Annotated in this window: 52 protein-coding genes and 1 rRNA gene (1 of these 53 running past the window's edge); 31 read left to right on the forward strand and 22 right to left on the reverse strand. The window is 62.8% G+C overall.

The genetic code is table 11. From position 1 onward, the window contains the following. Positions 1–82, reverse strand: a 16S ribosomal RNA gene (locus BM193_RS22885); the annotation flags it as partial. A gap of 493 nt (positions 83–575) precedes the next feature. Between BM193_RS22885 and BM193_RS22890 the strand changes: the two genes are divergently transcribed. From BM193_RS22890 to BM193_RS22930, 9 genes are all read left to right on the forward strand, one after another. Beyond that, complete coding sequence (locus BM193_RS22890; protein ID WP_092801215.1) at positions 576–2096, forward strand: B12-binding domain-containing radical SAM protein; 1521 nt, start codon at positions 576–578, stop codon at positions 2094–2096. Positions 2097–2153: 57 nt separating this feature from the next. Continuing rightward, the gene (locus tag BM193_RS22895) at positions 2154–3287 is read left to right on the forward strand and encodes an MlaE family ABC transporter permease (protein ID WP_092801218.1); all 1134 of its coding nucleotides are present in this window, start codon (positions 2154–2156) and stop codon (positions 3285–3287) included. Next, the gene (locus BM193_RS22900) at positions 3287–4189 is read left to right on the forward strand and encodes an ABC transporter ATP-binding protein (protein WP_092801221.1); all 903 of its coding nucleotides are present in this window, start codon (positions 3287–3289) and stop codon (positions 4187–4189) included. The genes BM193_RS22895 and BM193_RS22900 overlap by 1 nt, the downstream gene beginning before the upstream one ends. Continuing rightward, the gene (locus tag BM193_RS22905) at positions 4189–5148 is read left to right on the forward strand and encodes an MlaD family protein (protein ID WP_092801224.1); all 960 of its coding nucleotides are present in this window, start codon (positions 4189–4191) and stop codon (positions 5146–5148) included. The genes BM193_RS22900 and BM193_RS22905 overlap by 1 nt, the downstream gene beginning before the upstream one ends. A gap of 12 nt (positions 5149–5160) precedes the next feature. After that, the gene (locus BM193_RS22910) at positions 5161–5778 is read left to right on the forward strand and encodes an ABC-type transport auxiliary lipoprotein family protein (protein WP_092801228.1); all 618 of its coding nucleotides are present in this window, start codon (positions 5161–5163) and stop codon (positions 5776–5778) included. A gap of 10 nt (positions 5779–5788) precedes the next feature. Continuing rightward, positions 5789–6970 (forward strand): VanZ family protein, encoded by a 1182-nt coding sequence (locus tag BM193_RS22915; protein WP_092801231.1) that lies wholly within the window; start codon positions 5789–5791, stop codon positions 6968–6970. A 44-nt stretch (positions 6971–7014) separates the two neighbouring features. Further along, positions 7015–7332 carry a (2Fe-2S) ferredoxin domain-containing protein gene (locus BM193_RS22920; protein ID WP_034781335.1) on the forward strand — a complete coding sequence of 106 codons (318 nt, stop codon included), beginning with the start codon at positions 7015–7017 and terminating at the stop codon, positions 7330–7332. Between the two features lie 35 nt (positions 7333–7367). After that, positions 7368–8021, forward strand: coding sequence for an alpha/beta hydrolase (locus tag BM193_RS22925; protein ID WP_070280179.1), 654 nt, complete (start codon positions 7368–7370; stop codon positions 8019–8021). Positions 8022–8134: 113 nt separating this feature from the next. Beyond that, complete coding sequence (locus BM193_RS22930; RefSeq protein WP_092801234.1) at positions 8135–9280, forward strand: D-alanyl-D-alanine carboxypeptidase family protein; 1146 nt, start codon at positions 8135–8137, stop codon at positions 9278–9280. A gap of 151 nt (positions 9281–9431) precedes the next feature. On the opposite strand, the gene BM193_RS22935 is transcribed toward BM193_RS22930, so the two are convergent. Genes BM193_RS22935 through BM193_RS22945 form a run of 3 tightly spaced genes read right to left on the reverse strand, consistent with a single transcriptional unit; the run spans position 9432 to position 13390 of the window. Then, the gene (locus BM193_RS22935) at positions 9432–10844 is read right to left on the reverse strand and encodes a cytochrome c (protein WP_092801637.1); all 1413 of its coding nucleotides are present in this window, start codon (positions 10842–10844) and stop codon (positions 9432–9434) included. Positions 10845–10858: 14 nt separating this feature from the next. Next, positions 10859–12646 (reverse strand): GMC family oxidoreductase, encoded by a 1788-nt coding sequence (locus tag BM193_RS22940; protein WP_254786382.1) that lies wholly within the window; start codon positions 12644–12646, stop codon positions 10859–10861. A 51-nt stretch (positions 12647–12697) separates the two neighbouring features. Next, positions 12698–13390: a gluconate 2-dehydrogenase subunit 3 family protein gene (locus BM193_RS22945; protein ID WP_092801240.1), complete on the reverse strand. Its 693-nt coding sequence runs from the start codon at positions 13388–13390 to the stop codon at positions 12698–12700. A gap of 232 nt (positions 13391–13622) precedes the next feature. Between BM193_RS22945 and BM193_RS22950 the strand changes: the two genes are divergently transcribed. Then, a complete protein-coding gene (locus BM193_RS22950; protein ID WP_217638514.1) occupies positions 13623–14186 on the forward strand; it encodes a TetR/AcrR family transcriptional regulator in 564 nt (187 codons plus the stop codon). A 63-nt stretch (positions 14187–14249) separates the two neighbouring features. Continuing rightward, a complete protein-coding gene (locus BM193_RS22955; RefSeq protein WP_092801243.1) occupies positions 14250–15176 on the forward strand; it encodes an aldo/keto reductase in 927 nt (308 codons plus the stop codon). 123 nt (positions 15177–15299) lie between these two features. On the opposite strand, the gene pssA is transcribed toward BM193_RS22955, so the two are convergent. Further along, positions 15300–16085: a CDP-diacylglycerol--serine O-phosphatidyltransferase gene (gene pssA, locus BM193_RS22960; protein ID WP_092801246.1), complete on the reverse strand. Its 786-nt coding sequence runs from the start codon at positions 16083–16085 to the stop codon at positions 15300–15302. A 213-nt stretch (positions 16086–16298) separates the two neighbouring features. On the opposite strand from pssA, the gene BM193_RS22965 reads away from it, so the two are divergent. Then, the gene (locus BM193_RS22965; protein WP_368087099.1) at positions 16299–17255 is read left to right on the forward strand and encodes a CAP domain-containing protein; all 957 of its coding nucleotides are present in this window, start codon (positions 16299–16301) and stop codon (positions 17253–17255) included. A 104-nt stretch (positions 17256–17359) separates the two neighbouring features. After that, positions 17360–17995 carry an Hpt domain-containing protein gene (locus BM193_RS22970; RefSeq protein ID WP_092801249.1) on the forward strand — a complete coding sequence of 212 codons (636 nt, stop codon included), beginning with the start codon at positions 17360–17362 and terminating at the stop codon, positions 17993–17995. A gap of 9 nt (positions 17996–18004) precedes the next feature. Here BM193_RS22970 and BM193_RS22975 read toward each other — a convergent pair whose 3' ends face one another. From BM193_RS22975 to rpmH, 7 genes are all read right to left on the reverse strand, one after another. After that, positions 18005–18205, reverse strand: a complete 201-nt coding sequence (locus BM193_RS22975) for a hypothetical protein (protein WP_092801252.1) — start codon at positions 18203–18205, stop codon at positions 18005–18007. A 92-nt stretch (positions 18206–18297) separates the two neighbouring features. Continuing rightward, positions 18298–18603 carry a hypothetical protein gene (locus tag BM193_RS22980; RefSeq protein ID WP_139176294.1) on the reverse strand — a complete coding sequence of 102 codons (306 nt, stop codon included), beginning with the start codon at positions 18601–18603 and terminating at the stop codon, positions 18298–18300. 11 nt (positions 18604–18614) lie between these two features. Next, positions 18615–19994: a tRNA uridine-5-carboxymethylaminomethyl(34) synthesis GTPase MnmE gene (gene mnmE / locus BM193_RS22985; RefSeq protein ID WP_092801258.1), complete on the reverse strand. Its 1380-nt coding sequence runs from the start codon at positions 19992–19994 to the stop codon at positions 18615–18617. Positions 19995–20181: 187 nt separating this feature from the next. Next, complete coding sequence (gene yidC / locus BM193_RS22990; protein ID WP_092801261.1) at positions 20182–21909, reverse strand: membrane protein insertase YidC; 1728 nt, start codon at positions 21907–21909, stop codon at positions 20182–20184. Positions 21910–21920: 11 nt separating this feature from the next. Continuing rightward, positions 21921–22181 carry a membrane protein insertion efficiency factor YidD gene (gene yidD, locus BM193_RS22995; RefSeq protein WP_092801264.1) on the reverse strand — a complete coding sequence of 87 codons (261 nt, stop codon included), beginning with the start codon at positions 22179–22181 and terminating at the stop codon, positions 21921–21923. Next, positions 22178–22630, reverse strand: a complete 453-nt coding sequence (rnpA, locus tag BM193_RS23000) for a ribonuclease P protein component (RefSeq protein WP_254786383.1) — start codon at positions 22628–22630, stop codon at positions 22178–22180. The genes yidD and rnpA overlap by 4 nt, the downstream gene beginning before the upstream one ends. An 8-nt stretch (positions 22631–22638) precedes the next feature. Then, positions 22639–22773, reverse strand: coding sequence for a 50S ribosomal protein L34 (gene rpmH / locus BM193_RS23005; protein WP_010401996.1), 135 nt, complete (start codon positions 22771–22773; stop codon positions 22639–22641). Between the two features lie 624 nt (positions 22774–23397). Here rpmH and dnaA point away from each other — a divergent pair. From dnaA to BM193_RS23045, 8 genes are all read left to right on the forward strand, one after another. Further along, positions 23398–24792, forward strand: coding sequence for a chromosomal replication initiator protein DnaA (gene dnaA / locus BM193_RS23010; RefSeq protein ID WP_092801270.1), 1395 nt, complete (start codon positions 23398–23400; stop codon positions 24790–24792). 150 nt (positions 24793–24942) lie between these two features. Continuing rightward, a complete protein-coding gene (dnaN, locus tag BM193_RS23015) occupies positions 24943–26049 on the forward strand; it encodes a DNA polymerase III subunit beta (protein ID WP_092801273.1) in 1107 nt (368 codons plus the stop codon). A 151-nt stretch (positions 26050–26200) separates the two neighbouring features. Further along, a complete protein-coding gene (gyrB, locus tag BM193_RS23020; RefSeq protein WP_092801276.1) occupies positions 26201–28699 on the forward strand; it encodes a DNA topoisomerase (ATP-hydrolyzing) subunit B in 2499 nt (832 codons plus the stop codon). A 146-nt stretch (positions 28700–28845) separates the two neighbouring features. Then, on the forward strand, positions 28846–29988 hold the full coding sequence (locus BM193_RS23025) for a serine hydrolase domain-containing protein (protein ID WP_217638515.1): 1143 nt from the start codon (positions 28846–28848) through the stop codon (positions 29986–29988). 129 nt (positions 29989–30117) lie between these two features. Continuing rightward, on the forward strand, positions 30118–31038 hold the full coding sequence (locus BM193_RS23030; protein WP_092801279.1) for a bifunctional helix-turn-helix transcriptional regulator/GNAT family N-acetyltransferase: 921 nt from the start codon (positions 30118–30120) through the stop codon (positions 31036–31038). Positions 31039–31165: 127 nt separating this feature from the next. Beyond that, positions 31166–32305, forward strand: coding sequence for a GGDEF domain-containing protein (locus BM193_RS23035; RefSeq protein ID WP_092801282.1), 1140 nt, complete (start codon positions 31166–31168; stop codon positions 32303–32305). A gap of 88 nt (positions 32306–32393) precedes the next feature. Then, positions 32394–33392 (forward strand): hypothetical protein, encoded by a 999-nt coding sequence (locus BM193_RS23040; protein ID WP_092801285.1) that lies wholly within the window; start codon positions 32394–32396, stop codon positions 33390–33392. A gap of 171 nt (positions 33393–33563) precedes the next feature. Next, positions 33564–34712 (forward strand): AI-2E family transporter, encoded by a 1149-nt coding sequence (locus BM193_RS23045; RefSeq protein ID WP_092801288.1) that lies wholly within the window; start codon positions 33564–33566, stop codon positions 34710–34712. Between the two features lie 16 nt (positions 34713–34728). On the opposite strand, the gene BM193_RS23050 is transcribed toward BM193_RS23045, so the two are convergent. From BM193_RS23050 to BM193_RS23060, 3 genes are all read right to left on the reverse strand, one after another. Continuing rightward, the gene (locus tag BM193_RS23050; protein WP_092801291.1) at positions 34729–36465 is read right to left on the reverse strand and encodes a methyl-accepting chemotaxis protein; all 1737 of its coding nucleotides are present in this window, start codon (positions 36463–36465) and stop codon (positions 34729–34731) included. 351 nt (positions 36466–36816) lie between these two features. Continuing rightward, positions 36817–38436 (reverse strand): hypothetical protein, encoded by a 1620-nt coding sequence (locus BM193_RS23055; RefSeq protein ID WP_139176296.1) that lies wholly within the window; start codon positions 38434–38436, stop codon positions 36817–36819. A gap of 40 nt (positions 38437–38476) precedes the next feature. After that, entirely contained in the window at positions 38477–39394 is a 918-nt protein-coding gene (locus BM193_RS23060; protein ID WP_092801297.1) for a DMT family transporter, read from the reverse strand. A 101-nt stretch (positions 39395–39495) separates the two neighbouring features. Between BM193_RS23060 and BM193_RS23065 the strand changes: the two genes are divergently transcribed. From BM193_RS23065 to BM193_RS23075, 3 genes are all read left to right on the forward strand, one after another. Continuing rightward, the gene (locus BM193_RS23065) at positions 39496–40284 is read left to right on the forward strand and encodes an AraC family transcriptional regulator (protein ID WP_092801300.1); all 789 of its coding nucleotides are present in this window, start codon (positions 39496–39498) and stop codon (positions 40282–40284) included. Between the two features lie 117 nt (positions 40285–40401). Next, positions 40402–41001 carry a MarC family protein gene (locus BM193_RS23070; protein WP_092801649.1) on the forward strand — a complete coding sequence of 200 codons (600 nt, stop codon included), beginning with the start codon at positions 40402–40404 and terminating at the stop codon, positions 40999–41001. A gap of 31 nt (positions 41002–41032) precedes the next feature. Then, positions 41033–41578: a DinB family protein gene (locus BM193_RS23075; RefSeq protein ID WP_092801303.1), complete on the forward strand. Its 546-nt coding sequence runs from the start codon at positions 41033–41035 to the stop codon at positions 41576–41578. On the opposite strand, the gene BM193_RS23080 is transcribed toward BM193_RS23075, so the two are convergent. Together BM193_RS23080 and BM193_RS23085 are read right to left on the reverse strand one after the other, a co-directional pair. Continuing rightward, the gene (locus BM193_RS23080; RefSeq protein WP_092801306.1) at positions 41546–42733 is read right to left on the reverse strand and encodes an MFS transporter; all 1188 of its coding nucleotides are present in this window, start codon (positions 42731–42733) and stop codon (positions 41546–41548) included. The genes BM193_RS23075 and BM193_RS23080 overlap by 33 nt on opposite strands. Then, positions 42730–43911, reverse strand: a complete 1182-nt coding sequence (locus tag BM193_RS23085; protein WP_217638516.1) for a serine hydrolase domain-containing protein — start codon at positions 43909–43911, stop codon at positions 42730–42732. The genes BM193_RS23080 and BM193_RS23085 overlap by 4 nt, the downstream gene beginning before the upstream one ends. Before the next feature lie 112 nt (positions 43912–44023). On the opposite strand from BM193_RS23085, the gene BM193_RS23090 reads away from it, so the two are divergent. The 3 genes from BM193_RS23090 to BM193_RS23100 all read left to right on the forward strand — a co-directional run bounded on the left by BM193_RS23090 (position 44024) and on the right by BM193_RS23100 (position 50367). Further along, positions 44024–44914 carry a LysR family transcriptional regulator gene (locus BM193_RS23090; RefSeq protein WP_092801309.1) on the forward strand — a complete coding sequence of 297 codons (891 nt, stop codon included), beginning with the start codon at positions 44024–44026 and terminating at the stop codon, positions 44912–44914. Positions 44915–45146: 232 nt separating this feature from the next. Then, positions 45147–46853, forward strand: a complete 1707-nt coding sequence (locus BM193_RS23095; protein ID WP_092801312.1) for a methyl-accepting chemotaxis protein — start codon at positions 45147–45149, stop codon at positions 46851–46853. 175 nt (positions 46854–47028) lie between these two features. Then, a complete protein-coding gene (locus BM193_RS23100; RefSeq protein WP_254786384.1) occupies positions 47029–50367 on the forward strand; it encodes a DEAD/DEAH box helicase in 3339 nt (1112 codons plus the stop codon). A gap of 102 nt (positions 50368–50469) precedes the next feature. Here BM193_RS23100 and BM193_RS23105 read toward each other — a convergent pair whose 3' ends face one another. Next, the gene (locus tag BM193_RS23105; RefSeq protein WP_092801318.1) at positions 50470–51885 is read right to left on the reverse strand and encodes a heavy metal sensor histidine kinase; all 1416 of its coding nucleotides are present in this window, start codon (positions 51883–51885) and stop codon (positions 50470–50472) included. Further along, the gene (locus tag BM193_RS23110) at positions 51882–52601 is read right to left on the reverse strand and encodes a heavy metal response regulator transcription factor (RefSeq protein ID WP_092801321.1); all 720 of its coding nucleotides are present in this window, start codon (positions 52599–52601) and stop codon (positions 51882–51884) included. Before BM193_RS23110 ends, BM193_RS23105 begins: the two co-directional genes overlap by 4 nt. Positions 52602–52743: 142 nt before the next feature. On the opposite strand from BM193_RS23110, the gene BM193_RS23115 reads away from it, so the two are divergent. Beyond that, positions 52744–53238, forward strand: coding sequence for a GlcG/HbpS family heme-binding protein (locus BM193_RS23115; protein ID WP_092801324.1), 495 nt, complete (start codon positions 52744–52746; stop codon positions 53236–53238). Between the two features lie 11 nt (positions 53239–53249). After that, positions 53250–53660, forward strand: coding sequence for a hydroxyisourate hydrolase (uraH, locus tag BM193_RS23120; RefSeq protein ID WP_092801327.1), 411 nt, complete (start codon positions 53250–53252; stop codon positions 53658–53660). Positions 53661–53674: 14 nt separating this feature from the next. On the opposite strand, the gene BM193_RS23125 is transcribed toward uraH, so the two are convergent. Continuing rightward, positions 53675–54373 (reverse strand): glutathione binding-like protein, encoded by a 699-nt coding sequence (locus tag BM193_RS23125; protein ID WP_092801331.1) that lies wholly within the window; start codon positions 54371–54373, stop codon positions 53675–53677. Between the two features lie 206 nt (positions 54374–54579). Between BM193_RS23125 and BM193_RS23130 the strand changes: the two genes are divergently transcribed. After that, positions 54580–55005 carry a YdgH/BhsA/McbA family protein gene (locus BM193_RS23130; protein ID WP_092801334.1) on the forward strand — a complete coding sequence of 142 codons (426 nt, stop codon included), beginning with the start codon at positions 54580–54582 and terminating at the stop codon, positions 55003–55005. Between the two features lie 4 nt (positions 55006–55009). On the opposite strand, the gene BM193_RS23135 is transcribed toward BM193_RS23130, so the two are convergent. Further along, complete coding sequence (locus BM193_RS23135) at positions 55010–56659, reverse strand: methyl-accepting chemotaxis protein (RefSeq protein ID WP_092801337.1); 1650 nt, start codon at positions 56657–56659, stop codon at positions 55010–55012. Between the two features lie 311 nt (positions 56660–56970). Here BM193_RS23135 and BM193_RS23140 point away from each other — a divergent pair, with 311 nt between their 5' ends. Further along, positions 56971–57336: a hypothetical protein gene (locus BM193_RS23140; RefSeq protein ID WP_034781254.1), complete on the forward strand. Its 366-nt coding sequence runs from the start codon at positions 56971–56973 to the stop codon at positions 57334–57336. 35 nt (positions 57337–57371) lie between these two features. Here the strand turns inward: BM193_RS23140 and BM193_RS23145 are convergent, their stop codons facing one another. Then, positions 57372–57671, reverse strand: partial view of a hypothetical protein gene (locus BM193_RS23145; RefSeq protein ID WP_092801340.1) — the 3' portion only. Its footprint extends 129 nt past the window's final position; 300 of the gene's 429 nt are visible here — the last part of the coding sequence; its start codon lies off the right edge, out of view; the stop codon is at positions 57372–57374.

The raw sequence follows: 57671 nt of genomic DNA on the forward strand, positions 1-57671 counted from the left end.
AAGCTCCGTGCTGCCGTTCGACTTGCATGTGTAAGGCATGCCGCCAGCGTTCAATCTGAGCCAGGATCAAACTCTTCAGTTTAATCTCTGTTTAATGTCATTTCTGACAGGTCGGACAGTATCACTACCATCCAAATCTTTTGCATTGCAAAAGATTTGCTCACTCAAAAAACTGACAGGCTACTTCCGAAGAAGTATCCTATTTCATTATTTCTTGTGAACATTTGATATTTTAAGTTAGACGCCAATCCGAAGATCGGCGCTGCACTTGCATCAAATGCCCACACTTATCGACTGTTAATTGTTAAAGAACTGTATTCGGTGCTACTTTCGCGCTATCGACAAAGCGTTGTGTTTGTCAGCTGCGAAGAAGGAAGAGTATGAAGCATTTCGCTACATCCGTCAACACCTTCTTTTTACTGCATCACCGTTTCCGGTGATCCTCAAGTGCCGCATTTGACTGCGTCTCATTGGGGAGGCGAACTATAGCCAAGTCCTGGCCAGGAAGCAAGCTTTATCCAGAGAAATCTTCGCGTGCAGCGTAAAATGGCTGTTTTTCCTCGATCCCTGCCGTCATGACCATCCTGCTCTCCACCTTGAACGCCCGCTATACCCACGCTTCGCTGGGCTTGCGCTACCTGCTGGCCAATATGGGCCCGCTGCAGGCGCAAACGCGGCTGCAGGAATTTGTCATCGGCACCAAGACCACGGAACTGGTCGAGCGCATCCTCGTCAACAAGCCGCGCATCATCGGTTTTGGCGTCTATATATGGAACGTCGAGGAAACGACGAAACTGGTGGCCATGCTCAAGCGCGTGGCGCCCGAGGTCATCATCGTGCTCGGTGGTCCCGAGGTGTCGCATGAGGCGGGGGAACAGGAAATCGTCAAGCTGGCCGACTACCTGATTACAGGCTGGGGCGACGTCACCTTCCCCAAGCTGTGCGGCGAGATCCTCAACGGGCCGAAACCCCTGATGAAAATCCATGCGGGCGTGCAAGCGCCGCTGGCGGAACTGCAGCTGCCCTACTCTTTATATACGGACGACGATATCCGCCACCGCACGATCTACGTGGAAGCGTCGCGCGGCTGCCCGTTCAAGTGCGAATTCTGCCTGTCGGCGCTGGACAAGACGGCCTGGCCCTTCGCCCTGGAAAACTTCCTGGCCGAGATGGAATCGCTGCATGCGCGCGGCGCGCGCCTGTTCAAGTTCGTCGACCGCACCTTCAACCTGAACATCAAGACCAGCCTGAAGATCATGCAGTTCTTCCTCGACAAGATCGAAGCGAATCCGGACGATCCCATCTATGCCCACTTCGAACTGGTGCCCGACCACTTGCCTGACGCCTTGAAGGAAGGCATCAGCAAGTTCCCGCCCGGCGCGCTGCAATTCGAGATCGGCATCCAGAGTTTCAATCCGGACGTGCAATCGCTGGTCAGCCGCAAGCAGGACAATCAAAAGGCGGCCGATAACATCCGCTGGCTGTGCGAGGAATCGAATGCCCACTTGCACGTGGACTTGATCGCCGGCTTGCCGGGCGAGGATGAAGCGAGCTTTGCGGCCGGCTTCAACAAGCTGGTGGCCCTGAAACCGCATGAAATCCAGTTCGGCATCTTGAAGCGCCTGCGTGGCACGCCCATCATCCGCCACACGGAGAATTTCGGCATGGTGTTCGACCCGCACCCGCCGTACACCATCCTGGCCAATAAACAGCTCGATTTCATGAGCATGCAGCGCCTGGTGCGCTTCGCCCGCTACTGGGACCTGGTGGCCAACTCCGGCCGCTTTGCGAATACGGTGCAATGGATGCTCGGCGATGCGCCGTTTGAAAACTTCATGGATTTTTCGAACTGGCTGTACGCGCACACGGACGCCACCCACCGCATCGCCATGGAGCGCCTGGCCAAGCTGGTGGCGCAGTGGCTGCAGACGCGCGGCATGAGCGCGGTCGAGGCCAATGCCCTCGTGGCCAGCGACTATGCGGGCGGCGCGCAGGCGGCCGCGCATGCCAAGCCAGTCGAAGTGAGTACCAACAACGCCAAGGTGCGCCCGGACGTCGCCCTGCCGCAGCGGCAGGCGCGCCACCTGGCGTCCTGAGGGGCGGGCGATCGAACATCGGTGGCGGTCTGCGCCATTCTCCCTTAAACTGACACGATGCCGACTGTACAATCGCCGAAACTGACCCTCTCCCAGCCCAGCTCCCAACAGGGAGCCATCGTGACCGCCAGCGGCACCTGGCAGGTGCACGCCCTCGCGCATGACAACGCGATCAAGGCCATCGATGCCCAGCTCAAGCCCTTGCAGGGCGATGCCGCTACCCAGTGGGACCTGTCGCAGATCGACAGCATGGACCATATCGGCGCCCAGCTGTTCTGGAATGCGTGGGGCAAGCAGCGCCCCGCGCAGCTGACCCTGGCGCCGTCTTTGGAAGAGTTTTTCCGGCGCATCGAAGAAACGGGTCCCCTGGAAACGCCGCCCTCGCGCGCCAACCGCCTCACGCCCGTGATGAAACTCGGCATGGCGATCCTGCTCTTTTTCGAGCATTTGAAGGGGTTCATTGCCCTCGTGGGCCAGGTGACGCAGGATATCGGCCGCTTCGCGCGCCATCCGATGCGCGGGCCCTGGCGTGAAATTTCTGCGAATATCTTCCATGCGGGCTTCCAGGCGCTGGGCATCACGGCCCTCGTCGGCTTTTTGATCGGCGTGGTGCTGTCCTATTTATCCGCCCAGCAACTGCGCGCCTTTGGCGGCGATATTTATCTGGTCAACCTGCTGGGCATGAGCGTGATCCGCGAACTGGGGCCGTTATTGGCCGCCATCCTGGTGGCGGGCCGCTCGGGTTCGTCCATCACGGCGCAGCTGGGCGTCATGCGTGTCACGGAAGAGCTTGACGCCATGCTGGTGATGGGCATTTCGCACGGCTTCCGCCTGATCATGCCGAAAGTGCTGGCCCTGGCCATTTCCATGCCCCTGCTCGTCATCTGGACGGATACGGCCGCGCTGATCGGCGGCATGGTGGCGGCCAAGGTGGAATTGAACTTGTCGGCGCGCTACTTCATCCAGAAGCTGCCCGACGCCGTGCCGCTGGCCAACTACATGATCGGCCTGGGCAAGGGCGTGATCTTCGGCATGCTGATCGCCCTCGTCTCCTGCCACTTCGGCCTGCGCATCAAGGCCAACACGGAAAGCCTGGGGCGCGGCACCACCACCGCCGTCGTCACGGCCATCACCGTGGTGATCCTGGCCGACGCCGTGTTCGCCATCGTCTTCAATGGAGTGGGCTACTGATGGTGGACGAGACCAATATCGCCTGCAAGGCGGGCGAGGGCAAGGACGGCCAGTTCAACCTGCATGGCAGCGCGCCCGTGGTGGAAATCACCAATCTGTGGACCAAGTTCGGCCGCACGGTGGTGCACCAGGACTTGAATCTGGAAATCGAACGGGGCGAGATCCTCTCCATCGTGGGCGGTTCCGGCACGGGCAAGACGGTGCTGCTGCGCCAGATGCTGGGCCTGGAACATCCGGCGCGCGGCTGCGTCAAAGTCTTTGGCGAAGATATCAACCAGGCAAGTTCCGACCAGCTGCAACAGTTGCGTAACCATTGGGGCATGCTGTTCCAGCAAGGCGCCCTGTATTCGGCCCTGACCGTGTTCGACAACGTGGCGCAGCCCATGCGCGAATTGCGCGTGTTGCCAGAGGAACTGATCCACGACGCGGTATTATTGAAGATGAACATGGTGGGGCTCGGTCCCGAGCATGCGCTGAAGATGCCATCGGACTTGTCGGGCGGCATGATCAAGCGGGTGGCCCTGGCGCGCGCCCTGGCGCTGGAACCGAAGCTGCTGTTCCTCGATGAACCGACGGCGGGCCTGGACCCGGACCTGTCGGAAAGCTTTGTTGCCCTGATCCAGTCGCTGCACCGCGAGCTGGGCTTGACGGTCGTCATGGTCACGCATGACCTCGATACCCTGTTTGCCCTGTCCACGCGCATCGCCGTGCTGGCGGCCAAGCACGTGATCACCATCGGTCCGCCGCGCGAAGTCATCGAAGTGGACCACCCGTTCATCAAGCAGTTTTTCCTCGGCGACCGCGGCAAGCGCGCACTGGCCGTCCTGGACGAGAAACAGGCGGCAGACGACGCCGCACAGCCAGGCGACGCTGCCGGCATAGACAAGAAAGCGGAAAAGTAATGGAAAACAGATCACACGCCCTGATGACGGGATTCTTTACACTGACCCTGCTGGTGGCCGCCATCCTGTTCGGCGTCTGGTTCAACCGCGACCGCGTGGAACGGGTGCCCTACCTGCTCGCCACCACCCTGTCCGTGCCGGGCCTGAACCCGCAGGCCACCGTGCGCTACCGTGGCCTGGAAGTGGGCAAGGTCGACGCCATCGATTTCGATACGCAAAAGGCAGGGCAAATTCTCGTGCACATCAGCGTGGCGCCCGATACGCCCGTGACCAACACCACCTTTGCCACCCTGGGCTACCAGGGCGTGACGGGCATCGCCTACATCCAGCTCGACGACGAACACGTGGGCTCGAAACTGCTGGGCACCAGCAAGGACAAGCCGTCGCTGATCCCCCTGCGCGCCGGCTTGCTCGACCAGCTGGAAAAGCGCGGCAAGCGCATTCTCGACCAGGCCGAGCAGATCACCAACAAAGTGAACAATTTGCTCAGTCCCGATAACCAGGCAGCCATGCTGGGCGCTTTCAACGAAGTGGGCAAGGCAGCCAAGGCCTTTGGCGCCATTCCGCAACAGCTGGAACCGACCCTGACGCAATTGCCGCAACTCACCGAACAGACGCGGCAAGCGCTGGCGTCCGTCAGCACGGCCAGCAAGAATGTGTCGGACCTGACGGCCACCTGGAAAAAGCTGGGCAACGATATCCAGGCGCCAGGTGGCGTGCTCGACAAGGTCAATGGCACGGTCGACAAGGTCGGCAACTCGGTGGAAACGGTGGCCAATGGCGTCTCGCTGGAAGTCTTGCCGCAGGTAATCGAGCTGAGCGGAGAGGCGCGCTCCTCGATGCGCGCCCTGAAAACCACCATGAGCACGCTCAATGAACAGCCGCAGAGCATCTTGTTCGGCGCCCCAGACATTCCGCCCGGCCCGGGCGAGCCCGGTTTTTCCGCGCCGGGCAAATAAGGAGAACACCGCATGCCTATCCCCCGCAATGTCACCGCACTCATCCTGGCCAGCGCTTTCCTGCTGGGCGGCTGCGCCAGCCGCGGCCCCCTGCCCACGTTTTATGATTTTGGCCCGGCGGCACCGCTGGCGGCACCGGCGCAACCGGCCGCGCCAGCCGTGCCCGTCCTGGTGATCGCCGAGGCGAACGGCCCCTCCTGGCTGGACAGCCAGCGCATGTATTACCGGCTGCTGTACGCCGATGCGCAGCAATCGCGGCCGTACGCGTACAACCGCTGGAACACGCCGCCGCTTCAACTGCTGAGTCAACGCCTGAAGACGCGCGTGGCGCAGAGCGGCGTGAAAGTGCTGTCGACCACGGACGCGGCCGCCGGCATTCCCCTGCTGCGCCTCGACGTCGATGACTTCTCGCAAAATTTTGACACGCAGACGCAAAGCAGCGGCCATGTGTCGCTGCGCGCCTCGCTGTTCCGCGGCCATCGCCTGATCGACCAGAAGACCTTCAGCCGCAGCGGCCCGGCCACCAGTGCCGATGCGCAAGGCGGCGCGCAGGCGCTGGCAGCGGCATCGGACGCCATCGCCGCCGACCTGCTCACCTGGCTGGGCACGCTGACCATACCGAAAGAATGACCGCAGCACGATGACCGACCCCGTAGCCCCCGCCAGCCCGGCGGCACCGCCGCCGCGTTCTTCCCCCGTCTCGCGCGCGACCCTGCTCGCCTACGTCTTCCTGATCGTGTATGCCAGCTGGTTTCCGTTTACGGGCTGGCACAGCAACGGCCTGTCGCCGCTGACCTTCCTGGAAAACACGCGCATGCCCCGTTACTGGACGGGCTTTGACGTCGGCATCAACGTCGTCGGCTACATTCCGCTGGGCGCGCTGATCGTGTATTCGCTGTTCCCCAGGGTGACGGGCTTCCTTGCCGTCCTCGTCGCCAGCCTGTGCGGCGTGCTCATTTCCGGCAGCATGGAAGCCGTGCAAACCTATCTGCCCAGCCGTGTCTCGTCGAACCTGGACTTTTATACGAATTCGGCCGGCTGCTGCATCGGCGCCATCATCGGCGCCCTGACGGCCCGCAAGCTGCTGGACCAGAGCCACTTGCTGCGCCTGCGCCAGCGCTGGTTTGCCCAGCATGCCAGCCAGGGCCTGGTCCTCGTCGCCCTGTGGCCGCTGGCGCAAATCTATCCGCAAGGCTATCTGTTTGGTCTGGGCCAGCTGCTGCCCATCCTGTCGGACTGGGCTTCGAGCCTGATGGGCATGGAAATCGACCTGGCCGCCTACCTGCGGCCGGACGTGGTATTGACGGTCGAGCAATATTGGCTGTCTGAAACCATCATCACGGCCTGCGGCATGACGGGCGCCGTGCTCACCTTGCTGTGCCTGCTGCGCCGCGCCGCGCCCCGCGCCATCCTGATGCTGAGCCTGATCGGTGCCGCCCTGGTCGTGCGTTCGATGGCCAGCGCACTGCTGTTCTCGCCGCAAAACGCCTTCGTCTGGATCACGCCGGGCGCCCAGGGCGGCTTCCTGATCGGCCTGATCATGCTCGGCGGCCTGGCGTTCGCGCCGCATGTGGCACAGCGCCGCATCGCGGCCGCCACCTTGCTGCTGAGCCTAGTCATGGTCAACACGACACCGATCAATCCGTATTTCATGTCCACTTTGCAAGGCTGGGTGCAAGGCAAGTTCTTGAACTTCAATGGCGCGGCGCAATTTTTGGCCTTGCTGTGGCCCTTCATGGCCCTGTGGTTCCTGTGCCTGCCATCGCACCGCCTGAACCGCCAGGACGACGTGCAGCGACAGCGTCGCGAAGACCATCCATAAGCGTTATCATGGCGCATTAATGTCTTGAACAGCAGGAGAGCAGCATGAGCGACGCACCGTATTTTGAACGCCACGTTTTTTTCTGCATGAATAAACGTGAAGATGGCCGCAACAGCTGTGGCGACCATGGCGCGGAGGCGGCGCAAAAGCATTGCAAGCGCCGCATCAAGGAGCTGGACATGAATGGCGCGGGCAAGATCCGCATCAACCAGGCCGGCTGCATGGACCGCTGCGAAGAGGGACCGCTGCTGGTCATCTATCCGGAAGCGACCTGGTACACCTATGTCGACACCAGCGATATCGATGAAATCATCGATACGCACCTGGTGGGCGGAAAAATAGTCGAGCGCCTGAAGATTTAATGCCAATTTAAGAGATATCTACCAGTATGAGCATCATGAACAGAAACTCGGAAAAATTTACCCTCGCCGGCCATGCAGGCAGCATGGAAGGCTTGCTCGATTTCCCGGCAGACACTCCGCGCGGCATCGCCCTCGTCGCCCATCCGCATCCGCTGTACGGCGGCACGATGGATAACAAGGTCACGCAAACCCTGGCGCGCGCGTTTGTCGCCCTCGGGTACGTGGTGGCGCGCATCAATTTCCGCGGCGTCGGCGCCTCGGAAGGCGTGCATGACCATGGCGCGGGCGAGACGGATGACATGCAGTTGCTGTATGAACATATGCGCGGCCTGTACCCGGGCTTGCCCGTGGCACTTTCCGGCTTCTCGTTCGGCACCTTCGTGCAATCGAAATTGCAGGAACGCCTGGCCGCCGCCGGCACGCCCGCCGAGCGCCTGGCGCTGATCGGCAGCGCGGCCGGCAAATGGGCGATGGCCGACATTCCCGCCGATACCATTCTGATCCACGGCGAACTGGACGACACGATACCGCTGTCCGCCGTCTTCGACTGGGCCCGTCCACAAGACATCCCCGTGATCGTGATCCCCGGCGCCGACCACTTTTTCCACCGCAAGCTCAACCACATCAAGAACCTCGTGATTGCGCTATGGCATGGTGACAAACCCGCAATCGCAGCAGATGATCATTGAAGTGTGGGCTTACTACCGTCTCCACGGCTATAATTGATCCGTTTTTTCCACGCGGCCATGTAAGCAGCAACGGCATGGCCCTCAGCCTTCATCTTTTTCGCAGACCAGCCTCCATGAAAAAACTTTTAGCGGCACTGGCCTCCAGTGTATTTTTCTTTTCCGCCGCCTTCGCCCAGAGCGTTCCCGCACCGACCATCGCCGCCAAGTCCTGGCTGCTGCTTGACGCCACCAGTGGCCAGATCATTGCCTCGCAAGATCCGGACGCGCGCATCGAGCCCGCATCGCTGACCAAAATCATGACGGCCTACCTGACGTTTGCCGCCATCCGCGAAAAGAAACTGGCGCTGGATCAAAAAGTGAATGTGTCCGTGCGCGCATGGAAAGTCGATTCGAGCAGCTCGAAGATGTTCATCGACCCGGCCACGCCCGTCTCGATCGACGACTTGCTGCATGGCCTGATGATTCAGTCGGGTAACGACGCCGCCGTGGCACTGGCCGAAGCCGTTGCCGGCGATGAGGGCACCTTCGTCGTGCTGATGAACCGCGAAGCCCAGCGCATGGGACTGAAAAACACGCGTTTTGCCAATCCGCATGGTTTGCCTAGCCCGGAGAACTATTCCACGGCGCAAGATTTGTCCGTGCTGGCCCAGCGCGTGATCGCCGACTATCCGGAATTCTACAAAATCGATTCCATCAAGAGCTTTACGTACAACAAGATTACCCAGCCTAACCGCAACCGCCTGCTGTGGCTGGACCCAACCGTCGATGGCATGAAAACGGGCCACACGGAGGCGGCCGGTTATTGCATGATCGCCTCGGCACGCCGTCCCGCCGGTTCCGGCGAGCGCCGTTTGATCTCCGTGGTACTGGGCACCACCTCCGACCAGGCGCGGACGCAGGAAAGCCAGAAGCTGCTGAACTGGGGCTTCCAGAACTTCGATACGGTCAAGCTGTACTCGAAAGGCCAGGCCGTGGCCACGCCGGAAGTGTGGAAAGGCTCGAAAGGCACCGTGAAGATCGGTTTCGCCCGCGATGTGCTCGTCACCGTCCCCAAAGGCACGGCCGCCAAGATGAAACCTGTGCTGGAACGCAAGGACCCGCTGGTCGCACCACTGGCCGAGAACGCCCCTGTCGGCAAACTGAAAATGATGGTCGACGACAAGGTCCTGCTGGAACTGCCCGTCGTGGCGCTGGAAACCATCAACCAGGCAACGATCTTCGGCCGCGCCTGGGATTCGATGCGTCTGTGGATGAAATAAGTCATCAGCGTTTCGCATAAAAAATGCCCGCAAATATTGCGGGCATTTTTTTCGTCTGGCGCTAGACCGGCACGGAGACCTTGCGCACCTTGGCCACTTGCGCCGCCGTCACGGGCGTGCCGCGGTTGCCCCAGCCTGGCGCTACGTCAACTTACTTCGCCGGCGCATCCTTCAGGTGCGGCGCACGCGGCACGGGCGGGAAGGTGCCATGGCGGCCTGCGGCAAAGGTCGCTTCCGTCTGCGACGCTTGCACCGGCACGGAGACCTTGCGCACCTTGGCCACTTGCGCCGCCGTCACGGGCGTGCCGCGGTTGCCCCAGCTGGTCTGGATGAAGCTCACCACTTGCGCAGTCTGCTCGTCATTGAAGATGTCCGCATAGGGCGCCATCGTCAGCGCCGACGGCGCCGTGCGCGTGGCGGGCACGGCGCCGCCCGACAGCACGATGTTGATGGCAGAGGTAGGATCGTTCGTCTGCAGCACGGCGTTGCCGGCCAGCGCAGGGAAAGCCTTGTCGTAGCCCTTGCCATCGGAACGGTGGCAGCCGGCGCAGCGGTCCAGGTACAGCTGCGCACCCGTGGAATTGACGATACCGCTGAACAATTGCTTGCCCAGCTTGTCGTCCGCCACGAAGGCGGGGGTGGCCGGGTTCGATGGCGGCAACGATTTCAGGTATTTCGCCATGGCCGCCAGGTCGCCATCCGTCATGTGCTGCATGGAATGGGCCACCACGTCATTCATGGCGCCGAACGAGGCCGTATGGCTGTTGCGGCCCGTCTTGAGGAATTCGACAATATCGTTCGTGCTCCAGCGCGCCAGGCCGCCGCCATGTTCATTGCGCAAGGAAGGCACGGACCAGCCGTCGATCACGCCGCCGCCCGCCAGGAAGGTGGTGTTGCCCGCGTCCGTCAACGCCTTTTCCTGCATGCCCACGCCGCGCGCCGTGTGGCAGGCGCCGCAGTGGCCCAGGCCCTGCACCAGGTAGGCGCCGCGCAGCAATTGCGCGTCACCGGTCGCCGGCACCTTGTACGGCTGCGGCGTGGGGGCAAACGCCCAGCGCCAGATGGTCAAAGGAAAACGCATCGACAGCGGCCACGGAATGTCGGCCGCCTTGTTCGGCGTCGGGTCCGCCTTCACGCCATGCATGAAATACGCGTACAGGGCCTGCATGTCGGCCTCGCTCAGGCGCGAGTACGATGGATACGGCATGGCCGGATACACGGTATAGCCGTGCTTGGTCACGCCGGTGCGCATCAGCTTGTCGAAATCGGCAAAGCTCCAGTCGCCGATGCCGGCCTTCTTGTCGGGCGTGATGTTGGTGGAATATACCTTGCCGATCGGCGTTTCCATGCCCAGGCCGCCCGCGAACGGTTTGCCCTTCGTGCCGGCCGTATGGCAGGCGATGCAGTCGCCGGCGCGGGCCAGGTATTCGCCCTGGCGTATCAGCTGGGCGTTCGGGACGGTAGCGGTGGTGGCAACCGCGCTGGCGGACCAGGCGGCGCCGGGGGTACTGGCGGCGAGCGCCAGCAGCAGCGCGCCCACTGTATGGGTGAATGTGTTGTTCATCTTCTTGTTCTTTATCAAGCGACCAGGGGACGGGGATCTTGCAGGTATTGCTCGCGGATGGCCTTGGCCGACCAGTAGGTCAGCGCGCAGGCCAGGCCCGTCGGGTTGTAGCCGATGCCGACCGGGAACACGCTGGAGCCGACGGCAAACACGTTGTGCACGTCCCAGCTCTGCAGGTAGCGGTTGACGACGCTGGTCTTGCGGTCCGCGCCCATGGCCGTTCCGCCCGCCCAGTGGGTGGTCTGGTAGTTGCGCAAGTCCAGATGGTCGCCCACGCTCTTGACGGATACCTTGATCGATTCCGGCTGCATGGCCTCGGCCACCTTCATCATCTTGTCGGTGACGAAACGGCTCATCTTGATGTCGTTTTCCTTCCAGTCGAAGGTAAAGCGCAGCAATTGCTGGCCATACTTGTCCGTGTAGGTCGGGTCGAGGTCGACATAGCAATCGCGGTAAGTCATGTTGGCGCCGTGGCAGTCAAAAGACACCGTGTTCAGGTAGCTTTTCTTGACGGCCTTTTTCCAGGCCGCGCCCCAGGCGGGCGTGCCGTCCGGCGTGGCGATGCCCGAGATCGGCTTCGAGCCGGCCGGGTTGCACCAGGCGGGCGAGCCACCCACAAAGCCCAGCGGGCCATGGTCGAAATTGTCGCCATTCCAGTCATCGAGCGCGACACCGGTGCCGCCGGCGCCGATGAAGGGATTCGTGTTCGTGTCTTCCTTGAAGAAGGTCTGGATGGTGGACATCATCTGGTAGGCGATATTGCGTCCCACCACGCCCTCGTTGCTGACGGGGTCGTACGGCTTGCCGATGCCCGACAGCAGGAACAGGTGCGCGTTGTTGTAGGCAAAGGCGCTGGCGATGACCAGGTCCGCCGGTTGCTCGACGGCCTTGCCGTCCGCGTTGATGTAGGTCACGCCCGTCGCGCGTTTTTTGCTGCCGTCGAGGTTGATGCGCACGACGTTGCAGTTGGCGCGCAATTCAAAGTTGGCCACCATGCGCAGGGCCGGCATGATGTTGACGTTGGGCGATGCCTTGGAATAGTTGTAGCAGGCATAGCCGGAGCAGAAACCGCAGAAGTTGCACGGCCCCATCTGGCAGCCGTACGGGTTCGTGTACGGGCCGGACGCGTTCGACGACGCGTTGACGAACGGATGGTAGCCGACGGCCTTGGCCGCGCGGCGGAACAATTCGGCCGTGTATGGCACTTTTTGCGGCGCCAGCGCGTAATTGTCGGAGCGGTCGCCCTCGAACACATTGCCGTCGCCGACGACGATGCCGTTGACCTTATACGCCTGGCCCGAGGTGCCGAAGACTTTTTCCACGAAATCGAAGTGCGGCTCCAGCTCGGCGTAGGTCACGCCAAAGTCCTGGATCGTCATGCCTTCGGGGATGAATTTCTTGCCATAGCGGCGTTCGTAGTGGCTGCGGATTTGCAGCTCTTCCGGCAAGACGCGCCAGTGCATGCCCGACCAGTGCAAACCGGCCCCGCCCACGCCCGTGCCCGGCTTGAAGGCGCCGATCTGGCGGTAGGGCACGGCCACGCCCGTGATGCTGTGGCGGAAGGTGAACGTGCTTTTCGACATGTCCTGGAACAGCTTGCTGCGCTGGATATAGGTCAGTTCGTCGAGGGTCTTCGGATAGGCGCCGTCGGGATAGGTGTCGCGGTACTCGCCGCGTTCCAGCGCGACCACGTTCAGGCCCGCTTCCGTCAATTCCTTGGCCATGATGGCGCCCGTCCAGCCGAAGCCGACAATCACGGCATCGACAGGCTTCATTTTTACATCTGGTTTGATATCACTCATGATGGTTTTTCTTTTTCTTTGATCGGGTACAAAAACTATGCCGTTACAGGCTCAGGCAATCGACACGGGTGGCAATGGGTATTTCTTGCCATACTGTTCCACCCAATCCATGTAGTCGGCGCGCGCGCCGGGGAAACCCACCATCTTCCAGGCCAGCATGTCCTTGTTGCCGCCGTGCACGGGGTCGCAAAAATAGCCTTCGCGCGTGTTTTGCAGCAGCTGGTTGAAAAAGATTTTCGACGGCACTGCGCCGATGTCCAGGGTGCCCTTTTGCAATTGCGTGATGACGGCGTCGCGCTCGGCCGCGGCCAGCTGCACGAAAGGCTTGCCAAACTGCTGAGTGACGGCCGCATTGACGCCCGCCAGGGCACTGCGGTACAGCTCGCGCGGCGCCATGTGGAACTGGTAGCCGAACTGCTCGATCGACGGCACGAATGGTCCTTGCATGTACCACAGCGCGCCATACGCGTAAGGCGTGTTCATCTGCAAGTCGATGAATTCATGCGCGCCCGATTCCAGCGCGCCCGGACCTTCGCCATCGGCGGGGATCAGGCGATCGACCAGCGCGCTCAATGTGGCCCATTCGGTGGGGTTGAAAAAAGTGGGCTTGTAGGCAGGCTGGTCCTTGGAGACGGCCATGGCCAGGGCGCCGCCGGCGCCGGCCAGCAAGGCCACGGCCGGCGCGGCGCCGACGGCCTTGCGCAAGAAGTTGCGCCGGTGGGGCGAAATCCCGATGGTTTTCATATGGGTTCCTCAGGCGGCACGAGCCGCCACAGTGATGGATGTGGGAGTCAGACAGAAAATGCGGGCACGCGCCGCGGAGAGTGCAGAGTTCACGTTGGAAAGACTGGAATTATCGCGGCGCTCCACCGTCAATCTCTTGGTTAGTTGACCAGGATGATTGACAAGCAGTTGCTTTGCATTTACGGTGCGCATCGTACCATAATTAAAAGAAACATTCAGAGACAGGTATGACATGATGAAAAATGAGGCAGCGCCGCGTGGCCGCCCGCGCAAGGCGGGCGTGGAAGATGCCGTACTGGAAGCGATCGTCACGCTGGTGCGCCAGCATGGACTCGATGCGGTGACGATACAGATGGTGGCCGACGCTGCCGGCGTGGGGCGCCAGACGATATACCGGCGCTGGCCGCGGCGCGAAGAGATGCTGCTCGACGCGCTCGTCAAGCGCACGGCGGAAAAGCTGCAGCGCGCGCTCGACATGCCCGAAGGCCAGGAAATCGAGGCGATCTGCGCGCGCATCTTCGACAACCTGAACGCGGACGGCCGCTTTACCTGCGATTTATTAGTGCTGATTCATAACGATGCGACGGCACAGCGGCGCTTTCGCGAGCAGATCGTCGCCCCCTGGATCACCCTGGTGGTGCAGCGCCTGGTGAAGATCGGCGTGCGCGCCGACCTCGACCTGCGCCTGTTCGCCTTCATGCTGCAATCGGCGCTGGTATACCAGATGCAACTGGGCGGCCAGCTCGACGATGCATTGCAGGAACGGTGCTGCCGCTTTATCCGCAGCATGCTGTAGTGTAGCTGGCTATAATCGTGGCGTATCGGCGTATCCCACACCACACCACCAGAAAGCCAGCCCATGAGCCATGTATTTCCCGCCAGCCTGCAAGCGCCGCGCAGCCGTTTGAGCAGCAACGGTCCCGAACTGTCGCGTATCGTCGCCGGCATGTGGCGCATTGGCGAGTGGAATATGTCAGCGCAAGAACGCCTGGCCTTCATCGAGCAATGCCTGGCGCTGGGCGTGTCGAGTTTCGACCACGCCGATATCTATGGCGACTACAGCGCGGAAGGCCTGTTCGGCGAAGCGCTGGCCCTGCAGCCGGGCTTGCGCGAGAAGATGGAACTGGTCAGCAAATGCGGCATCAAGCTGCTCTCGCCGCACCGCCCCGGTCACGCCATCCAGCATTACGACACGAGCGCGGCGCACATCACCGGTTCCGTGGAGCACAGCTTGCGCCAGTTGCGCACGGACCGCCTGGACTTGCTGCTGATCCACCGTCCCGACCCGCTGATGGATTTCGACGAGATCGCCGGTGCCTTCAGCCAATTGAAGCAGGATGGCAAGGTGCTGCACTTCGGCGTGTCGAACTTCAGCCGCCACCAGTTCGACTGCCTGCACCGGCGTTTCCCCCTGGTGACGAACCAGGTGGAATGTTCGCCGCTGCACGTGGCGCCCCTGTTCGACGAAACCTTCGACGGCTTGCAGGACGTGGGGGTAGCGCCAATGATCTGGTCGCCACTGGCGGGCGGGCGCCTGTTCCAGGGGGGCGATGCGAATGTGGAGAACCTGCGCAATGTCATCAAGCAGATCGCCGACCAGCTGCAGCGCCCGTTTGCCAGCGTGGTGTTTGCGTGGATCATGCAATTGCCTTGCCGTCCCCTGCCGCTGACGGGCACGGGCCGCATCGAAGCCGTGGGCGTGGCCGTGGAAGGCACGCAGTTTTCGCTCAGCCGCAGCGACTGGTTCGCCATCCTGCGCGCCGCGCGCGGGCACGAGGTGGCCTAATACTTAGAAGGTCGAACAACCGTAGCGAGCGGCAGTGAGTTGTGGCCGAGAAGCGCAGCTGCGCGCATGCGCAGTGAGCATCGCAGGCCGCAAATCGCGACGCGCAGTAGGTTGTTAGGCGTTCTAGTCGATTTCGTCCGGATCGTTGAACACCTGCGGCAAGGCAATACCGCGCCAGCCCAGGTGCCACGCCAGGTTCAAGGCCAGGGTGGCGGCGATGTAGACGGCGAAGAACAGGGCGAAGAAACTCGTCTTCAGCCACACCAGCAGGGCGATGGCGACGATCAGCACCAGCAGCGCGGCCAGGCTTTTCTTTTGCTTGGAGCTAGGGAAGCGCAAGGTCGACACCATCAGGCTGCCCACGCCGACGAGCAGCAGCATCAGCAGATAGCTGTGCAGCATGGAATCGATGGGCGCGGGCCAGGCCACCACCACGGCCGCCACGCAGGCGGCGCCAGCCGTGATCGGCATGCCGACAAAATAAAGGGGGTCGGTACGGCCCACGTTCACATTGAAGCGCGCCAGGCGCATGGCGCCGCAGGCCACGAAGAAGAAGCTGGCCATGCCGCCAAAGCGCAGCAGCAGCGGATCGTGCACGCCCATCTGCACGAAGCCGTAGCAATACAACAAGACCGCCGGGGCGCAGCCGAAATTCATCACGTCGGCAATGGAATCGAGCTGCACGCCGAACTGCGAACTGGTGCCCGTCAGGCGGGCCACGTAGCCGTCCAGCGCGTCGAACACGCCGGCCAGGACCAGCAGGGCCGCGGCCAGGCGGTAGGCATCGGCGTCACCGACAGTGGCGTTATCGACGGAAATGACGATGCTGGCAAAGCCGCAAGCGATCGACAGCAACGTCACCATGCTGGGCAGGGCGTATTTGGCGCGCTGCAGGCGCGACTTGGGCAAAGTGTTCAAATTATGGGCAATCAAAGAATTCGGGAATAAAACAGCGCGGCGGCGCACGATGCACTATGCTCATTCTACCCTGTGCGGCGACGCTCGCCCCCCTGCACCGGCGCGCGACATATCTTTTCACTAGTGCTCTACGGCACATAAAAATGCCTTAGAATCGATTCCGGGGCAGCACGGCGGCCCCACAACATTTATACAGGAGTCAGCTTGATTGCCTTGTCACTGCGTTGGAAACATTATGTCCCCGCCCTTCTGGCCGCAGTACTGCTGAGCGCTTGCGGCGGTGGTGGCGACAGCGGCAACAATGCCGCACAACTCACCTCGACACCCGCCGGCCAGCTGACCCAGGAACCTGGCGCCCCCGTCCTGAGCAACAATATCGCCACGGACGGCTTCAACTGGATCAACTACCGGCGCAGCCAGGTCGGCCTGGCGCCGCTGGTGCGCAATAGCCTGATCGACAGCGCGGCACAAGGCCACACATCGTACCTGAACATCAATAATTTGGTAGCGCACGAGCAAATCCAGGGCAAGCCGGGCTTTACGGGAGTGGCGCCCTACGACCGCATCATCAAATCAGGCTATGCCATCACGTCCGTCTGGGGCGAGGTCATCGCTGGCGTGGCGACCAACTCCGGCTTCTACATGGCGGAAAACCTGATCACGGCCATCTATCACCGCTTCGTCATCTTTGAACCACTGTTCAAGGAAGGCGGCGCCGGCTCGGCCGTCAACAGCAGCGGCTACGCCTACTTCACCACCGACCTGGCCGGCAATAGCCGCTACGGTCTCGGCCTGCCCACCGGACAGGTCATCACCTATCCCTTCAACGGACAAGTCAAGGTCGCCACCAGTTTCTCCAGCAATGAAGAGACACCGGATCCCGTGCCCAACCAGGACGTGGTCGGCTACCCCATCAGCGTCCATGCGAATTTCGACGCCACGCTCAGCGTGACCGCCTTCACCGTGCGCCAGCACGGGAGCGGCACGGACCTGACGGTACGCCTGCTCACCAAGAGCACGGACCCCATCAATACCGCGCGTTCGGTCGCCGCCATCATTCCACTGGCGCCCTTGCTGGCGAACACGACCTATGATGTGAGTTTCATCGGCAAAGTCAGTGGCGCGGACGTCACGCGCAGCTGGTCATTCACCACGCGCTAGGCTGGCCCGCCCTGCCAAGCGGACGCAGCGTCGAGGACGACTGGATGTAAAATAGCTATTCCTGCTTTACGGCAATTGACAAGTTTTGGGGCGCTCTGCACAGCATGCTGAAACCACACGCCACTTGCGATGATGAGGCCGCCCTGGCGGCTTCCGACATGGTCCGCATTCTCGATGTCGAGAACGGACTGGGCCGTATCATGGGCGACCGCCTGCTGTATCTGAAAATCCTGCGCCGCTTCTTGCACGACCACGGCACCACGCCGTGCCAGATCCGCGCCGAGTTCGACGCCGGCAATTACAGTTCGGCACGCCTGAAGGCGCATACGCTGAAAGGCGCCGCCGGCATGATCGGCGCGCGCCATGTACACAGCCTGTCGGAAACGCTGGAATCGGCGCTGCGCGCGCAGGCGCCCGACCTGGCACAGCAAATGCTGCAGCTGGAACTGGCACAGGATCAATTGCTCGGAGCCGTCAGCAGCATGCTGGGCACGCCGGAGGCAACCCACACGGCGGCGCAGGACGTGGCGCCCGACCCGGCCGCGCCCGCCATCCAGCTGCTGCTGGCGCGCCTGGCCAGCCATTTGCGCGAAGGCGACGGCGCGGCCATCGACATCCTCGAAAATTCGGCCAGCCTGCTCGCCGCCAGCCTGGGCGTGACGGTGTACCAGGAAGTGGCCGCCGCCGCGCACGAGTTCGACTTCGACGGCGCCCTGGCGGCGCTGCTGCGGCGGCGCTAGCGACCGAATTCAAGGGTTGTACTGCGCCTCTTCCGCGTAAGCCATGCCACAGGTCTTGCCGCAAAAGCGGCGCACGGCATCGAGCGGCTTGTCGCAATACCAGCACGCGCCTTTCGGCGGCAAGGAGGCGATCAATTCCGGCATGGCCGGCAATGGCCGCGCCACCACCTCCGTCCCGCCTTCCACGACATCCGGCTGTTTGCTGTCCATGGCGCTTCCTTTCCTAGCGGCACTTCAAGGCCGCTCAGCAAGATTACGTCAGCGCAGTTTGGACTCCATGACATTTCTCAACGGGGCAGAGGCTAGCGTGACTTCCGGTAGCTGCGCACCGCATCATTGGCTTGCTCATCGATGACTTTCCGCAGCCGCGGCTGCTTGGCATACTTGGCGGAGAGCCGCCGCCACTGCCGCTGCGCCTGGCCGCAGGAATCGTCCACGGCCGCGATGATCTCGCGCTGCCGCGCCTTGTCGTTGTCATCCCACTCGCCGGCAAAATGCTCGCACGTTTGCGCCTGCGCAATGAACCGCGCCACGTCGCGCGGCAGCTTTTCCTGTGCCGGCGCCAGCAAGGGCAGACAGCACAGTACGCCAGCGATGAGGATTCTCATGGCGCGCCCGCTTATTTGCCGATACAGAAACGGCTGAAGATCACGCCCAGCAGATCGTCCGGCGAGAACTCGCCCGTGATGCTCGACAGTTGCACCTGCGCCAGGCGCAGTTCCTCGGCGAACAGGTCCAGCGACTGGTCATCCTGCGCCGCGTGCTCGGCGGCGATATTCAGGTGCTTGCCAGCCGATTTCAAGGCGATCAAATGGCGTTCGCGCGCCAGGTACAGCGATTCGCCCGTCTGCTGCCAGCCGGCGATGCGCAACAGTTCCGCGCGCAGCAAGTCGATGCCGATATGTTCGTGCGCCGACAGGTAGACGTGGGTGGCGTCGGGCAAGTTGTCGACGCTGGCCTTGTGGCCGGACAGGTCAATCTTGTTCCACACGCGCACCACGGGCACGCCTTCGGGGAAGGCGGCGACGATGGTTTCATCGGCCAGGGTGGGACCGTGGTCGGCGTCGAGCAGGTGCAGGATCACGTCCGCCTTGCCGATCTCGCCCCAGGTGCGTTCGATGCCGATGCGCTCGACGGCGTCGACGGTGTCGCCCGCGCTGCGGATGCCGGCCGTGTCGATGATGTTGAGGGGAATGCCTTCGATCTGGATGGTTTCGCTGACCTTGTCGCGCGTGGTGCCGGCGATCGGCGTGACGATCGCCACGTCCGCGCCCGCCAGCGCGTTCAGCAAGGACGACTTACCGACGTTGGGCTGGCCCGCCAGCACCACGTTCAGGCCTTCGCGCAGCAGCGCGCCCTGCGCCGCCTGGGCAAACACTTTATTCAAGGCTTCGATCACGGCTTTCAACTGGCCGCGCGCGTTCGATTTTTCCAGGAAATCGATTTCTTCCTCCGGAAAATCCAGGGTCGCCTCGACCAGCATGCGCAACCCCGTCACCTGTTCCACCAGCGCGTGGATCGTGTTCGAGAACGCGCCCGACAGCGATTGCGAGGCGGACTTGGCCGCCGCTTCCGTGGACGCGTCGATCAGGTCGGCCACGGCTTCCGCCTGCGCCAGGTCCAGCTTGTCGTTCAGGAAAGCGCGGCGCGTGAATTCGCCCGGCTCGGCCAGGCGCAAGCCGCTGTCCTTGCCCGCTTCGAGCACGCGCGCCAGCAGCAGTTGCAGGACGATGGGGCCGCCATGGCCCTGCAATTCCAGCACGTCTTCGCCCGTGTACGAATGCGGGCCCTTGAAGTGGATGGCGATGCCCTGGTCGATGATGGCGCCATCGGCTTCCGTAAACGGCAGATAGGTGGCGTGGCGCGGTTTCAGCGTTTGCGCGCCGAACAGGGCCGTCATCAGGGGGGCGAGGTTTTTGCCGGAGGCGCGTACCACGCCGATGCCGCCGCGTCCGGGAGCGGTGGCGATGGCGGCGATAGGGGAAGAGTCGAGTTTCATGGCGTAATTGTAGTGTATTCGGGGAAGGCTGCAGGGGCCGCGCTATTGTCAGCGACAAACCGGGCGCACATGAAAAGGGAGGTCTGTGGAAAACCGGCAAAACCCACCTTTTTTGACATCGGGCCCAGTGGGTACGATGTCAAAAAAAAAGCCCGCGCGAGGCGGGCTTTCTGTTCGCAGGCCGGAATTACTTGGCGGCGACCGCGTATTTCTTGGTGATCACCCATTGCTGGCCAATCGACAGGACGTTGTTGACGACCCAGTAGAGTACCAAGCCCGACGGGAAGAAGAAGAACATCACCGAGAATGCCAGTGGCATGAACAGCATCATCTTCGCCTGCATCGGATCGGCCGGGGCCGGGTTCAGCTTGGTCGTGATGTACATCGAGATCGCGTACAGCACCGGCAGGATGCACCATGGGTCATGCTGGGCCAGGTCGGTGATCCAGCCGATCCATGGCGCGCCGCGGATTTCCACGGACGCGTTCAGCACCCAGTACAGGGCGATAAACACGGGCATCTGGATCAGGATCGGCAGGCAGCCGCCCAGCGGATTGATTTTTTCCGTCTTGTACAGCTCCATCGTTGCCTGGTTCATCTTTTGCGGATCGCCCTTGTAGCGCTCGCGGATGGCTTGCATCTTCGGCGTGACCAGTTTCATCTTGGCCATGCTGCGGTAGCCCGCAGCCGACAGGGGGAAGAACGCCAGCTTGATCAGGATGGTGAAGGCGATGATGGTCCAGCCCCAGTTGCCCAGGACGCTATGGATATGTTCCATGACCCAGAAGATCGGCTTGGCGATGATGGTCAGCCAGCCATAATCCTTGACCAGTTCCAGGCCAGGCGAGACGGCTTCGAGCAGGTGGGCGATTTGCGGACCCGAGTACAGCTTGCTGTCCATGCTGGCCGAGGCGCCCGGCGCCAGGGTTGGCAAGGGCAGCACGTTGCCGATGGCGTACAGGTTGGTGCCGACCTTCTTCGTGAAGATGTCGCGCTTGGCGTTTTCAGGCGGAACAAAGGCGGAGACGAAGAAATGCTGCGAAATGGCGAACCAGCCGCCATTCGCCGTCTGCGGATGCAGCGCCTTCATGGCATTGTCGTTGCCCTTCTTCTCGTCTTCCACCGCGGCTTTTTCGATTTTCTCGAACGTCAGCTTCTGGTACTTGTCTTGCGGCGTGTACAGGGTCGGGCCCGTGAAGCTGCTGTTGAAGAACGAGTCGCCGACGGGCTTGTTGCCGTCATGCGTCAGTTGCAGGTACAGCTGTGGCGTGACGGGAGCCTCGCCCACGTTGGCCACGTCGTGGCGCACGTCGATGACGTAGTCGCCGCGCTTGAAGGTAAACGTCTTGGTCAGCTTGACGCCGCCTTCGACCGCTTCCATCACCAGTTGCACTTGCTTGCCGTCACCCAGGGTGCGCACGCCAGGCTGCACGGTGAAACCGCTCGCATGGGTAGGGAAAGGACCGCCAACCAGGCCCGACTGCGCCAGGTAGGTGTGGTTCGCGCCTTCGTCGAACAGCACTTCGTTTTGCTTGCCTTCATCCGGCTGGCACCATTTGAACAGGCCGAAGCAGCCGCCAAACCAGCCCGGATTACCCGCGCCCTTGAATTTCAGCAATTCCAGACGCTTGACCTGGCCGCCCAGGGTGTCGATATCGACCTTGATGACGTCGGTGGTGATGGTAATCACTTCGCGCTTGAAGGCGGCGGGATCGGTCACTTCGCCAGGCACGGCGGTCGCGCCGGCGGCTGGCAGAGCGGCCGTCTTGGCCGGGGTCACAGGCGCCTTGGCGGTTTGTTCCGTGTTCGCGGAGAACATCGACGGCTTGCCGTTCGAGATCATCCATTCGTTCCAGAGAATTACCAGCGAGACGGAAAACACGATCCACAGGATGGTACGTTTATTGATATCCATTAGGGTATTTGTCAGGAGTGGTTGCAACCGCAAGCGGTCGTTGAAGATTGTTTGCAATCGGCCGGCGGCACCGGGTCGACGCCCCCTTCATTCCAGGGGTGGCAGCGGCACACGCGCTTGGCAGCCAGCAGGCTGCCCTTGGCGGCGCCGTGCACGCGCAACGCTTCCATCGCGTAATGCGAACAGCTCGGATAGAAACGGCAATTCTGTCCCAGCACGGGGCTGATCAGCAACTGATAAGCACGCAACAGGAACAGCAGCAGGGTTTTCATGGCGCGGAAGGTGGTGGCGCAGCAACAGAACGGGCCTGGGCGGCGATTTGCCCTGCGAACAGGCGGCTCAATTCTTCACGCAGCTCGGCTTTGAGCTGGGTCGTGGTGGCCGGACCATCCTTGCTGTTGACGGCGCGCGACAGGCGCACCACACAGTCGACCGGCGGCAGCGCGCTGTTGCGAAACAGCTCGCGCGTCACGCGCTTGATCGTGTTGCGGGTCGCCGCGCGGGGCGCGAAACGCTTGGCCACAACGACGCCCAGCCGCGCATGCGGCAATTGATTGTGTCGGGTGTACAGCACAAAATGCGCTGTTTTTTGCGAAGGGCGCAAACGAAAAACGGATGAAAATTCATCCGTTTTAACGATACGCCGAAAGCGCGCGAAGTCGTGTGAACCTTCGCGTTGATTGCCGACTGGAGTACAGCTAGCCACGCGATCAGCTGTCAACGACAAGCCTAGACGGCCAGACGTTTGCGGCCCTTTGCGCGACGTGCGTTGAGCACATCACGGCCACCACGGGTAGCCATACGAGCGCGGAAGCCGTGCGTACGCTTGCGGCGAACGACGGAAGGTTGGTAAGTACGTTTCATGTTGGTCTCGCTAAAAACAAAAAAAATGCAAAATCGGGTCTGACGTCCCGTCAGTTTTTGGTGCCAATGACAATCGCGCACTTATGCCAAGGCACAAGCTGGCCAATCTCATCGCCCGCTGGAACGCGCACCAAATCTACTACGCGGAGCGATTTGCGGCCTCCGGTGCTCACTGTGCCTTCGCACAGTTGCGCGCCTCAGCCACAACTCATCACCGCTCGCTACGATTTGGTACTGCGTCGTTAATCCACGCTTAGTCCATATTGTCGTTCCAAATGAATAAACACGGAATACGGGCGGGGAACCCTGAATTATTCAGCATATGCCCCCCTCTTGTCAAGGATTGCCGTGATCGCCTGGAAATTTGCGCGCCGCTCCCCGTCTGCGCCAGAGGCCGCACCAGCACTGCCTGCAACGGGATAACCGGGGGATAAGTCCAGGCTTATGCACACGGCGCCCCACCCCGCCACACAAAAATAACAGCCGTGCCTGTGGATAACTTTCGCAGTCGGGAGTAGAATAGCGCGTTACGTGTGGCGAGCCCTCGCGCGACGCCGGCCTTGCAACACGGTGAACGCAGGGCAGAATCGATACGCCCTCCCACACCTTTTCACATAGACATACATGGATAATTTCTGGCAGGCCTGTTCCGCGCAGTTGGAACTGGAGCTGACACCGCAACAATTCAGTGCGTGGATCAAACCGCTTATCCCTCTCGATTACGAAGAGGGCAAGCTGCGCATTGCTGCGCCCAATCGCTTCAAGCTCGATTGGGTCAAGACCCAGTTCGCCAGCCGCATCACGGCCCTGGCCATTCAATACTTCGAAGCGCCGACGGACGTGCAGTTCGTGCTCGACCCGCGCCTGGCCCTGCCGAAGAAGCCCGTGACCACCAGCACCCCGGCCAGCGATCCGAATGGCGGCGCGCCCAGCGCGCGCGCCGCGGAGCCGCAGCCGAGCGTGCCGGAACTGAGCATCGGCGCCGCGCCACGGCGCGAGCAGAGCCGCATCAACACCGACCTGACCTTCGACAGCTTCGTGACGGGTAAAGCCAACCAGCTGGCGCGCGCCGCCGCCATCCAGGTGGCGAACAACCCGGGCGTGTCGTACAACCCGCTGTTCTTCTACGGCGGCGTCGGCCTCGGCAAGACCCACTTGATCCACGCCATCGGCAACCAGGTAATGGCCGACAACCCGGGCGCGAAAATCCGCTACATCCACGCGGAACAGTATGTGCGCGACGTCGTGACCGCTTACCAGCGCAAGGGTTTCGACGATTTCAAGCACTACTATCACTCGCTCGACATGCTGCTGATCGATGATATCCAGTTCTTTGGCGGCAAGAGCCGCACGCAGGAAGAGTTTTTCTATGCGTTCGAGGCATTAATTGCCGCGAAGAAACAAATCATCATCACCTCGGATACGTATCCGAAGGAAATCACGGGCATGGACGACCGCCTGATCTCGCGCTTCGACTCGGGCCTGACGGTGGCCATCGAACCGCCGGAACTGGAAATGCGCGTGGCGATTCTGCTGAAAAAAGCCAAGCAGGAAGGCGTGACCTTCTCCGACGACGTGGCGTTCTTTGTCGCCAAGCACTTGCGCTCGAACGTGCGCGAGCTGGAAGGCGCGCTGCGCAAGATCCTCGCGTACTCGCGTTTCCATGGCAAAGATATAACGATTGATATCGTCAAGGAAGCCCTGAAGGACTTGCTGTCGGTGCAGAACCGCCAGATTTCCGTGGAAAACATCCAGAAAACGGTGGCCGACTTCTTCAATATCAAGGTTGCCGACATGTATTCGAAGCGCCGCCCCGCGAATATCGCCCGGCCGCGCCAGATCGCCATGTACCTGGCCAAGGAATTGACACAGAAGAGCCTGCCGGAAATCGGCGAGCTGTTCGGCGGCCGCGACCACACCACGGTGCTGCATGCCGTGCGCAAGATCGCGCTGGACCGTACCAAGAATCCGGAATGCAACCATGAATTGCATGTGCTGGAGCAAACACTAAAAGGTTAAGCGCCGCTTGGGCAAGACTGGCTCAAAACGTGCTTTACCCTTATTATCTGGGAGGGCGCCGCAGCCGGTCTGTCGGGGCTCCCCATGGCAAGAATTGTTAAATTAATACGTTAAACGTCGTACTGTTCAACCTATACATTGAGGATAAATATGCAATTGGTCAAAACCACCCGAGATACCCTTCTCCGGCCACTGCAGATCGTGAGCGGTATTGTCGAGCGTCGGCACACTATGCCGATTCTGGCCAATATCCTCATCCGCAAAGACGGTGAAAATGTCTCCTTCCTGTCGACCGACACCGAAGTGCAGATCACCACGCACGCGGAAATCGGCTCCGGCGCGGACGTCACCGGCACCACCGTGGCCGCGCGCAAGCTGCTCGACATCCTGCGCGCCCTGCCCGAATCGGGCGACGTCACGATGACCCTGCTGAACAAGCGCCTGACCGTGCAAACGGGCAAGTCGCGCTTCGCGCTGCAAACCCTGGCGGCGGAAGAGTTTCCAACCGTGCAACAAGCGGAAAGCTACAACGCGACCGTCACCCTGCCGCAGAAAACGCTGAAGCACCTGTTCAACATGGTGCATTTCTCGATGGCGCAGCAAGACATCCGCTATTACCTGAACGGCTTGCTGCTGGTATTGGATGGCAATAATGTCATCGCCGTGGCCACCGACGGCCACCGCCTGGCGTTTTGCCAGGTCGCCACCGAACAGACCTTCGCGCGCCAGGAAGTGATTATCCCGCGCAAGACCATCATAGAACTGCAGCGCCTGCTGGAAGAGAACGATGAGCCAGTGCAGCTGGACATCGCCGCCAACCAGGTGAAGCTGACCTTCGCCGACATCGAGCTGATCTCGAAGCTGGTGGAAGGCAAGTTCCCCGACTACACGCGCGTGATTCCTAAAGGTTACAAGAACGACTTCACGATCGGCCGCGATGAGCTGCTGCGTTCGCTGCAACGGGCCGCCATCATGACCAGCGACAAGTTCAAGGGCGTGCGCTGCATCATCACCCCGGGCAGCATGAAGATCAGTTCGACCAATGCGGACCAGGAAGAAGCCGTGGAAGAGCTGGAAATCGACTACGGCGGCGATTCCGTCGACATCGGCTTCAACGTGACGTATCTGCTGGACGTGCTGAACAACCTGAAATGCGAGTACGTCAACATCGCGCTGGGCGACTCGAACTCGTCCGCCCTGATCTCCATCCCGGACAACGCCGACTTCAAGTATGTCGTCATGCCGATGCGCATTTAAAACAGGGGTCGGACCCGTCGGGTCCGACCCCGGCATTTCGCCGTTGGGTTGAAATGCGATATCAAGCAATCAAGAAACCCAATGAAAAGCTGGGGTCAGACCCAACAGGGTCTGACCCCGGAACAGTACTAGTTAATTGAGAAAGCAGTCCATGTCCGAGAATCCACAAGACACCCCGATCCAGGCCAAAACGGAAGAATACGGCGCCGCCTCCATCCAGATCCTGGAAGGCCTGGAAGCCGTACGCAAACGCCCGGGCATGTACATTGGCGACACCTCGGACGGCACCGGCTTGCACCATCTGGTATTCGAAGTGCTGGACAACTCGATCGATGAATCGCTGGCCGGCCACTGCACGGAAATCCACGTCACCATCCACAGCGACAACTCGATCTCGATCACCGACAATGGCCGCGGCGTGCCGACCGGCCTGAAAATGGACGACAAGCACGATCCGAAGCGTTCGGCAGCGGAAATCGTCATGACGGAACTGCACGCGGGCGGCAAGTTCGACCAGAACTCGTACAAAGTCTCGGGCGGCTTGCACGGCGTGGGCGTGTCCTGCGTGAATGGCCTGTCGAAACTGCTGAAACTGACCATCCGCCGCGATGGCAAAGTGCATTACATGGAATTCGTGCGCGGCGTGCCGCAAAACCGTGAAATCGAAATGCGCGACGGCGTGGCCGTATCGCCCATCAAGGTCATCGGCGACACCGACAAGCGCGGCACGGACGTGCACTTCTGGGCCGACGAGGAAATCTTCACGCACGTGGAATTCCATTACGAAATCCTGGCCAAGCGCATCCGCGAACTGTCCTTCCTGAACAATGGCGTCAACATCAAGCTGTCGGACCAGCGCACGGGCAAGGAAGAAATCTTCGCCTTCGAAGGCGGCACGCGCGGCTTCGTCGAGTACATCAACAAGGCCAAGTCGGTCTTGCACCCGACCATTTTCCAGGCCACGGGCGAGCGCCTGTCGGACCAGGGCACGAATATCTCGGTCGACGTGTCGATGCAGTGGAACGATGCCTACAATGAGCAGGTGCTGTGCTTCACGAACAACATCCCGCAACGCGACGGCGGCACCCACCTGACGGGCCTGCGCGCGGCAATGACGCGCGTCATCAACAAATACATCGATGAACACGAGTTCGCCAAAAAGGCGAAAGTGGAAATTTCCGGCGACGACATGCGCGAAGGCCTGACCTGCGTCTTGTCGGTGAAAGTGCCGGAACCGAAATTCTCGTCGCAGACGAAAGACAAGCTGGTGTCGTCCGAAGTGCGCGGCCCCGTCGAAGAGATCGTCGCCAAGACCCTCGCCGATTACCTGCAAGAAAAACCGAACGACGCCAAGATCATTTGCGGCAAGATCGTCGAAGCGGCGCGCGCGCGCGAGGCGGCCCGCAAGGCCCGCGACCTGACCCGCCGCAAAGGCATCATGGACGGCCTGGGCCTGTCGGCCAAGCTGGCCGATTGCCAGGAAAAAGACCCCGCCCTGTGCGAACTGTACATCGTCGAGGGTGACTCGGCAGGCGGCTCGGCAAAACAGGGACGCGACCGCAAGTTCCAGGCGATCCTGCCGCTGCGCGGTAAAGTGCTGAACGTGGAAAAAGCCCGTTTCGAGAAAATGCTGTCGTCCGAGCAGATCACCACCCTGATCGCCACGCTCGGCACCTCGATCGGACCGGATGAATTCAACGTCGAGAAACTGCGCTACCACCGCATCATCATCATGACCGATGCGGACGTCGACGGCGCCCACATCCGCACCCTGCTGCTGACCCTGTTCTACCGCCAGATGCCGCAGCTGGTCGAGCGCGGCCACATCTACATCGCACAACCGCCGCTGTACAAGGTCAAGGCCGGCCGCGACGAGCGCTATCTGAAAGATGACGCCGAAGAAGCCAGCTACATGATGACGGTGGCCCTGAACACGGCCGTGCTGGTGCCGCGCGAAGGCGCCGAAGGCATTTCCGGCGAGACCCTGGCCGAGCTGGTGCGCAAGTTCAACCTGTCGAACAGCATCATGACGCGTTTGACGCGCGTCATCGACCGCGCCGCCCTGACGGCCATCATGACGGGCGTGCAGCTGGACTTGTCGAGCCTGGAACTGGCGGAAAAATCCGCGCAGGCCCTGCAAGCGGCCATCAACGATACCGCCGTGCAAGTGCACGTGCGCTCCGACGACCTGTCGGAAAAGCACATGCTGCGCATCGAGCGCATGCACCACGGTAACGTCAAGGTCACGGCCATCGACGCCGACTTCGTGCAAGGCCCGGACTACGCCGTGCTGAGCAACGGCGCCGCCACCTTCGAAGGCCTGATCGGCGAAGGCGCCTTCGTGCGCCGCGGCGAAGGCGAGCGCGTCAAGGAAATCGCCGTGGTCGACTTCCACCAGGCCATGCAATGGCTGCGCGACGAAGCCGAGCGCACCGTCTCGAAACAGCGCTACAAGGGTCTGGGCGAAATGAACCCGGATCAATTGTGGGAAACGACGATGGACCCGACCGTGCGCCGCCTGTTGAAAGTGCAGATCGAAGACGCCATTGCGGCCGATCAGATCTTCACGACCCTGATGGGCGACGACGTGGAACCACGCCGCGCCTTCATCGAAAACAACGCGCTGCGCGCGGGCAATATCGACGTGTAAGCCAGCGTAAAAAGAAGACGCCACCTCCGGGTGGCGTTTTTTTATCCAGCGGCGCTGCTCACTCTCTGGCAAAACCATGCGCGTGACTTTTTTCTGTCGCCGCTGAACCCATTATGCGAGAATTCCCCTCCCCCCTAATGGTGCGCATGATGAGAAAATTCGCCGCAATTATCACTGGACTGACACTAGCGCTGGCAGCTTGCAAGCCCGCAGCCACGGCACCCGCACCTGATATTCCTGCGGCAATGAGGCAGACCGCGACCACCCTGCTGCAGTCAGAACTGCTGCACGCGACCTCGATTGCCGTCGTTTATCGCGGCCAGGAATTCATTCTGCATCAAGGCGAACTGGAGAGCGGCAAGGCCAACCCGCCGACCGATACGACACTGTATGAAATCGGCTCAATCAGCAAAACTTTTGCTGGCCTGCTACTGGCGAATGCCGTGCTTGACGGCAAGGCTGCGCTCGACGATCCCATACAAAAGTACCTGCCGGCCGCCTACCCGAACTTGCAGGCGCAGGGGCAGCCGGTGCGCTTGCGCCATTTGATCACGCACACCAGCACCATGCCGGGCATGCTGCCCTTGCAGGTGAACAGCATATTGCAGGATTTCACCGCACACGCCACGCCGGCCAAGCTCAATGCCGCCTACGCCAACTACGGTCAACGGCAATTCTGGCAGGACTTGCACACCGTCACCATCCAGGGTCCGCTTGGCAAGGACTACGCATATTCCAGCGCCGGTACCGAACTCGTTGCGCACGCACTCGAAACAATCTACGGCATGCCCTATGACGTCCTGCTCACGCAATTCGTCGCGCGCACAGCCGGCATGCACGATACCCGGCTGAGACTCACGGCCGGGGAAGCCGGCCGGCTGGCGCCCGGCTACCACAGCGACAATCCCGTCATCACGACACCGATGCCACAACTGCCGTGGGGGGCCGCCGGCAACCTGAAGTCGACGATGCCGGATATGGCGAAGTACCTGCGCCTGCAACTGGGCGCCCATCCCGCGGTCGTCGAATCGCACACGCCGCTGGTACGCTTTCAGGACGACTTCAGCATTGGCTATTTCTGGAACATCGGTACCAATCGCCAGTTGGGCACGCATTATGTGCACCATGGCGGCGTGCCGCGTGCGCAAAGCTACGCCTACGTCGTTCCCCAATATCAGCTGGGGGTCTTCATCATCACCAACCAGAGCGGCAATGCCACTGCCGGCGCCATGGAAAGCGCGCTGGCGCATCTTTTCGACACGGTGGAATCCCTGGAAAGCGCGAGGTAGGCCCTCTCGCAAGGCCGCATTTTTATGCGCATGCGCATTGTGCCGGATGGTCCCACCTCGCAACTTCACGTTGACATAGTTGCTTTAGGCAAGCAATAATCTGCCATAAGCAAGCAACTGGAGTCCACCATGTCCACGCAGTCACTCCGCGAACGCACGGACACCGTGCGTCGTTTTAACCGTTTCTATACGCACCAGATTGGCGTACTGCATGAGCACTTGCTCGACAGCGCTTTTTCGCTGACGGAGGTGCGCATCCTGTATGAACTGGCGCACCGGAGCGATCTCACCAGTGCGGACCTGTGCCGCGAACTGGGCTTGAACGCGGGCTATCTGAGCCGGGTCATTGCCGGGTTCACGAAACAGGGGCTAGTCGCCAAGACGCGCTCGCCGACGGATGCGCGCGCGGTGCAGTTGCAGCTGACGGAGGCAGGGCAGCACACGCTCGCGCCTCTGGTCGAGGCGTCGCGGCGCGACGTCGCCGCCATGCTGGAACGCTTGCCAGCGACGGCGCAACAGGATCTGGTCGCCGCCATGGGGCAGATCGAGAACCTGCTGGGTGCACCATCACACAGTTACCTCCTGCGCAATCCGCAGCCGGGCGACATGGGCTGGATCATCCACCGCCAAGCCGTGCTGTATGCACAGGAATATGGCTGGAACAACGAGTATGAGGCACTGGCCGCCGACATTCTCGCCAAGTTCATGCGGGAATTCGACCCGGCCGCCGAACGCTGCTGGATTGCCGAGAAGGATGGCAAGGTGGTCGGTTCCGTCTTCATCGTGCGCCAGGATGCCAGCACGGCAAAGCTGCGCCTGCTATACGTCGATCCGTGCGCGCGTGGCATGGGTATCGGCAGCCGCCTGGTCGATGAATGCCTGCGCTTCAGCCGCCAGGCGGGCTACACGAAAATGGTCTTGTGGACCAACAGCGTGCTGACGGGCGCGCGGCGCATCTACGATCAGGCCGGCTTTCAGCTGGTCGAGGAAGAGGCGCATCACAGCTTTGGCAAGGACTTGATGGGCCAGGTGCTGGCGCGCGACCTTTGACAGAGTGGACTGGCCACGCCGCCCCACATCGCTGTGGCGTCGACAGGACAGTGGCCGCCCCTTTCCCTACGCGAGTCACCATTCCCGCTAGGAAAGTATTACACTAGTTCCTGAGCGCAACTTATTCATGCGCATCCGCCATGCCGCGCAGCGCCGCCGGCAGGCGCCCCTGCCGCAAGGCTTGTTGTCTGCCTGGACGAATGCAATGTTCACTTCGCGCAACCTGTCTCCTGCCTTGTATTACCTGTTCTTTTCAGGAGAACGGGAGCAGCAGCAGCGCTTTTTCAAGGAACTGCATTTCATTTCGATAGCCATCCTGACCTTTGGCCTGGCTTGCTGGCTGGTCACGTTCAGCCTGACCTTGCCGCGCGCCTCGCTTGATCATGCGCAGGCGGCGCTGGGTGTGACGGGCATGCTGGTCGGGCTGGTGCTGACGGTGTATGCCAGGTCGCTGCAGGCGATTATCGCCAGTGGCACCATCAGCGTGCTGTTCATCGGTTTCAGCTTTCGCGTGCTGATGCTGGGCACGGAAGACCCCGCCTTCTGGGTGCTGCCGCTGGGCGTGATGATCACCCTGACGACGGCGCCCATCTTCAGCGGCATCGCGTATTACCTGGGCGTGTCGCTGGGCGTGTGGGCCATCCTGGGGCTGGGGCAGTTTCCCGTGCACGCGGGCCAGGCCGACCAGCATTGGCCCGTGCTGGCCGTCACCATCAGCGTGATCATCGGCCTGGCGCTGAACATCTATTTTCTCGTCTTGCGCATCCATAACTACCGCGCCCAGCGCGACCTGGCGACGATGGCCTACAAGGATGGCTTGACCGGACTCAACAATCGTCGCATGTTCACGCAAAGCGCGCGCACCCTGCAGCACACGGCGCGCACGCCCGCGTATTTCCTGATGATCGACATCGACGACTTCAAGAAAATCAACGACGTGTATGGCCACGAGGCGGGCGATGAAGTCCTGAAAAAGATCGCCGAGGTGATCGCGCGGCTGTCGGGCGAACATTTGTGCGGCCGCCTGGGCGGCGAGGAGTTCGCCGTCATCTACCAGGGCGAAAAGCAGGCGGCCTGCGCCTTTGCCGCGCAGCTGGTCGACAGCGTCGAAACGGCGTTCGAGGCGGAACGCAAGGTTTCCGTCAGCATTGGCGTGGCGGAACTGCTCAAGGAAGTCGACTTGTCGCACAGCTACCGGCGCGCCGATGAATCCTTGTACCTGGCCAAGAAGAACGGCAAGAACCGCTACGTGCTCAACGCCGCTTGAGAAAACGCCATTTCCTCACAGAATGCTAATATCGCGGCCCGCGCGTGCCGCCAACCGGACCGGCATGGCGTCTCGACAAGGATGGCCATTGAACTCCCGCACATGCTCCCTGTTTTCCCTGCTGTCGCTGTGCGCGGCCCTGGGCGCGCCACTCCACGCGCAAACGCTCGATGACGCCGCCTTCGTGGCCGCCACCGTGCCCGTGCCGTCGCCGCCGCTGCGTTTGAGCGAGCATCCGCAGATCCGCGCCGACGTCTTGAAACTGCTCGGCTATGCGCGCGGCAGTTATACGCAAGGTCATGTCCTGATCGCGCGCCAGGTGCTCGACGCCATGCACTCGCTGGACGATATCCAGCGCACCACGCTGCCCGACGGGCGCTCCGTGCTGGCCTCCATCGACGCCGGCACGCACGGCGCGCAACGCGCCGCCATGCTGTTCGACCCGCAGCGCAAGCTGCTGGCGCTGGGCCTGGTCAACGGCCATTGCCAGCCCGTGCCCGGCGATGACGCACCCGCCTGCCTGCCCGCCACGCACGCCGTGCTGACCGTGTTTTTACCGCCGGGCGCCCAGGACGAGATGGCCGCGCCGCTGCTGGTGTGGGCGCGGCAGCTGCCGCCCATGCTGGCGCGGGCTGCGCCGGAACAGCGGCAAGGCATCGCTGCCGTGGAATACGTCACCACGCGCCCCGGCCAGCCCGGCTGGGCAGCGTCCGACGTGCCGCCCGGCTTTCCCGCCAGCCTGCTGCACCTGCTGTTGCCGAACGCGCAATTGTGCGGCAGTGCCAGCGGCGGCAAGCGCATTGCGCCGGCAGGGCTGGCGGGTTTGCCCATGCGCACGCCGGCGGAACAGGCGCAGGCCGGCGACGCGCCCCCGCCCGACACCGACATCACCCTGCGCAGCTATGCCGATTTTCACTGGGTGCTGAACACCTACGCCAAGCTGGCCAAGGGCGCGCAAGTGAAGGGCTATGACGACAAAGTCGTGTTCACCGGCAGCGATGCCAGCGGCCGCTACACGGTGACCTTGCGCGAGCCGGACAAGGAAAACGGCGTCTTCATCACCGTGGCCAGCTGGCTCAACAAATAGCGGGAATGCGCGGGCGGACAGGGGAAAGCATTGCCTCCTCGCACAAGAGCATGGCATTTTGGCATTTTGCGGTATGATTTCCGGTCGTGCGGCGCTGCCCGGTCCCTGCCTTGCCCACCCCTCTCATCAAGCCAGCCACGCTTGAGTAGCATTCTGTCCTAAGGAACTCTTATGTTCGGTTTTAACTTGCGCGTCGCCAAGATGGTATGGACGGCATTCCTGATCGTCTTCCTGCTCTTCCTCACTTACAAGGTCTCGTCGACCCTGATCGTGGTGGTCTTTGCCATTTTCTTCAGCTATCTCGTGTATCCGCTGATCGGGCTGCTGGAGCGCTATGGTCCGAAACGCCTGCCGCGCACGGCCAATATCGGCATCGTCTTCCTGGTGGTGATCTTGCTGGTGGCCGTGCTGGGCTCGATCTTCGGGGCGCGGATCGAAGAGGAAGCGATCAAGCTCAGCGATCAGTTGCCGACCCTACTCAAGGGCAATAACTTCGCCGAACGCATTCCTTTGCCGGAATTCATGGAACCGTTGCGCGCGCGCCTGCTGTCCTTCCTTCAAACGCAGCTGAGCAGCGGTACCGGACAGGCCATGCCGCTGGCAAAAGAACTGGGCCTGACCGTCATGCATGCGGCCAGCAACCTGATCTATCTGGTGCTGGTGCCCGTGCTGAGCTTTCTGCTGATCAAGGAAGGCCCGGACATGCGCGACGGCTTGCTGTCCCTGCTGAACCGTCCCAACAAGAAACTCTGGGGCGCCATCATCGACGACCTCGACATCTTGCTGTCGCGCTATGTGCGTGCCCTGCTGCTGCTGTCGATCGCCACGTTTGTCTCCTACAGCATCGCCTTTTCCCTGCTGGGCGTGCCGTACAGCCTGCTGCTGGCCGGCGCTGCCGCCTTGTTGGAATTTATTCCGTTTGCCGGCCCGCTGGCGGCCGCCGTCATCGCCGTCGTCGTGGCCGGCTTCAGCGGCTACGAACACGTGTTCTGGCTGATCGGCTTTATCGCCGCCTACCGCTTGTTCCAGGATTACGTCGTCAATCCGTATCTGATGAGCGAGGGCGTGGAAGTGAGCCCGCTGATGGTGATCGTCGGCTTGCTGGCCGGCGACCAGCTCGGTGGCGTGGTGGGCATCTTCCTGTCCGTGCCCGTGATGGCGGCCATCAAGATCGTCTTCGTGCGCGCCCGTGCCGCCTTGCAGGCGCGTCACGATGCTCTTGAGAAAGCGGAGCAGGCAGCGGAGGAAGCGCGCGCCCAGGCCCTGGCCGAGGCGGCGCGCTTGCAGGAACAGGGCAGCAAGGTGGCCCTGGAACCGTAGTCACGCAAGAAGTCAGTTAGAACTCTTCCCACTCGCCGCTGCTGTCAGCCATCGGTTTGGCTGGACGCGGCTTGGCGGCGGCAGGTGCGGGTGCGGCCGCCGCGCTGGCTGGCGCCAGGCGCAGCGCCGGGCGCTTCAGGGCGCTACTGCCGGCGGCCACGACGGGCTTGCGCAAGGCCGGCTTGGCCGCTGCCGGGCCACTGTGGGCGGCATCGAGTTTGAAAATGCTGACCATCTCGGCCAGCGCGGCCGCCTGCTCCTGCATCGATTCCGAGGCCGCCGCCGCTTCTTCCACCAGCGCCGCGTTCTGTTGCGTCACGGTATCCATTTCCGCCACGGCCTGGTTGATCTGGCCGATGCCCAATTCCTGTTCGCGGCCGGCGGCGCTGATTTCCGCCATGATGTCCGTCACGCGGCGGATGCTGGACACGATCTCGTCCATGGTCGTGCCCGTCTGAGTGACCAGTTCGCTGCCGTTGCCCACGTTGCGCACCGACGCTTCGATGAGCACCTTGATATCCTTGGCGGCGGAAGCCGAGCGGTGCGCCAGGTTGCGCACTTCCGTGGCGACGACGGCAAAGCCGCGCCCCTGTTCGCCGGCGCGCGCCGCTTCCACGGCCGCGTTGAGGGCCAGGATATTCGTCTGGAAAGCGATGCCGTCGATGACGCCGATGATGTCGGCAATCTTTTTCGACGATTCGCTGATGGTGCCCATGGTATCGACCACTTGCGCCACCAGCGCGCCGCCTTTCACCGCCACGTCCGAGGCGGAAACGGCCAGCTGGTTGGCCTGGCGCGCATTGTCGGAGTTCTGCTTGACGGTCGAGGTCAGCTCTTCCAGCGACGACGCCGTTTCTTCCAGGCTCGACGCCTGCTGTTCCGTGCGGCTCGACAAATCCAGGTTGCCCGAAGCGATTTCATTGCTGGCCGTGGCGATGGCGCCGCTGCCGTCGCGCACGCCGCGCACGGTAGTCGACAGGCGTTCCTGCATTTGCTTCAAGCCCGTCAGCAAGGCGCCCATCTCGTCGTGGCGCGTGATGACGATGTCGTTGGCCAGGTTGCCATCGGAAATGGCGCCAAAATGGCGCAGGGCCTGGTCCAGCGGACCAAAGATGGCGCGCAGCAAGAGGATGCTGGAAATGATGATCAGCAAGGCGCCCACCACCATGCCGATGATGGCCATGGTCACTTGCGTGTGGTAGCGGGCCTGGCTGTCGACATACATCTTTTCGGCCGAACTGGCCTGGTACTTGGTCAGCGTTTCCACCGACGCTTCCAGCGCGCGCGACAGCGGCGACAGGCCCGTCATCATCAGCGCATCGGCTTGTTCAATTTTGCCATCGCGCAAAGCCTTGTCCAGCGCCAGCAAGCCGTTATTGATGTACTCGCCGCGCTTCTTGTCCGTGTCGTCCGACATGCTTTTTTCTTCCGCGCTTTGCGGCAAGGCCAGGTAACGCTTCCAGGCCGTGTTCGACGCTTCCAGGAATTGCTCCGCGCGTACCAGGGTGTCCTTGGCATCGGCGGCCTCGGGATGCACCATCACGCGGTCCATCGTGAAGCGGGCGCGGCCCAGGGAGATCTGCGACTCGCCAATCGCCTGCATCGAGGCCAGCTGGTTGCTGTAGACCTCGTTGAGGCTGCTGTTGGCCGATTTCAGCCCGATCATGCTCATGGCGCCCAGCACGGCGATCAGCAAGCCCAGCACACTCATGGTGGCGATCAGGCGCATTTTTATTGTTATATTCGAGAGCATGCAATTTTCCTTGGTAGGGGCGCAACCATGCCTGCGCTTGCCGGACGGCGTCGCGGCAAATGCCAGATGGGCGGGGCAATTCTTAATTGTTCAGGACAAAGTTCGGTCGATGGAGCGTTAACAGCGGCTGGGGGGAAGGCGGCCCGCTCATATCGTCAGGAGTCAAAATACAGATCAACAGGGTTGAGGTTTTCGGTATTTTTAATTTCCTGACTGCAAGATACAGGGAAAGATTACCAGTAGCAATAACCAGCATGGATTTTCACGCATTGTCACAAACGAGTGATGTTTTTGCGCAAAACTGGCATGCCGAATCCCTGCTGCAGCATGCCAGTTGTATCAGAGTGCGATTTAATACATGGTTTCATCGGTCAACTGACCATCGTCGCGGAACCACTGATGGCGTCCCGTTTTCTTGCCCAGGTGATAGCTGCCAATGTGCTTCGGCTTGCCGTTCCGAAAATTCTCGGTGCTGACGCCATGCAGCACGCCCGCCTGCCAGTTGCGGTGCAATTGCGGCAGCTCGCCATCGGGATAAAACACGGTTTCCGGCCCGTCGCGCTTGCCGTCGGCAAACGTGCCCTGGTAGCGCCGCTTGCCGTCCGGATAAAAACTTTCCATCGTGCCATCGAGCACACCGCCGCGGTAATGCTCGACCAGCTCCAGCTGGCCGCTGGCCGCGTATTGCGCCAGCGTGCCATCTGGTTTGCCATCGAGCATGGTCAGCACTTGCCAGCCGCCATCGGGCGTAGCCTTCTTCCACGGCCCCTGCCTGACGTCATCGACATACAGGCCGCCACCACCGGGTTCCACCCACTGGCCCTGCTTCTTGCCGTGCACATAATTGCCTTGCCAATGCACGGCGTCGCCGAGACGGCGTTCGCTGGGGCCGTCCAGCCTGTCCTTGACATAGGTATCGAAGCCCTGGAAGTTGCCCTTGCCCTCGTCGCGCCACTCGGCCACGCCCGGAAGCACGTCCCAGCGCCCCGTGCGCTGGCCACGCCGCATCCTGCCCGTGGTGGTTTCCTCGCCGCTTGCATACGTCCATGGCCCCTCGGCCCTGTCGTCGACAAAGGCGCCAGACGAGCGGATGGTGTGCGGTTCCTCGTAGTGCCATGCGCCGGTGCGCTTGCCCTGCGCATACAGGCCGCGGGCAAACACGCTGCCGGCGCAGCAATTCACGTCGTATTCGATGAAGGGCCCATCCTGGCTGCCCGTCAAGCGCTGCGGCTGCGTCTCCCACGTGATCCACTTGACGTGATAACTGGGCGCGCGGCCCCCTTCCCAGCCCTTGCCCAGCAGATACGTGACGGTCAGATAATGGCCATCCTTTTCCTGGAAAGTCTTTTTATAGGCAAACGCGGGAGCGTCGGCTGGCTTGCCGGGCAATAATTCACCATCGCTATTGAAATAGCCGACCAGGCTGCCATGGCCATGCGCGATGGCGTCGAACTCGGCCACGCCCGTGGGCGCGTAGGCGATGCTGTAATCGATCAGTTGCAGGGAGGCCAGCGCCGCGCGCACGCGCGCCTCGTCCATGGTTGTGGCGCCGCGCACGATGGCGTCCAGGGCCGGCTGCAGGGTCGCCACCTTGAACATCTTGCCGCCGCTGCGCTCGTAGCGGTAGGCGTGCAAGCCATAGGGCTTGTCACTGCCGCCGCTGCGGCTGAGCACGAACGTCGTTTCGCCTTCGCTGTCGAGGTCGACCTGGAACACGGCCGCGATGCTGGCCTGGCCATACCTGTCCAGGTTCATGCGCTTTTCGCTGATGCCGTTGCACTGGCAATAGTAGCCATTGACTTCGCCGTTTTCCCGCAGGAAAGCCAGCACCACGCCCCCATCGCGGCGCTCGACGGCGCTGGCGTAGGCCATCGCTTGACCCGCGTAAAACGGGGTTGCCGCCTGTGCCGGCGCCAGGCTGCCCAGCGTCAGCAGCGCCGCCATCGTGCTCATCAAAACTGTGTGCCGCATGCCAACTCCACTGCCAAAAAGCGCCATTATGCATGGCCGTTCAGCCTATCCCGGACACCTCAGGACGGTAGCGGCCAAACAGGGGGCGCTGCACCGTTTGCGCCAGCAGCACGCCCAGCAGCGAGATGCCGCCACCGACCACATGATAAATATGCATGCTTTCATGCAGCCAGACGATGGCCAGCAAGGCCGTCAGCAGGGGCAGCAGGTTGACGTAGATGCTGCAGCGGTTCGGTCCCAGCAACTTGACCCCTTCGATCCACAGGTAGGACAGCACGATGGACGAGCCGATGCCCGCATAGCCGATCAGCGGCAAGGTGGTGGCGTCGAGCCTGGCGCTGCCGGGCGGCAACAGCAGGAACAGCGGCAGCATGCAGGCGAGGGCCGCCAGCGCCTGGCAATAGATGGCTTGCCAGGCGGGAATGGACAGACGCCAGCGGCGCAGCAGCACGCCGTACAGCGCAAAGATCAGGCAGGCCAGCAGCATCAGCGCGTCGCCCGCATGCACACCTTGATGCAGCAAGGCCAGCACGTCGCCGCGCCCCACCAGGTACAGCAAGCCGCCAAATGACAGCACGCCGCCGGCCGCCATGCCGACCGTCAGGCGCTCGCCCAGCAGCAGCACGCTGAGCAGGGCCGTCATCAGCGGCGCCAGCGCCGTGACGATGGCCATGTTCGTCGCCGTCGTCGATTCGGCGGCGCGGTAGGACAGGCTCTGGAACAGCGCCATCGACATCAGGCCGCACAGGGCCAGCTGCCACCACTGGCGGCGTATGGCGGTACGGTTGCGCCACAGGGGACGCGCGATAAACGGCGTCATCACCAGCAAGACCAGCACCAGGCGGTAAAAGGTGATGGCCGTGGGGGCGATGCTGGACGCGGCCAGCTTCGAGACGACGACGTTGCCGGCCCACAGCAGCATGGCCAGAAACGGATACAGATAGGCGCGCACGGGCATACATAGCTCCAGGAATAGTTGCGGGGAACCATCATGCCGCAGGCGCGCCGCGCCTTCTCGCGCTAAGATGTCCACACCTATCGCAAAACTGACCCGTTTTCATGGATTGTTCCTCCTCCGCCTTTCAGGAATTGCTGCCCGTCACCGCACGCGCCATGGCGCTGGCCGTCGACTATGCGCATGGCCACGTGATTTCCGTGCACCGCCACACGCATGCGCAATTGCTGTATGCCATCGAGGGCGTGATGACCATCGAGACGCAAGGCGGGCGCTGGGTGGTGCCGCCCACGCGCGGCGTATGGCTGCAGGCGGGCGTGGCGCACCAGGTGCGCATGAGCGGCGCCGTGAAAATGCGCACGGTATTTGTCGACTGCGCCAATTCTCCCTTGCTGCCCAGTCATAGTTGCGTGCTCGACATCAGCCCCCTGCTGCGGCAACTGATCGTGGCGGCCGTCGACATCGCGCCCGATTTTACGGAAGGCAGCCGCGACTGGCATCTGCTGCAATTGCTGTTGCACGAGCTGGGCAGCCTGCCCGTGCTGCCCCTGTATTTACCGTTGCCCGTGGATGCGCGCCTGCGCGGCATCTGCGCGCGGCTGATGGCGCAACCGGGCGAGCAGCTGACGGTGGCGCACTGGGCGCGGGAACTGGCGATCACCGAGCGCAGCCTGCACCGGCTGTTCCAGAAACAGACGGGCATGCGTTTCGGCCAATGGCGCCAGCAGGCGCGCTTGCTGCGGGCGCTGGAGCAGCTGGCGCGCGGCGGCAAGGTCATCGACGTGGCCATGGACAATGGCTACACGAGCCAGAGCGCGTTTGCCGCCATGTTCAAAAAGCATTTCGGCACCACGCCGACGGCGTTTTACCAGGCAAAGCCCATCGCGGCGTAAATAAAATGCTGCTATGCATCAATAATCATGGGCGATCGTCGCCGGGCTTGTTATCATCGCAAGCCGTATCGCACCGCGCCCATCCTGGCAGCGGTGTTGACCTTATTCCACACCACCATGACACAGAACTTCTTCCAGACTTTTATCCTGCTCTTGCTCGTCACTGATCCGTTCGGCAACGTTTCCCTGTTCGTCAACGCCCTGAAACGGGTACCGATCGAGCGGCGCTGGAAAGTCGTGGTGCGCGAATGCCTGATCGCCTTCGGCATCTTGCTGCTGTTTATGTTCTTCGGCCGCCACTTCCTGAACGCCTTGCAATTGTCGGAAATCGCCCTGCGCATCGGCGGCGGGGTCATCCTGTTCCTGATCGCCATGCGCATGGTGTTCCCGCAGCCAAACGCCGGCAACAGCGACCACGAGATGGGCGGCGAGCCGTTCATCGTGCCGCTGGCCATCCCCGCGCTGGCCGGTCCGTCGGCCCTGGCCACCGTGCTGCTGTTTTCCTCGCATGAAATGAACGATGTCATCGCCCATGTGGCGGGATTGACGGCCGTGGCCGCCGTCTGGCTGGCCGTCTTCCTGTGCGCCGAACGCCTGCAGCGCGCGCTGGGACCAAGAGTCATGACGGCCTTCGAGCGCCTGATGGGCCTGATCCTGACGGCGATGGCCATCGAAATGCTGCTGGCCGGCATACGCGCCTTCCTGAAGTCCGTTTAACATAGAACATTCATCCACTGGAGGAATCACCATGAGCCGTTGCGCCCACATTTGCCTGATGGCCGACTACAACCAGTGGATGAATGCCAAGGTCTACGCGGCGGCGGCCAGCCTGCCGCCGGAAGAACTGCGGCGTGAGCGGGGCGCCTTTTTCGGCTCCCTGCTGGCCACCCTGAACCACGTGATGGTGGGCGACACCTTGTGGCTGCAGCGCTATGCGAAGCACCCGGCCGGCTTCCCCCTGCTCGACCCCATCCGCGCCATCACGCCGCCCACCTCGCTCACGCAGCCGCTGTTCGCGGCCGAGGATTTCGCCGCCATGCACGCGCACCGGCAAAGACTGGACCAGGTCATCGTCGACTGGGCCGCCAGCATCACGGAAGCCGACCTCGATCATTTGCTCGACTACCGCAACAGCAAGGGCCCGAACCGGCGCGAATTTTTCAGCCTGCTCATGCATTTCTTCAACCACCAGACGCACCACCGGGGCCAGGCCAGCACCTTGCTGTCGCAGGCGGGCGTGGACCTCGGTGATACGGATCTGCTATTTCGCATCCCCAACCATATCGAGGACTGAGGGCGGCCGGTAGCGCCACGCCTTCAGCGCGATCACGCCCAGCGCCAGCGCTCCCAGCAGCGCCCCGCACGCCAGCGCGCCCTGCATGCCGTAGCGGGCGATGGCCATGCCGCCCGCCAGCGCGCCCACCGTCACGCCCAGGTTGATGGCGGCGATGTACACGCCGATGGCGAACGCGGGCGCCTCGCGCGCTTCGCTGCTGAGCCACACCTGCGTGACGATCAGCCCGCTCGTATGCGCGGCGCCCCAGAACAGCAACAGCGCCGCCATCGCCGCCCAGCCGGTATCGCTGCCCGCATGGCGGTACAGCAGCCAGTACGCCAGCCCCAGCAAGATCGGCTGCAGCAGCACCGTGCGCAGCACGTGCGTGCCCAGCTGCCGCCCGGCGAACAGATTGCCGGCCACGCCGCCCACGCCAAACACCACCAGCGCCAGCCCCGTCTGGCGCGCCGTCAGTCCCGCCACCTGCTGCAGATACGCGGCCGCATACGCATACACGGCAAACATGGCGGCAAACACCAGCACGGCGGCGGCAATGGTGAGCCACAGCGCGGGTTTGCGCAGCACGGCCAGCTGGCGGCCATACGCCATCGGCGCCTCGCGCGGGGCGTCCGGCAGGAACAGGTACAGACCCAGCGCGGCCAGGGCATTGACCAGCGCGCAAGCGAGAAACGAGGCCTCGTAGCCAACCTGGGCGGCGATCCACGTGGTGAGCGGAATGCCCAGCACCATGCCCATGCTGGTGCCCGTGAACGCATGCGCGCCGGCCCGCGCGGCCTGCTGCGGCGGGTACAGGGCGGCGGCCGCCACCATGGCCAGCGAGAAATACACGGGGTGGAACAGGGCCGGCACCACGCGCAGTGCCAGCAGCCATTCAAAACGGGACGCATATGCCGACGCCACGCTGGCCAGGGCAAACACCAGCAGCGAGACGAGCAGCACGCACTTGCGGCGCCAGCGCGTGGCCAGCAAGACGAGGAAGGGGCCGCCCATGGCGATCACCAGCGCGAACAGGCTCACCAGCGAACCCGCCCGGGCTTCTGTCACGGCGTAGCGCTGCATGATCATCGGCAAGATGCCCACCACGCCAAACTCGATGCAATACACGCCGAACAGGCCCAGCGCGAGAAAAACGATGGGGTGCGGACGGCTCATGGATTTTGCTCCCCACCATACACGGCCTGGCACAGCTCCATGACGAACGGCCCCGCCATGCCTTCCAGCGCCGTGTTCGTGAACGCCACCACGGACAGTTCTTGCGCAGGGTCGACAAACCACGAGTGGCCATACGTGCCGCCCATGCGCCAGCTGCCCGCAGACTCGGGCGTGGCGGCCGCAAGCGGGTCCGTCAATACCGTGAAGCCCAGGCCAAAGCCCCGTCCCGGCCAGAATGGCAGCGCCAGTTCGCCCGTCTGGCTTTCCCCCATCTGGCGCGCCAGCGCGGGCGGCAACAGCGGCGCGCCGCCCTGGCGCAAGGTTTCCAGCAAGCGCATGAAGTCGGGCGCCGAGCCCACCATGCCGGCGCCACCCGATGCATACGCCTGCGCGTCGCGGGCACGCGCGGGCGACAGGGTAAATCCTGCCATGCCGTCGAGAAACGGCAAATGGTCCTCTCCTTCGTCCAGCAGACGCCGCGGCGGCGTTTTCTCGTCCGTCCGGTCCGCATACGCGACGGCCAGGCGCGCCGGGTCGGCAGCAACAAAACCCGTGTCGCGCATGGCCAGCGGCGCCGTCACCAGATGTGCCACGGCGTGCGCCAGCGGCATGCCGGCCGCCTGCTCGATGACGGCGCCCAGCACGTCGGTGGCGATGGAATACGCCCAGCGCTCGCCCGGTGCATATGCCAGCGGCACGGTGGCCAGGCGGCGCAGGTTTTCCGCCAGGGTGACGGGCGCGGCATCCATGCCATCCGACACGCCGGCCCGCGCATACGCGCCGCCGGGCGGCTGGAAGAAGCCGTAATCGAGGCCCGCCGTGTGCGTGAGCAAGTGACGCACGGTCATCGCCGCCACGGCGCCGTCCGCCTGGCGCGGCGCGAAATACGGCAGCCAGCGCGCCACCGGGTCGTCCAGCCCCAGCCGGCCCTGCCCCACCAGCGCCAGCGCGGCCGTCGAGACGATGGGTTTGCTGACGGATGCCAGGCGGAACAGCGCATCCCCGCGCATGGGGATCTGCGCTTCGCGGTCCAGCAAGCCGGCGGCGCGGCAATACACCTGCTGGCCACGGTGGTGCACCAGCACCACGGCGCCCACCAGGCGCTGCTGCGGTAACACGCTGTCCAGCAAGCGGTCGATGCGGGCGGCCAAGGCCGCGGGAGAGAAGTTGTACATCATGGCTCAGCCTTTCAAATGATCAGGCTGCCAAGGTAAGCCAGGCGCGACCAAAGAAAAACAGGCTATAGTTTCTGTCTATGCGGACGTTGGCATCCGCAATTCAAGGAAAAAAATGGATAACCTGGCGGGATTCACGGCCTTCGTGCAGGCGGCCGAAATGCGCAGTTTTGTGGCGGCAGGCCGGGTGCTGGGCGTTTCCGCCTCGGCCGTGGGCAAGAGCATCGCGCGGCTGGAAGAACGCCTGGGTGTGCGCCTGTTTCACCGCAGCACGCGCAGCATTGCATTGACCAGCGAGGGCACGGTATTCCTCGAACGCTGCCGGCGCATCCTCGGCGAGATCGAGGCGGCCGAGCTGGAACTGTCGAACAGCAAGAGTGCGCCGCAGGGACGGCTGCGCGTCAGCCTGCCCCTGGTCGGCTGCCTGCTCAATCCCGTGCTGGCCGCGTTCGCGCGCGCCTATCCACTGGTGGAGCTCGATCTCGACTTCAGCGACCGCCGCGTCGATGTGATCGAGGAGGGTTATGACGCCGTCGTGCGCGCCGGTGAAAGCGCCGACAGCCGCCTGATGAGCCGCCAGCTGGGCCAGTTCCAACTGCAGCTGGTGGCCTCGTCGGCCTACCTGGCGCAGCACGGCGCGCCCGCGCAACCAGCCGACCTGGTGCGCCACATTTGCCTGCTATACAAATTTCCCAGCAGCGGCAAGGTGGAAGCATGGCCCCTGCCCGAGTGGCCGGCCTTGCATGCGGCGGGCTTGCCGACTGTGCTGAACTGCAACAATGTGGAAACCTTGCTGCACTTCGCCGAAAGCGGCCTGGGCATCGCCGCCCTGCCCGACTTTGCCGTGCGCGCGGCCCTGGCCGCCGGCCGCCTGCACAGCGTGCTGGACACGCACCGCCAGCACGACGGCAGCTTCCGCCTGCTGTGGCCCAGCAGCCGCCACCTGACGCCAAAATTGCGCGCCTTCATCGATTTCCTGGCGGCGCACGTCTTTCCGCCGGGCTGAACGACGTTGCCAGCGGCGTCCTCGTTGTTTCCATGCGACAACTTATTTCATTTGCTGCCAATTCTTTAACTTTTCACAGACTTGATACAAGTATTTGTATTGCAGTGCGGAATTTTTGAGGAACAATTACAGGCTGGCCGCCATTACGTAGAAACCCGTAGTGGCAGGCATCACCATGCTTGGCGCCTGGCGAATCCAACGTTTCCTCTCAATCAGCAACACGAAAGCAATCATGTCACTTACACAATTCAAAATCGGCACTCGGCTCGGGATCGGGTTCGCGGTCGTCCTCGGCTTGCTGGTGGCCGTGCTGCTGGTCGGCCTGTATTCCATGGCGCAGCTGAGCAACCGCACGCACGACATCGTGACCGATAAAAACGTCAAGATGGCGGCCGCCAACACCATGAGCGATAACGTACGCAACATCACCCTGGCCATCACCAGCGTGGTGGTGGCGCCGACGGAAGCGCTGGTGCAGGCGGAGCTGGCGAAGATTGGCGAAGCGCGCAAGAAATACGGCGCCGCCAAGGAAATCTTGCAAAAGAAAATTACGACGGACAAGGAAACGGCGCTGATGGCCGAACTCGATGCGGCCCTGAAGGCGGGCGCGCCGCTGAACAACAAGGTCATCGAGCTGCGCAATGCGGGCCAGACGGAAGAAGCGATCGCCTTCCTCACCCAGCAGGCGGCGCCGAGCCTGAAGCGCGTCTTGGGCGCGCTCGACAGCCTGGTGGCGCTGGAAGGCGAGCTGGCGGCGCAAGCGGCCAGCGATGCCGAAACGCTGAGCAGCAGCGCGCGCACCTACATGATCGTCCTCGGCAGCCTGGCCGTGCTGCTGGGCGCCTTCGTGGCGTGGATCATCACGCGCTCGATCACCCGTCCCATCAATGCCGCCGTGGGCGTGGCCGAGACGGTGGCCTCGGGCGATCTGTCGTCGCACATCGTGGTCGACTCCAGCGATGAAACGGGGCGCCTGCTGGGCGCGCTGAAAGCCATGAACACCAGCCTGCTGGGCGTGGTGGCGCAAGTGCGCCACGGCACGGATGCGATCTCCACGGCATCGAGTGAAATTGCCGCCGGCAACCTCGACCTGTCGTCCCGCACGGAAGAGCAGGCCAGCTCGCTGGAAGAAACGGCGTCGGCCATGGAAGAGCTGACCTCGACCGTGAAACAGAATGCGGACAATGCGCGCCAGGCCAACCAGCTGGCAAAAAGCGCGTCCGAAGTGGCGGTGCGCGGCGGCAATATCGTTTCGCAAGTGGTCGACACCATGGGCACCATCAACGCCTCGTCGCGCAAGATCGTCGACATCATCGGCGTCATCGACGGCATCGCCTTCCAGACGAATATCCTGGCCTTGAACGCGGCCGTGGAAGCGGCGCGCGCGGGCGAGCAAGGGCGCGGCTTTGCCGTCGTCGCCACCGAGGTGCGCAACCTGGCGCACCGTTCGGCCTCGGCCGCCAAGGAAATCAAGGAGCTGATCGCCGCCTCCGTCGCCAACGTGGACACGGGGTCGCGCCTCGTCAATGAAGCGGGCCAGACCATGGGCGACATCGTCGACAGCATCGTGCGCGTGACCGACATCATGGGGGAAATCACGTCCGCCACGCATGAGCAAACCATCGGCATCGAACAGATCAACATGGCCATCGCCCAGATGGATGAAGTGACGCAGCAAAACGCGGCGCTGGTGGAGGAAGCGGCGGCCGCTTCGCAAAGCATGCAGGAGCAGGCAGGCGAACTGGCGCATGTGGTGGGATTCTTTAAAACGGGCAACCATGTGGCCAGCGTAAGCAAGCTGAGCCCGGCGCGCGCAGCAGCGCCGGCGCCCGCCATCGCACGTCCTGCGGCCAAGCCCGCGCCCGCGCGCAAGGCCGTCGCGGCCGCACCGGCGCGCCGCGGCAATGCCGCCGCCGAGAGCGAATGGGAAGAGTTTTAACGAATAGCAACAACCGCCTCACGGGAAAGCCAGGCAGGAAGTTGCTGCCTGGCTTTTTTTCGTCCATCCGCCGCACTTTTTTTGCGGCAAAGCGCGCGCAATAGACAAAAGTGCAAAACATGCGCCGCGCATACCCTTTACAATCCTCGCTCGCTTTACAAAATAATTGGTCATCATGAATCAGGCAGAACAGCAGCGCCTCCTGGCTATCCTGGAGTATTGGCACAAGATCGAATTCTTTATCCCGTTTGACCTGAATCAAATCACGGACGTTGAAGACCCGTCCAGCGTGCGCCTCCTGCACCGCGAACAGCTGGCGCAACTGCCGCCGCAATTCGCCGCGCAGTGGCAGGTGCCCTCCGACCGCGACATCGACGGCTTTTCCTTGTTCCTCGGCGTGTTCGACAAGGCGGAAATCAACAAGGCTTGCCCGGCTTCCAGCGGCCCGGAAAGCCTGGCCGAAGCGGAAAAAACAGAATTGCTGGGACGCTCGTGCTTTGCCCGCCTCAATCTCAATGCGCTGGGCGAGCCGCAATTCGATCCCGTGTCCGTATCGACCTTGCCGTGGGCGCTGGGCCGCGCGCGCACGCCGGACTGGTCCGGCCTGAGCCTGGACGCCTTCAGCGACAGCCAGCTGGCGCTGCAAGACAGCCTGCGCAACTTCGCCGCCGCCCGCGCATCCCAGCAAATCACGGACGAAGCGGGCAATGTCTCGTCGCCCCTGTCCGGCATGGAAATCGCCGCGCTGGCCGACCTGCTGATGGACTGGGCCGGTTTCCGCCCATCCGGCGCGCAGCCGCTGGCCGTGCTGGAAGTGCGCACGCGCAAGAAACGCGTGGCCGTGGCGGACGCCGATCTGGCTGAAGCGAGCCAGAACCGCAGCCTGGACTTTGGCGACGCGGTGGAGCCGTCGATCGATATCCTCAACAGCTTTTACCTGGACGACCTGGAACAGATCATCCGCGCCTTGCGTGGCGGCAAATTGCCCGCCACAGTGGCCGCCTACCTGACGCCGCTGGCGCAGGATGAACGCATCGACCTGTACAGCCCGGCCGGACGCCAGGCGCTGGCCGCCATGCTCAATCCGGCCAATATGAACCGGGGCCACTGGCTGGAAGACGCCAGCTACGCCATGAGCCTGATGCAGCAGTTCGCCATCCACGGCGCGCGCACGGGCTTGCACGAGCGCGGCATCTTTTCCGTCAACGGCCCGCCCGGCACGGGCAAGACGACCTTGTTGCGCGAATTATTTGCCGACAACATCGTGCGCCGCGCCAGCGTGTTGTCCTGCCTGGACCGCGCCGCCGACGCCTTCATCGGCAAGGTGGCCGTGGCCTTCGAGGGCGTGCGCGACCCGATCACCATCGCCCGCTTGCGCCCGGAACTGACGGGCTTTGAAATGGTCGTCGCCTCGTCCAACAACGCGGCGGTGGAAAACATTTCCGGCGACCTGCCGAAACCCAAGCAGCTGGGCAAGGAATGGGCGCGCACGCGTTACTTTGAAAGCGTCGCGCGCCGGGTGGTGGCCGATGGCAATGGCGCGAATCGCGCCTTGCAGGAAACAGAAGCGCCATGGGGCTTGATGTCCTGTGCACTGGGCAATAGCGCGAATCGCCGCCGTTTCGTCAGCAATTTCTATGACGACGACTGGGACAAGACGACGCCGCGCAAGACGCCGAACACGCAGAATATCCGCCAGTGGCTGGCCAGCTACCAGGGCGTCAGCTTCGCCCAGGCGGCGCGCGAGTTCCGCGAGACGGAGCACGTGGTGGAAAAAGCCCTGGCGGAACAGGGGCAATATGCGGCCCTGTGGCAAGCCGTGGGCACGTGCACGCAAGACGAATTCATCCACAGCAGCCAGCAGGCGCTGATCGCCGCGGAACAGGAAATGGATGCGGCCAATGGCGCCCTGTCCAACGCGCTGGCGCAGCAGGATACCCTGCTGGCCAGCAAGAAGGACTTGCTGGAAGAAGAACGCCTGGTGGCACTGACGCAGCCGGGATTCTTTGCCCGCCTGTTCCGCACGGCCCCGGCGCGCGCCTACAAGGACGCCGTGGTGGCGAATGCCGAGGCGCAGCGCCAGGCCGCGCGCGACGTCTCAGCCATCAAGCTGCTGTTGAAGGGCGAGCTGGAACCGCGCTGCGAACGCGCGCGCAACAGCCTGCACATCGCCCTGCGCACGGCGCAGTCGCGCCAGCGCGAATGGGATGACAGCACGGAACTGCTGCGCCGCGCGCGCCTGCGTTTCCCCACCATCATCGCGCCCGATTCCCTGCAGGAGCTCGATGGCGACGCGCTGCAAATTGGCGGCCTGTGGCATGAACCGGCCCTGGCGCGCCTGCGCTCGCGCCTGTTCGCCAAGGCCCTGGCCCTGCACGAAGCGTGGCTGGCGGAAGTGGCGAAAAAAGGCGGGCCCGGCTTCGGCGGCAACTTGCTGGCCGTCTCCAAATTGCTGAAAAACAAGCGCGCCTACGACCAGTCGCATGTCGCCATGGTCTGGCACAGCCTGTTCATGGTCGTGCCCGTCGTATCGACCACGTTTGCCTCGTTCGCGCGCCAGTTCCAGGGCATGGGTCCTGAATCGCTGGGCTGGCTGTTCATCGATGAAGCGGGCCAGGCCGTGCCGCAGGCGGCGCTGGGCAGCCTGTGGCGCGCCAGGCGCGCCGTCGTCGTCGGCGACCCGTTGCAGATCGAGCCCGTGTTCACGGTGCCGGGCCGCCTGGTGCAAACCCTGTCGGCCCTGTCGCCGCATACGCAGGATGGCAGCTACGCGCCGACCAGCGTGTCCGTGCAGACCCTGGCGGACAAGGCCAACCGCTACGGCGCCGTGGTTGGCGCCAATAGCGCCCAGCCGCTGTGGATCGGCAGCCCCCTGCGCGTGCACCGCCGCTGCGTGGAACCGATGTTCTCGCTGGCCAACGGCATCGCCTACGAAGACAAGATGGTGTACGGTTTGAGCGAACGCACGCCGCCGGCCGGCGCGCGCGGCCTGACGCGTGGCCCCAGCCGCTGGATCGACGCTGGCGGCCCCGTCAGCTACAAGCAGGTGGTGCCGGTGCAGCTCGATTTCGTGCTGGAAGTGCTGCTGAAACTGTATCGCCGCGACGGCAAGTTGCCGGACATGTATGTGATCACGCCGTTCAAGGCCGTGCGCAATGAATTGCGCTCGCGCATCATGGACCTGGACTGGGACCGCCGCCTCGGCTACGGCAAGGCGCCGACGGCGCGCGAATTGCGCCAGTGGAGCAGCCAGATGGTGGGCACCGTGCACACCTTCCAGGGCAAGGAACAAAGCGTGGTGATGCTGGTGCTCGGCGCGGATGAGAGCACCGCCGGTGCCGCGCAATGGGCGGCGGCCACGCCGAACCTGCTCAACGTGGCCCTGACGCGCGCGCAGCACTACGTGTACATCGTCGGCAACCCGCTGCTGTGGGGCCAGTTGCCGCACTTTGCGCCAGCGTGCGCACAATTGCCGCATACGGGCATGCATGAGTTCCTGGTGGAAATGGGCTAGACACAGCAGGTCAGAGACGCAGGTCAGATCAGCGCCTGAGCGCGTAATCCGACATCATCGCAGCGCCAACAATATTGTCGGATTACGCGTGGCTGTGCCCCGCTAATCCGACCTACCGTCTGCCGGGAAGGTGAGCGTAAACGTCGTGGCGGCCGCGTCGGATGCGACCGTCGCGCTGCCGCCATGCAATTGCATGATGGCCGTGACGATGGCCAGGCCCAGGCCCGTGGAAGCGGCCGAATCGCTGCGGGCCGGGTCGGCGCGGTAGAAGCGTTCGAACAGGTGCGGCAAGTGGCGCGCGGGAATGGCGGGGCCGAGATTGCTCACGCTCAGTGCCACGCCTTCGTTCGTCGCGTGCGAGCGCAATAAAATCGTGCTGCCCGGCGCCGCGTGGCGGATCGCGTTCGACAGCAAATTGCCCAGCGCGCGGCGCAGCAGTTGCGGCTCGGCCGTCACCGTGCCGCTGCCATGGCACGCCAGCGCCAGCTCGCGCTCTTCGGCCAGTCCTTCGAAAAAATCCGCCAGCCGCAAAAACTCGTCCTGCACCGGCAAGGCTTGCTTGACCAGGATCATCTCTTCCTGCTGCGCGCGCGCCAGGAACAGCATGCTGTCGATCATGCGCGACAGCCGTTCCAGCTCTTCCACATTCGACGACACCAGCTGTTCATACTCGTGCGCGCTGCGCGGGCGGGCCAGCATCACCTGGCTTTGTCCCAGCAGATTGGTGACGGGCGTGCGGAATTCATGCGCCAGGTCGGCGGAAAACTGCGACAGCCGCGCATAGCCTTCCTGCAGCCGCGCCAGCATGGCATTCAGGGCCTGGATCAGCGGCAGCAGTTCGGTCGGGGCATCGCGTGCCTCCAGCTGCTGCCCCAGCTTGCCGGGCCGCACCAGGGCCGCATGCGCGGCGATATTGCGCAGCGGCCGCAGTCCCCGCAACAGCATCACGCTCGACAACAGCGCCGCCACCAGCGCGCTGACGGCCACGGAGACGACGATCTGCCAGCGGTAGGCGGCGAACATGGCCGTGCGGTCGCCATACACGCGGGCGACGGCAATGTCGGCCATCTGTGCCGGCTCGCCGATGCGCGCGCTGGCCGCCACCACCCTGGCCGGATAGCCATCGCGGCTGGTCCAGCTGACGATGTCGCTGGCTGTCACGGGCGCATCGACAGCCACGGGCACAGGATGCGCCACCGTCTCGCCATTCGGGTTGACATCGATCAAACGCGTGCCATCGGCGCGCACGATGCGCACCAGGGAATTCTCCTGGCCGCTCATGGTGTCGCGAAAATACTGGGGCCGCTCGCGGATGATATCGAGGGTGCCCGCATTGCCCAGCAATTGCTGGATCTGCCGCAGTTTTCCCAATAATAAAATGTCGTCGCGGCGCTCGATTTCCGCCACAAATGAACGGTACAGATGCATGCCCAGGCCGGCCGACACCAGGGCCACGATCAGCACGAACACGAGCGTGACGCGCAGGGTCAGCGAGCGGCGGAGTGGCGCCAGCTTCACGTGGCCGCGCCGTTGTCAAGCGCCACCGGCGTGGACGGCGCGCGCAATTCGCAGACATAGCCCATGCCCCGCAAGGTGTGGATCAGCTTGGGTTCGAACGGGTCGTCGAGCTTGCTGCGCAGGCGGCGGATGGCCGCGTCGATGACGTTGGTGTCGCTCTCGAAATTGATGTCCCACACTTGCGAGGCGATGATGGAGCGCGACAGCACCTCGCCCTGGCGCCGCGCCAATAAATGCAGCAGGCCGAACTCCTTCGCCGTCAGGGTGATGCGCTGGCCTTGCCGGCTGACCTTGCGTTTCATCACGTCGATTTCCATGTCGCCGATGCGGATCACGTCGTCTTCGCGGGGCGGCCCGCGCCGCAGCAGGGTGCGGATGCGCGCCACCAGTTCGGCGAAGGCGAACGGTTTCACCAGATAATCGTCGGCGCCCAGTTCCAGCCCCTTGACCCGGTCCTGCACCTCGTCGCGCGCCGTGAGGAAGATCACGGGCACGTCGGCGCCGCCTTCCTGCAGGCGCAGCGCGCGCAAGACTTGCCAGCCATCCATGATGGGCAGCATGACGTCGAGCACGATGAGGTCGGGCGCGTCCGTGCTGGCCAGGTGCAGGCCGTCGCGGCCATTGCGCGCCAGGCTCACCGTAAAGCCGGACTCGGCCAAACCGCGCAACAGGTAGTCACCCGTCTTCGGTTCGTCTTCAATGACCAGGATGCGCATGGATGGGAGCTTTCTAAGGGGAATATAAAACCATTTTACGCCCGGAGACGCGGCGCGCGGATGATAAAAATGTCATGCGGCGATCATCTTCGCGTAGGGCAAGCCTGGCCATACTGGCGCCATTCTTTTGCATGGACGCCAGATGAAAACCCTATTTTTCGCTACTACCCTGCTGTACCTGCTGGCCAGCCCCGCACACGCCCAGTTGCGCAAGGTCAATGACCTGTCGCTGGCGGCGGCCAACACGCTGGCCAATGCCGCCATGGCCGCCTGCCAGGCGCAAGGGCGGCACATCGCCGTCACCGTACTGGACCATGGCGGCAATCTTGTCGCCGTGCAGCGCGCCGACGGCGTGGGGCCGCACAACACGGAAGCGAGCCGGCGCAAGGCCTATACGGCCCTGTCGACGAAAAGCGATACCCAGGCGCTGGCCGTGGCCGCGCGCGGCAACCCGGACATGGCCAATTTGACGACACTGCCGGAACTGTTGCTGCTGGGCGGCGGCCTGCCCTTGCTGGCCCAGGGGCAAGTCGTCGGCGCCATCGGCGTGGCCGGCGGCGGTGGCGCGCAGCAAGACCGCGCCTGCGCCCAGGCCGCCCTCACCGCCATCCCCGAACTCGATTCCCCCACCCTGTGAAAGAAACCATAATGACCTATCTGAAAAAAACCGCTGCCGCCCTGGCCTTCGCCAGCCTGTCCAGCATGGCCCTGGCCGCCGCCAATCCCTTGAGCGTGCACATCCTCGACTTGCAAAGCGGCCAGCCGACGGCGGGCGTGACAGTCACGCTGGAGCAAAAGAAAGGAGAAAACTGGACACAACTGAGCAGTGGCGTGACGAATGCGCAGGGGCGCATCACGGCCATGTATCCAGCCGATACGCCCATGCCGGCGGGCGACTACCGCATCGTGTTTAAAACAGGCGAGCACTACGCGCGCCTGAAACAGGAAACGTTCTTCCCGGAAATCCCCGTGCAATTCCACGTGGAAAAGACCGAGCAGCACTACCACATTCCGCTGCTGCTCAGCCCTTTCGGTTTTTCCACGTATCGCGGTAACTGAGTAGGAAATTAAGCTTAGCCGAGCGTCTTTGCCGTCTGTCCGAACAGCACGCTTTTCGCGTCGCCGCTGACGGTGGGCTGCACATTGATCTCGGCCGCGCGCGCATACGCGCGCACGGTGGCCGGACGGGCGGCAATCGCCGCGAACCAGCGCGCCAGGTGCGGAAAATCTTCCAGCTTCTGGCGCTGGCGCGCGTGCGGCACGATCCATGGATAGATCGCCATGTCGGCGATGGAATAGCTGTCGCCGGCAACAAATTGACGGTCCGCCAGGCGTTTGTTCAGTACGCCATACAGGCGGTTGGTTTCGTTCACATAGCGCGTGATGGCGTAGTCGATGGGCTCGGGCGCGTATTGCACGAAGTGGTGGTTCTGTCCCGCCATGGGGCCCAGTCCGCCCATTTGCCAGAACAGCCATTGCATGACTTCGGCGCGGCCGCGCACGTCCGCCGGCAGGAATTGCCCGCTTTTCTCGGCCAGGTATTGCAAAATCGCCCCCGACTCGAACAGGGACAGGGGCGCGCCGCCATCGGCCGGCGCCTGGTCGACGATGGCGGGAATGCGGTTGTTCGGCGCGATGGCGAGAAACTCGGGCGTGAACTGCTCACCCTTGCCGATATGCACGGGGATGATGTTGTAGGGGATGCCCGCTTCTTCCAGGAACATCGTCACTTTGTGCCCGTTGGGCGTGGTCCAATAGTAAAGGTCAATCATCGTGGTCTTTCAGTGTCGGTAGGGGGCGTGGCTTGCCGGTGGCGCGCGCGTGGATATTGTCGCGCAGCAACTGGTGTGCATGGATATAATGCCACGACAGGGAAAAACACGACGGCGGTCGCTCCTTTTGCCCTGCAGGCAAGCGCCCACACTCGCTGTCACACCGACCATACGCCATTCCTGATTACCATCAAAGAAAGCCGACCATGCGCAAACTCCTGATCGTCATGCTGTCCGTCCTGCTGTCAGGCTGTGTCCAGGACTTCGCCATCTATATGTTCGACGGCCAGGACCATTCCCTGACCGTGCGCCGCCAGCAGCGTTATTTTTGGCAAGATACCGTGGAAGTGCAGCTGATGGCGACCAATCTGCCGCAATGCCAGCGCCTGCATACCCTGTCGACGGATGCGCCGGCCGACATCAAGGTCGAGCTGTTCGCGGCCGGCGATGGCGTGTGGAATATCCGCATGGGCAAGCAGCTGTGGCAGGCGGAAACGAATACGTGCAATGAGCTGACGGAAATGGAAAACGACCCGAAAGCCGACCTGGGCCAGCCAATCGGGCAATTCGTGGTCGTCGATGACAAGCTGGCATTCGAACCGGCGCCGCAAGCGGCGGCGCCGGCCCAATAGGAACTTAACGCGCCGCCAGGCTGCGCAGGGGCTTTTTCGCCACGGCGCGCGGTGCGCCAGCCGCGCCTGCCGCCAGGCGCGGTGCCGCGGCGCCCCCCTCGTGCGCCGACAGTTTGAAGCGTGCCACCAGTTGCGCCAGCACGGCCGCCTGGTCCTGCATGCTCGACGCGGCGGCGGCCGCCTCTTCCACCAGTGCCGCATTTTGCTGCGTCACGCTATCCATTTCCGTGATCGCCTGGTTGACGTGGCCGATACCCGTGCTTTGCTCGTGCGAGGCTGCCGTGATGTCGGCCATGATGTCGGTCACGCGCGAGACGGAAGCCACCACCTGGTCCATCGTCGTGCCCGCCTGTGCGACGAGCGTGCTGCCGGCCGCGATGCTGTCGACGGATGCGCCGATCAGCTCCTTGATCTCCTTGGCCGCGCCCGCCGAGCGCTGCGCCAGGTTGCGCACTTCCGACGCCACCACGGCGAAACCGCGTCCCTGTTCCCCCGCGCGCGCCGCTTCCACGGCGGCATTCAGGGCCAGGATATTCGTCTGGAAGGCGATGCCATCGATGACGCCGATGATATCGACGATCTTGCGCGACGAGGCGTTGATGGTATCCATGGTGCCGATCACTTGCGCCACCACGGCGCCGCCCTGGCGCGCCACGGCGGAGGCGGACTGCGCCAGCTCATTCGCCTGCACGGCGTTGCCCGCGTTCTGTGTCACGGTCGAGGTCAATTCCTCCATCGAGGCGGCCGTTTCCTCCAGCGAACTGGCCTGCATTTCCGTGCGCGCCGACAGGTCCATATTGCCGCTGGCAATCTCGCTCGATGCCGTGGCGATGGTCTCGGCGCTATGGCGGATTTCGCTGATCGCATCGACCAGATTCGTCTGCATGGTTTTCATCGCGTACAGCACGCTGTGGCGGTCATTCGCATGCGTGCGCACGCTGCTGCTCAAGTCATTGTTGGCGATCTTTTCCGCCACCTCGGCCGCGTATTCGGGGTCGCCGCCCAGCGCGTGGCGCAGGCTGCGGTTGATCGCCACGACGACGGCCGCCAGCAAGGCGCATACCAGCAGCAGCACGCCCAGCGAGGTCAGCAGCGACTGGCGGAAGGCGGCGTCGATATCGTCCATGTACACGCCCACGACGAGGGTCCAGGCCCACGGCTTGTAGGCCACCACGCGGCTCATCTTCGGTTCGGGATTTTTCTGGCCCGGACGGGGGAAATAATAGTGGACGAAGCCCTTGCCCGCCTCGCTCTTGCCGACGGCGACGATGTCGCGGTACAGATAGGTGCCGTTGGCATCTTTAAAATCCGACATGTTCTTGCCATTGGTTTGCGGCGCGGCGGGATTCATCACGACGACGGCGTCGAGGTTGATGATGGACAGATAGCCCGTCTCGCCGAAACGCATGCTCTTGATGACGGCGGTGGCCTGCTTTTGCGCTTCCTCTTTCGTCAGTGCGCCGCTGGCGGCCAGGTCGCCGAACATCTTGACGGCGCCCAGGCCCAGGTCGGCGGCATTGCTCAGGTCGGCGCTGCGCTCCTCGATGCGGATCTTGCGGATTTCCAGGGCGTTATAGACAAAGATGACGGTAATGCACAACAAGCTGCAAATCAGGGGGATCCATAATTTCTGCTGGAACGTCAATTTCTTCATGTGGCTGTCTCCAACTGTATGTGCGGCGAAGGGGGCATGTGCGCATCCGGCTCTGCGGCCAGAAATGCGGCGGCGACGGCGCTCTGGCGGCACCGTTCAGACGTCTCCAGCATACGCTCGAACGACCGATATTTACAATGCCGGGAAGCAATGAATTTTGCCCAGTGTTGTTAATGCGTTGCGACAATTGATGAGAATTGATGCTGCATTGCAGTAGAAAAGCACGCAGATAGGCGCTGGCCAGGCAGGCGGGGGTGGCGTGCATGTGTCAAAATGCACGCCGTATACTCGACGAATCACGAAAGCACAGCATGACCAAGAATGAAGCCATGAAACGCATCAACGACCGCCTGGGCAAACCCACCCTGACGGACAAGAACACGCACTTTGCCAGCGTCGCCAGCTATGGCACGGACGAAGGCTGGTGGCTGAAGATCCCCTTCCTGACCTTCAAGCAGGAATTGCACTTCATCCTCAACAACGAGAAAACGAAAAGCTTCCAGCACCTGAAGATCGGCGCCAACCAGATCCTCAGCCCGGGCATGAAGTTCCGCAGCACGGGCGGCGCGGCCGACGCCTTCATGTCGGCCTCGGCGCCGAAACGCCTGGTCGACCTGCTCGACGGCGGCAGCAAGTACAACTTCACCAAGCACTTCGTCAACGACTATCGCTACTAGTCCCACCTGACCCAACCTGCTGCGCGATGGTTTGGTCAGGCGTCGTGATGCCTGGTCGGATCATTGTGGGGCGGCAGCCACGCCCTGAGCAAATGCTGGGCGATGTCGAGCGCGTCGTCGCGGCTGGTGCCGAAATGCAGGGGATAGCCCCAGAACTGGCCAAACATGACGGCGAAGGCCTTGCCGGCCAGGCGCTTGGCCGCGCTCGGTTCGACCAGCACCATGCCCTGGATGTACGCGCGCAGGGCAGCCTTGTGCCGCTTCATCCACAGCACGGCGCGCTTGCGCTCTTCCTGCGGATGGTCATGCCCCTCCTCGTCCAGGCCTTCTTCGCT

It is taken from the genome of Janthinobacterium sp. 344 (genome assembly GCF_900112025.1).
GTDB lineage: Bacteria > Pseudomonadota > Gammaproteobacteria > Burkholderiales > Burkholderiaceae_D > Janthinobacterium.

Coding starts and splice junctions, on each gene's coding strand:
- BM193_RS23115 (WP_092801324.1), top strand. CDS start 52,744: ATGAAAACCCTATTTTTCGCTACTACCCTGCTGTACCTGCTGGCCAGC.
- BM193_RS23045 (WP_092801288.1), top strand. CDS start 33,564: ATGTTCGGTTTTAACTTGCGCGTCGCCAAGATGGTATGGACGGCATTC.
- BM193_RS22895 (WP_092801218.1), top strand. CDS start 2,154: ATGCCGACTGTACAATCGCCGAAACTGACCCTCTCCCAGCCCAGCTCC.
- BM193_RS22925 (WP_070280179.1), top strand. CDS start 7,368: ATGAACAGAAACTCGGAAAAATTTACCCTCGCCGGCCATGCAGGCAGC.
- BM193_RS23100 (WP_254786384.1), top strand. CDS start 47,029: ATGAATCAGGCAGAACAGCAGCGCCTCCTGGCTATCCTGGAGTATTGG.
- BM193_RS23075 (WP_092801303.1), top strand. CDS start 41,033: ATGAGCCGTTGCGCCCACATTTGCCTGATGGCCGACTACAACCAGTGG.
- BM193_RS22955 (WP_092801243.1), top strand. CDS start 14,250: ATGAGCCATGTATTTCCCGCCAGCCTGCAAGCGCCGCGCAGCCGTTTG.
- BM193_RS23025 (WP_217638515.1), top strand. CDS start 28,846: ATGATGAGAAAATTCGCCGCAATTATCACTGGACTGACACTAGCGCTG.
- mnmE (WP_092801258.1), bottom strand. CDS start 19,994: ATGAAACTCGACTCTTCCCCTATCGCCGCCATCGCCACCGCTCCCGGA.
- dnaA (WP_092801270.1), top strand. CDS start 23,398: ATGGATAATTTCTGGCAGGCCTGTTCCGCGCAGTTGGAACTGGAGCTG.
- BM193_RS22950 (WP_217638514.1), top strand. CDS start 13,623: ATGATGAAAAATGAGGCAGCGCCGCGTGGCCGCCCGCGCAAGGCGGGC.
- BM193_RS23030 (WP_092801279.1), top strand. CDS start 30,118: ATGTCCACGCAGTCACTCCGCGAACGCACGGACACCGTGCGTCGTTTT.
- dnaN (WP_092801273.1), top strand. CDS start 24,943: ATGCAATTGGTCAAAACCACCCGAGATACCCTTCTCCGGCCACTGCAG.
- yidC (WP_092801261.1), bottom strand. CDS start 21,909: ATGGATATCAATAAACGTACCATCCTGTGGATCGTGTTTTCCGTCTCG.
- BM193_RS22975 (WP_092801252.1), bottom strand. CDS start 18,205: ATGGACAGCAAACAGCCGGATGTCGTGGAAGGCGGGACGGAGGTGGTG.
- BM193_RS23050 (WP_092801291.1), bottom strand. CDS start 36,465: ATGCTCTCGAATATAACAATAAAAATGCGCCTGATCGCCACCATGAGT.
- BM193_RS22935 (WP_092801637.1), bottom strand. CDS start 10,844: ATGAACAACACATTCACCCATACAGTGGGCGCGCTGCTGCTGGCGCTC.
- BM193_RS23055 (WP_139176296.1), bottom strand. CDS start 38,436: ATGCGGCACACAGTTTTGATGAGCACGATGGCGGCGCTGCTGACGCTG.
- BM193_RS23065 (WP_092801300.1), top strand. CDS start 39,496: ATGGATTGTTCCTCCTCCGCCTTTCAGGAATTGCTGCCCGTCACCGCA.
- BM193_RS23110 (WP_092801321.1), bottom strand. CDS start 52,601: ATGCGCATCCTGGTCATTGAAGACGAACCGAAGACGGGTGACTACCTG.
- BM193_RS22900 (WP_092801221.1), top strand. CDS start 3,287: ATGGTGGACGAGACCAATATCGCCTGCAAGGCGGGCGAGGGCAAGGAC.
- BM193_RS22930 (WP_092801234.1), top strand. CDS start 8,135: ATGAAAAAACTTTTAGCGGCACTGGCCTCCAGTGTATTTTTCTTTTCC.
- BM193_RS22890 (WP_092801215.1), top strand. CDS start 576: ATGACCATCCTGCTCTCCACCTTGAACGCCCGCTATACCCACGCTTCG.
- rpmH (WP_010401996.1), bottom strand. CDS start 22,773: ATGAAACGTACTTACCAACCTTCCGTCGTTCGCCGCAAGCGTACGCAC.
- BM193_RS23035 (WP_092801282.1), top strand. CDS start 31,166: ATGCGCATCCGCCATGCCGCGCAGCGCCGCCGGCAGGCGCCCCTGCCG.
- uraH (WP_092801327.1), top strand. CDS start 53,250: ATGACCTATCTGAAAAAAACCGCTGCCGCCCTGGCCTTCGCCAGCCTG.
- BM193_RS23125 (WP_092801331.1), bottom strand. CDS start 54,373: ATGATTGACCTTTACTATTGGACCACGCCCAACGGGCACAAAGTGACG.
- BM193_RS22940 (WP_254786382.1), bottom strand. CDS start 12,646: ATGAGTGATATCAAACCAGATGTAAAAATGAAGCCTGTCGATGCCGTG.
- gyrB (WP_092801276.1), top strand. CDS start 26,201: ATGTCCGAGAATCCACAAGACACCCCGATCCAGGCCAAAACGGAAGAA.
- BM193_RS23095 (WP_092801312.1), top strand. CDS start 45,147: ATGTCACTTACACAATTCAAAATCGGCACTCGGCTCGGGATCGGGTTC.
- BM193_RS22920 (WP_034781335.1), top strand. CDS start 7,015: ATGAGCGACGCACCGTATTTTGAACGCCACGTTTTTTTCTGCATGAAT.
- BM193_RS22905 (WP_092801224.1), top strand. CDS start 4,189: ATGGAAAACAGATCACACGCCCTGATGACGGGATTCTTTACACTGACC.
- BM193_RS23060 (WP_092801297.1), bottom strand. CDS start 39,394: ATGCCCGTGCGCGCCTATCTGTATCCGTTTCTGGCCATGCTGCTGTGG.
- BM193_RS23130 (WP_092801334.1), top strand. CDS start 54,580: ATGCGCAAACTCCTGATCGTCATGCTGTCCGTCCTGCTGTCAGGCTGT.
- BM193_RS22910 (WP_092801228.1), top strand. CDS start 5,161: ATGCCTATCCCCCGCAATGTCACCGCACTCATCCTGGCCAGCGCTTTC.
- BM193_RS23080 (WP_092801306.1), bottom strand. CDS start 42,733: ATGAGCCGTCCGCACCCCATCGTTTTTCTCGCGCTGGGCCTGTTCGGC.
- BM193_RS23135 (WP_092801337.1), bottom strand. CDS start 56,659: ATGAAGAAATTGACGTTCCAGCAGAAATTATGGATCCCCCTGATTTGC.
- BM193_RS22980 (WP_139176294.1), bottom strand. CDS start 18,603: ATGAGAATCCTCATCGCTGGCGTACTGTGCTGTCTGCCCTTGCTGGCG.
- BM193_RS23085 (WP_217638516.1), bottom strand. CDS start 43,911: ATGATGTACAACTTCTCTCCCGCGGCCTTGGCCGCCCGCATCGACCGC.
- BM193_RS22945 (WP_092801240.1), bottom strand. CDS start 13,390: ATGAAAACCATCGGGATTTCGCCCCACCGGCGCAACTTCTTGCGCAAG.
- BM193_RS23140 (WP_034781254.1), top strand. CDS start 56,971: ATGACCAAGAATGAAGCCATGAAACGCATCAACGACCGCCTGGGCAAA.
- BM193_RS23090 (WP_092801309.1), top strand. CDS start 44,024: ATGGATAACCTGGCGGGATTCACGGCCTTCGTGCAGGCGGCCGAAATG.
- yidD (WP_092801264.1), bottom strand. CDS start 22,181: ATGAAAACCCTGCTGCTGTTCCTGTTGCGTGCTTATCAGTTGCTGATC.
- BM193_RS22970 (WP_092801249.1), top strand. CDS start 17,360: ATGCTGAAACCACACGCCACTTGCGATGATGAGGCCGCCCTGGCGGCT.
- BM193_RS23070 (WP_092801649.1), top strand. CDS start 40,402: ATGACACAGAACTTCTTCCAGACTTTTATCCTGCTCTTGCTCGTCACT.
- BM193_RS22915 (WP_092801231.1), top strand. CDS start 5,789: ATGACCGACCCCGTAGCCCCCGCCAGCCCGGCGGCACCGCCGCCGCGT.